Genomic DNA, 57,671 nt, shown 5'->3' with positions numbered 1-57,671 from the left:
CGTGGCGCACGACGCTCGTCGACAACGACGACGGCGTCGTGATGCAGCGGATTCATGCGCATCTGCCGGTGTCGATCGCCGATATCGACCTGCGAGACCAGCCGCCCGCTGCCCGCGACGCGCAAGCCACGCGCCTCGCCGAGCGCGACGCGGCCGAACCGTTCGACCTCGCGCGCGGCCCGCTGCTGCGCGCGACGCTCGTCGCGCTCGCCGACGATCGTCATCGCCTGCTGCTGACCGCGCATCACGCGATCACCGACGGCTGGAGCTCGCGCTGCGCGTTCGACGAACTGTCGGCCGCGTACGGTGCGTATGCCGAGGGCCGCGAACCGTCGCTGCCCGATCTGCCGATCCAGTATGCCGATTACGCCGACTGGCAGCGCGACATGCTGGCCGGCGGCGAGGGCGCACGCCAGCTCGACTACTGGCGCGGCACATTGCGCGACGTGCCGGGCCCGCTCGCGCTGCCGGTCGATCGCCAGCCGGGCGCCGTGCGCACGCTGCGGGGCGCACGCGTGTCGGTGCGTCTGCCCGACGCGGTGGCGGCCGATGTGCGGCAACTCGCACGCGACGCACAGGCCACCGTCTTCACGGTGCTGCTGGCCGCGCTCGACGCGTGGCTGTCGCGCCTGACCGGCGCAACGGATGTCGTCGTCGCGGTTCCGGTCGCGCATCGTCAGCATCCCGAAACGCGTGCGCTGCTGGGTCTGTTCCTGAATACGGTTGCGCTGCGCGTGCAAGTGGCGCCCACCTTGCCGTTCCGCGCGCTCGTCGACGCGGCGCGTACGGCGGCGCTCGACGCGGTCGCACACCAGGACGTGCCGTTCGAGCGCGTCGTCGATGCGGTGAAGCCGCCGGTCAAGCGCGGCGACGAATGGCTGCGCGTGAAGTTCGCGCAGCAGTTCGACGCGCGGCACGACAGCGTGCTGCCGGGCGCCACGGCGGTCGCGACGCCGGGGCCCGATCTCGCCGCGCGCTTCGACTTCGCACTGGATTTCACCGACGATGCGAACGGCATCGAACTGGTCGCTGCTTATGCAACCGACTGCATCGACGCCGACACCGCGCGTGCATGGCTCGACAGCTATGCGGCGCTCGTCGGCGCAGCCGCGCACGATCCGCAACACACGACGGCCACGCTGCCGTGCGACGCATCGGCCGCATCGCGCCAGCCGCGCGACGGACGCGCGCTGCGCATCGAACACGCCGACATCGTCGCGGCGTTCGCGCGGCAGGCAGCTTCCTACCCGCATCGCGTCGCGCTTTCCGACGCATCGACGTCGCTGACGTTCGCCGAACTCGACGACGCGACGAACCGCGTCGCACGCGCACTGACGCAGCGCGGCGTGGCTGCCGAAGCGGCCGTGATCGTCTGCATCGAACGGTCGGCACGTTTCGTCGTCGGCCTGCTTGGGGCGCTGAAGGCCGGCGCGCTCGCCGTGCTGCTCGATCCCGCGCAGCCGGCCGCACGTCTCGGTGCCGCGGCGGCCGACTGCGGTGCACGCTGGGCGCTCGTCGCGGACACGGCCGCGTGGCCGGCCGGTATCGACACGCAGCCGCTCGACGTCGACACGCTCGCGCAGGATGCGACGCTCGCCCACGCGGCCGGCGTGCGTGTCGCGCCGCACCCGGAACAGGGCGCGTACCTGATCTATACGTCGGGTTCGACCGGCACGCCGAAGGGCGTCGTCGTGTCGCACGGCGCACTGGCCGACTACGTGCAGGGGATGCTCGACGAACTCGCGTTCGCACCCGACGCATCGTTCGCGATGGTCTCGACCGTCGCGGCCGACCTCGGCCACACGACGCTGTTCGGCGCGCTGTGCGCGGGCCGCACGCTGCACCTGCTGCCGGCCGCCTGCGCGTTCGATCCGGACCTGTTCGCCGACGAGATGCGCCGCCGGGAAGTCGGCGTGCTGAAGATCGTGCCGAGTCACCTGCAAGCGCTGCTCGACGCGCGCGTGCCGGCCGACGTGCTGCCGCGCCATGCGCTCGTGACGGGCGGCGAAACGCTCACGTGGGCACTCGTCGCGCGCCTGGCCGCGCTCGCACCGGCCTGCCGCGTGATCAACCATTACGGGCCGACCGAAGCGACGGTCGGTGCGATCGCCTGCGACACGGCGTCGATTGCCGCCGATGCACGCGATCCCGCGAGCGGCGTGCCGCTCGGCCAGCCGCTGCCGAATGCGCGCGCGCTCGTGCTCGACGCATTCGGCGCGTGCGTGCCGGCCGGGTCGACGGGCGAGCTGTATCTGGGCGGGCCGGGCGTCGCGCGCGGTTATTTCGGCCGCCCGGCGCAAACCGCCGAGCGCTTCGTCCCCGATCCGTTCACGCGCGGTGCGCGGCTGTATCGCACGGGCGACCGCGTGCGGTTGCGCGCGGACGGACGTCTCGCATTCCTCGGCCGCATCGACGACCAGGTGAAGATCCGCGGCTACCGCGTCGAACCGGGGGAGGTAAGTGCGGCGGTGCGTGCAGCCGGCCCGGTCGCGCAGGCCGAAACGCTTGCCATCGAACACGACGGCCGCCTGCGGCTCGCGACGTTCGTCGTGATGCGCGACGGCGCGAACTTCGACGAGGCCGCCGTGCGGGCGGCGCTTGCCGAGAAGCTCCCCGACTACATGGTGCCGGCGCAGTTCGTCGCGCTGGCTCGCTTGCCGGTGACGGCAAACGGCAAGATCGATCGCGCGGCATTGCGCGAACTGGCTGCCGCACCGGTTGCGGCCGCGTCCGGCGACGCACCGCAGGGCGCGGTCGAAACCGTGCTTGCCGAAGTCTGGCAGGCCGTGCTGAAGGCGCCGCACGTCGGCCGTGACGACAACTTCTTCGAACTCGGTGGCGATTCGATCCTCGTGCTGCAGGTGATCGCCCGCGCGCGCAAGCGTGGCGTGCGCTTCACGCCGAAGCAGTTGTTCGACGGCCCGACAGTCGCCGAACTCGCGCGCATCGCGAAGACGGATGACACGGCCGCCGCCGTGCCGCCTGCGAGCGTGGCCGCAACGGCAGCCGCGACGCCGGCTGCCGCACCGATCCTGACGCCCGCGCAGCAACGCTTCTTCGCGCTCGATATCCCGCACCCCGGTCACTGGAACCAGTCGGTTGCATTCGACGCGCGCGGTTCGTTCGATGCCGACGCATTCGCGCGCGCCTTCGACGCGCTGCTGACGCATCACGACGCATTCCGCCAGCGCTTCGCGCGCGGCGCGGACGGCACGTGGCACGCGAGCGATGCCGCGAAGCCGTACGATGCGCTGCCGTTCGTCGAAGTCGCCGCACACGACGAAGCCGACGCACTCGCACGCTTCGACGCGCTGCAGCGCCGTCTCGACCTCGGCCGCGGGCCGCTCGCCTGCGCGTGTGCGGCACGGCTGCCGGACGGTTCGACGCAGCTTTATCTCGCGATTCACCACGCGGTCGTCGACGGCGTGTCGTGGCGCATCCTGCTCGACGACCTCGACACGGCCTACCGCGCCGCTTGCGACCGTTCGCCGATCCGCCTGTCGCAGCCGGGTCTGCGTGCCGACGCATGGGCCGCACGGCTCGCGCGTGCCGCGACGGAACCGGGATCGCCGTTCGCAACCGAAACCGCATACTGGGCCGGCATGGCGCAGGGCGACGACGTCGTACGTGATCATCCCGGCGCAGCGGCGACGAACGCCGATGCGGCCGTCGTCGTGCAGACGATCGACGCGGCATTGACCCGCACGGTGCTGACCGATGCGCATGCCGCCTACCGCACGCAGACGATCGAACTGCTGGGCGCGGCGCTCGCGCTGGCACTGGCCGGCGCTCGCAACGCCGCATCGTGCCGCGTCGAGCTGGAAGGGCATGGCCGCGAAGCGCTGTTCGACGACGCGGACGCGAGCCGTACGATCGGCTGGTTGACGAGCCATTACCCGGTGACGCTGCCGGTCGCGGCGACAGCGCGCGACACGTTGTGCGCCGTCAAGGACACGCTGCGCGCGGTGCCGCACAAAGGGCTCGGCTTCGGCGTGCTCGCACACTACGGCGATGCGGCGACGCGCGCGGCGCTGGCCGCCGTGCCGCGCCCGCACGTCACGTTCAACTATCTCGGCCAGTTCGACGCGCCGCGCGACGCCACGCTCGTGCCGCGCTTCGGCGGCACCGGCGTCGAACGCGATCCGCAAGGCCCGCTCGGCAATACGCTGGCGATCCACGCGTACCTCGATACGGACCGCGACGGCGCGCGCATGCTGAAGGTGCACTGGGTCTACGGCGCGCCGCAATTCGAGCGCGCGACGATCGACGCGTTTGCCGAACGCTTCGCGGCGGCGCTGCGCGAACTCGTTGAAGCGTGCGCGTCGCGCATTGCACACCGCGGCGCCGGTGCGACGCCGGGCGATTTCCCGCTGGCACAGGCCGCCGGTCTCACGCAGGCCGCGATCGAGCGCACGCCGCTCGACTGGCGAGCGATCGACGACGTGTATCCGCTGTCGCCGATGCAGCAGGGCATCCTGTTCCATGCGCTGTTCGCGCCGGGCCACGCGAGCTACGTGAACCAGCTCGTCGCAACCGCGACCGCGCTTGACGCCGGCCGGCTCGCGGCCGCGTTCGACGCGTCCGTTTCGCGTCACGACATCCTGCGCACGAGCGTGATGCCGGACGAAGCCGCGCCGCTGCAGTGCGTGCACCGTCACGCGCGGATGCCGGTCGAGCAGCTCGACTGGCGCGAGCGCGGCGACACGCTCGACGCCGATTTCGACGCCTGGCTTGCCGCCGACCGCGCGCGCGGCTTCGACTGGCGCGAGCCGCCGCTGATGCGGCTCACGTTGATCCGCGTGTCGGCCGACGCATGGCGCGTCGTGTGGACGCGCCATCACGTGCTGCTTGACGGCTGGAGCACCGCACGCCTGCTCGCCGACGTGCTGCGCGACTATCGCGACCCGGACGCCGTGTCGCCGTTCGCGAGCCGTCCGGCGTTGCGCTACCGCGATTTCATCGCATGGCTCGGCACGCGCGACCGCGACGCCGACGAACGTTTCTGGATCGAGCGTCTTGCCCGCCTGGATGCACCGACGCTGATCGCGGAACGAACGGCCGATCGGGCGGATACCGAGATGGTCACGTGGCGCGCGACGCTCGATGCGGACACGATGACGCGTGTCGCGCAGACGGCGCGTACGCTGAAGCTGACCGTCAACACGCTGGTGCAGGGCGCATGGGCGCTCGCGCTGCAGCGGATGACGCACCAGCCGGCCGTCGCGTTCGGCGCGACCGTCGCGGGTCGTCCCGACGCGCTCGCGGACGTCGACTCGGTGCTCGGCCTGTTCATCAACACGCTGCCGGTCATCACCGCACCGGCGCCGCAGCAACGCGCGGCCGACTGGCTGCAGACGCTGCAACGCGAGAACGCGGCCGCCGCCGAGCATGCCCACACGCCGCTTGCCGACATCCAGCGCTGGGCGCGCGGTGCGGGCGGCGCACTGTTCGATACGCTGGTCGTGTTCGAGAACTACCCGGTCGACGACACGGCGCGCGACGCCGATCCGCGTGCGCTGGCATTGAGCGGCGTACGCAGCATCGAGTCGACCGATTTCGCGCTGACGCTCGTGATCGAGAGCGGCGCCGAACTGGCGATCGACTACGGTTACGACACCGCACGCGTCGATGCGCGGCAGGTCGAGACCTGGCACCGTGCGTTTGCCAGTGTGCTCGATGCACTGGCCCGTACGCCGGACGCGCTGCTCGGCACGCTGTCGATTGCCGACGACGCCACCCGCGACGCGCTTGCGCTCGCCCAGGATACGGTGCACGCGTGGCCAGCGTCGCAACGTCAGCCGCTGCACCTGCAATTCGCCGACGCGGCACGGGATACGCCCGACGCGATCGCACTCGAATACGCGGACGTACACGGTGGCGTGCATCGCGCGACCTATCGCGAACTCGATGCAGCGACGTCGCGCATCGCGGCCGCGCTGCGCCGGCGTGGCGTGCAGCCCGACACTCCTGTCGCGCTGTGCGTCGAGCGTTCGTTCGACATGGTGATGGCGCTCGTCGGCGTGCTGAAGGCCGGTGCCGCGTACCTGCCGGTCGATCCCGACTATCCGGCCGAGCGCATCGCCTACCTGCTGCGCGACGCGCGGCCGGCCGTCGCGATCACGCAGGCCCATCTGCGCGAGCAGGTCGAGGCCGCGCTGGGCGAGGGCGCCGACACGCAGTTGCTGACGGTGGCGGACCTGCTTGCCGATGAAGTCGACGATCTGCCCGCAGGCGAAGCCGCGACGATCGACGACGCACGGCTCGCCTACCTGATCTATACGTCCGGCTCGACCGGCAAGCCGAAGGGCGCCGGCAACACGCACGGCGCACTCGCGAATCGGATCGCGTGGATGCAACACGCATACCGGCTGACGCGAGACGACGTCGTGCTGCACAAGACGCCGTTCGGCTTCGACGTGTCGGTCTGGGAGTTCGTGTGGCCGCTGGCGATCGGCGCGAAGCTCGCGATCGCCGCGCCCGGCGACCATCGCGACCCGGCGCGTCTCGCTGCCGCGATCCATGCGCACGGCGTGACGGTGCTGCATTTCGTGCCGTCGATGCTGGCCGCGTTCGCCGCGCATCTCGACGACTTCTCGGCCGCCGCGCAATGCGACACCGTGCGCCTGATCGTCGCGAGCGGCGAGGCGCTCGCCCCCGAACTCGTCGCGAAGATGGCGCGGCTGCTGCCGAATGCAACGCTCGTGAACCTGTACGGGCCGACCGAAGCCGCGATCGACGTGTCGCACTGGACCTGCGGCCCTGACGATGCGCACGCGGTCGCGGTGCCGATCGGTCACCCGATCGCGAACCTGCAACTGCACGTGCTCGATGCGGCCTGGCAGCCGGTGCCGGCCGGTGCGACCGGCGAACTGTATCTCGCGGGCGCGGGCCTGGCGCGCGGCTACCTCGGCCGTCCGGCGCTGACCGCCGATCGCTTCGTACCCGATCCGTTCGTGCCGGGCGCGCGCATGTACCGCACCGGCGACCTCGCGCGCCGGCGCCCCGACGGCGCGCTCGACTACCTCGGCCGCGTCGACACGCAGGTGAAGCTGCGCGGCCAGCGGATCGAACCGGGTGAAATCGAAGCGCTGCTGCGCGCGGCGCCCGGCGTGAACGATGCGGTCGTGATCGTGCGCGACGAGCAACTGATCGGCTACGTCGCCCGTGGCGACACCGGTCCGCTCGATCACGCGGCGCTGCTCGACGCACTGCGCGCGCAACTGCCGGCGTACATGGTGCCGTCGCAACTGATCGAGCTCGACGCGTTGCCCGTCACGCCGAACGGCAAGTGCGACCGCCATGCGCTGCCGGCGCCGGTGCGCGCAACGGCCGAAGCCGTCGAACTCGCGACCGATACCGAGCGCACGCTTGCGGAGATCTGGCAGCGCGTGCTGCACGTGGACGCGATCGGCCGCGACGGCGATTTCTTCCTGCTCGGCGGTCACTCGCTGCTCGCGACGCAGGCCCATGCGCAGGCCAACCTGCACTGGGGGCTCGCGCTGCCGCTACGCACGCTGTTCGACACGCGCACGCTGGCGCGCTGCGCGGAAGCAATCGACGCGGCTTGCGCGGCACGCGGCGAGACCGATGCGGCAAGCGCGATCGACGCGCTGCTCGGCGAACTGGAAACCCAATAAGGACGACGGATGACGAAGGTTCAACCCGACTGGCTCGCGCTCGCGACGCGTTTCGCGCAATTGCCCGACGCGCAGCGCGCGGTCTTCATCGACAAGCTCGGCGCGGCCGGCATCGACTTCCGCGTGCTGCCGATCCCGCCGCGCACGCCGCGCAGCGAACGCGTGCCGGCGTCGTTCGCGCAGACGCGGCTATGGCTGCACGCGCGGCTGATCGATGCGCCCGACGCGTATCACATCACCGAGCGTCTGGCGCTGACGGGCCCGCTCGACGCGCACGCGCTGCGGCTCGCATGCGATGCGCTGATCGCCCGTCATGAAGCCCTGCGCACGACCTTCGACGAAGCGCAGGACGGTGTCGCGCAAACGATCCACGCACCGCTGCGCTGCCCGTGGCGCGAAACCGATCTCGAAGCGCTGCCGGACGCACAGCGCGTGGCGCGCGCGGAAGCCGTCGCGACGGCCGACGAAGCCGAGCCGTTCGATCTCGGCGCGGCGCCGCTCGTGCGTGCGCACCTGGTGCGCTTCGACGCGACGCATCACTGGCTCGCGCTGACCGTGCATCACATCGTGTCGGATGGCTGGTCGTCGGGCGTGATGCTGGAAGAGCTCGCGGCGTTCTATCGTGCGTATGCGTCCGACCGGCCGGTGCCGCTCGCGCCGCTGCCGATCCAGTACGCCGACTACGCGCTGTGGCAGCGCCGCTGGCTCGATGCCGGCGAGCGCGATCGCCAGCTCGCGTTCTGGCGCGAACGGCTCGATCCACAGCGCGGCGTGCTGACGCTGCCGGGCGCGACCGCAAGGCCGGCGCGCCGCAGCGCGCGCGGTGCGCGCCATGTGTTTTCGCTCGACGCGCGCGTCGGCGCGCAACTGCGTGCCTTTGCCGCTGCATCGGGCGCGACGCCGTTCGCCGTGCTGCTCGCCGCGCTCGATGCGCTGCTGGCACGCGCGACCGGCGACGCACGGATCTGCGTCGGCGTGCCGGCCGCAAACCGCGAACGCGCGGAAGTAGCCGGCCTGATCGGCTTCTTCGTCAATACGCTGGCGATCGACGTCGACGTGCCCGCGCACGGCGATTTCTCGTCGCTGGTCGCGCGCACGCAGCGCGCACTCGTCGACGCGCAGATGCATCAGGATGTGCCGTTCGAACAGGTGGTCGATGCGCTCGGCGTGCCGCGCAGCGCGAGCCACCATCCGCTATTCCAGGTGATGGCCGCGTATGGCGAGCGCCGTGCGCTGCCGGCGCTCGGCGCGGCGGCGGCCGCGTTGCTGCCGTCCGGCACGCCGTCCGCGAAATTCGATTTGACGCTGTCCGTCGAGGCGACGCCAGACGGCACGTTCGATGCGGCATTCATCTATGCACTCGATTTGTTCGACGCCGACGCGATCGCGCGTCTGGCCGCGCGCTTCGTCACGCTGCTCGGCGATGCGCTTGCACGCCCCGACATGCCGGTCGGCGATCTCGACTGGCTGCCGGCCGACGAACGCGCGCAGCTCTTTGCGTGGAACGCACCGGCAGGGGTGGCCGACGCAGAACCCTTCGTCCCCGTGCATGCACGTATCGCTTCACATGCGCAAGCGCGGCCCGATGCACGCGGCGTCGCCGATATCGACCGCGCGCTGACGCGCGGTGAGGTCGACACGCGTGCGGCGCGCCTGGCGCGCCATCTGGTCGCGACCGGCGTACGGCCCGAGATGCGCGTCGGCGTCGCACTGCAACGCTCGGTCGACCTGCTCGTTGCGCTGATCGCGGTGCTGAAGTCGGGCGCCGCGTTCGTGCCGCTCGATCCCGCGCATCCGCGCGAACGGCTCGCGCAGATCGTCGGCGACGCGAACATCGCGCACGTGCTGACCGACGGCAAGAGCGCCGCGTCGCTGCCCGAAATGCCGGCGCTGCGCGTGTGGCGTGCCGATGAAGTCGATGCACTCGACGAAGCCGCGCACGTCGCGCTGCCGGACGTGCTGCCGGGCCACGCGGCCTACGCGATCTACACATCGGGCTCGACCGGCAAGCCGAAGGGCGTGATCGTCGACCATGCGTCGTTCGCGCTGCATTGCGCGGCGATCGCCGAACGTTACGGCGCGGGTGAGGGCGACGTGTTCCTGCTGTTCCAGTCGGTCAACTTCGACGGTGCGCACGAAGGCTGGTTTTCGCAGTACATGTCGGGCGCCGCCGTGTCGGTGACGGCCGACGTGCTGTGGCCGCCCGCGCAGACCTGCGCGATGATGGTCCGCGACGGCGTGACGATGACCTACGTGCCGCCCGGCTGCGCCGCACAACTCGCCGAATGGGCGCTCGCGCACGGCGCACCGCCGACGCTGCGTTCGCTGACCGTCGGCGGCGAGGCGACGTCGCGCGAAGCGTTCGCGATGCTGCGCCGCGCGCTGCCGAACGTGCGCGTGGTCAACGGCTACGGCCCGACCGAGACGGTCATCACGCCGACGCTGTGGATGTTCCGGCCCGGCGACGATCTCGCGACCCTCGGCGACGCCGCGTATCTGCCGATCGGCACGCTGGTCGGCGCGCGCACCGCGCACGTGCTCGACGAGCGGCTGCATCCGCTGCCGGTCGGCGTGATCGGCGAACTGTATCTGGGCGGCGAGGGCGTCGGCGTCGCGCGCGGCTATCTCGACCGTCCGGCGCTGACGGCCGAGCGCTTCGTGCCCGACCCGTACGGTGCGCCGGGCGCGCGGCTGTACCGCACCGGTGATCTCGTGCGCCGCCGCGCGGACGGCGTATTCGATTTCATCGGCCGCGTCGATCACCAGGTGAAGCTGCGCGGGCTGCGCATCGAGCTTGGCGAGATCGAAGCGCAGCTGGCCGCGCACGACGCCGTGCGCGAAGCGTGCGCGGTCGTGCACGGGCAGGGTGCGCTCGCGCAGCTCGTCGCGTATGTCGAACTGACCGCCGATGCACAGGCCACCGCGCAGCCGGTCGAAGCCGCGACGCTCGACGCACACCTGCGCCGCACGCTGCCCGATTACATGGTGCCGGCGCAACTGATCGTGCTCGACGCGCTGCCGCGCAACGCGAACAGCAAGGTCGACCGCGCGCGGCTGCCTGCGCCGGTGCGCGTCGAACGTGCGTACGAGGCGCCGCGCGACGGCGACGAAGCCGCGCTCGCGGCGATCTGGTGCTACGTGCTGAACCTCGAGCGCGTCGGCCGTGGCGATCACTTCTTCGATCTCGGCGGACATTCGCTTGCCGCCGTACGCGTCGCGACGCGCGTGGCCGAACGACTCGGCCGCGACGTGCCGGTGCGCGCGCTGTTCGAGGCCCCCGTGCTGGCGCAATACGCGCTGCAGGTGGCCGATGCGCCGCGCGCGGTGCATGCCGGCGCCGCGGCGCCGGGCGTCGCGGTGGCCAGGCCCGACGCACATGGCGTGTGGCCGCTGTCGCCCGCGCAGCTCGGGCTGTGGTTCCTTTGGCGCGCGCAGCCGGACAGCGCCGCGTACAACATTCCGGTCGAGCTGCGTGTGCGTGGCCCGCTCGACGTCGATGCACTGCGCGCGGCGTTCTCGGATGTCGCGGCCGTGCATCCGGCGCTGCGTGCGCGACTCGTTGCACGCGACGGCGCGCTGCCGGGCCAGCGGATCGATGCGGACGTTGCTGTCGAACTGCCGGTGATCGACCTGTCGGCTCAAGCCGATGCGCTTGCCCGAGCCGCCGCGCTGACCGACGAGGACGCACTGACGTCGTTCGACCTCGCGGCCGACACGCCGCTGTGGCGCGCCCGCGTGCTGCGGCTCGCGGCGGACGACCACGTGCTGTCGGTGACGATCCATCACATCGTGTCGGATGGCGAATCGATCGATCTGTGGTTCGACGCGGTGCGCGCACGCTACGTCGCCCGCGTGCAAGGCAACGCAGTGCCGGCGCTGGAAACCGCCCAACCGGCCCTGCCGCTGGTGCTGCCGGCGTCCGGCCATCCTGCCCGAGTCGCGTATTGGCAAGATGCGCTGGCCGATCTGCCGTCGCGCGTGCTGCCGCAGCGTGCGGGCGCGCCGGCCAACCCGCAATGGCGAGCCGCCCGCATCGCGTTCGAATTCGACACGCACCTGATCCGCGCCGCACGCGACGCAGCATCGGCCGCGCACGCCACGTTGCCGATGCTGCTGCACGCGGCGCTCAATACCGCGCTGTTCCGCACGACGGGCGCGGCCGACCAGCCGGTCGGCGTGCTTGCGTCGACGCGGGAGCTTGCCGGCGACGCGGCCCGCGAGGCGCTCGGTCTCTTCATCAACTCGGTCGTCGTGCGCACGCGGATCGACCCGGCCGATCGCCGCTCTGACGTGCTCGCGCAGGTGCGCGACACCGCGCTCGCCGCGTATGCACATGCCGACGTGCCGTTCGCCGACGTCGTCGCCGCGCTGCGCGTACCGCGTGCCGCACAGGCCAATCCGCTGTTCCAGGTGATGTTCAACTACCTGCGTCCGACCGGTGCGGCCGCGCGCGACTGGGCTGGCCTGTCGCTTGCAGAATTCGACGACGTGCGCCATCGCGTGGTGTTCACGCTCGAGCTGGATGTCGTCGAGCATCCGGACGGGCGCGTGAGCGCTGCGTTTTCGTATGCCGACGAACTGCTCGACCGCGGTTTCGTCGATGCGCTCGTCGATGTCTATCACGATGAAGTTGCCCGCTTCGCCGGCGCGTCGGAAGCGGCGCTCGGCGTGCCGGACGCACGTGCCGCCGCGCACGCCGCGTCCAGCGCACATGCAAGCACGGAGGCACGGGGCCACGCACCGTCGTCGCATGCGGCGGTCGCGCTCGCGGGCTTGTGGTCCGACACGTTCGCGACGGCCGCGCCCGAGCCCGATGCGGACCTGTTCGAAGCCGGCGCGACGTCGTTCGACATCGTGCGCTTCGTCGACGCAGCCGGTCGTGCCGGTCACGCGCTGACGGTCGCCGACGTATTCGCGTCGCCGACGCTCGCGGCGCTCGGCGCACGACTCGATGCACGAGCGGAAACAGGACAGGAGGCGCGCCATGCTGGCTGAAGTGCGTCCGGACGGCTTCACGATGCTCGATACCTACCGCCTCGCGTTCGCGGACGGTCTGTTCGCGGTGCGCGACGGCACGGAGATCCGTGTCGCGCAGGGCGACGGCATCGGCGCGCAATTGCTGCGCGCGCAACTCGGCGACGACGGCGCGCTGCGCCTCGTCGCTTACAACCATCGCGCGGCGCCGGCCGACCAGCGCCGTGCGCTGCTGGCGGCGCTGGCCGCGGCGTTTTCGGACAGCGCACGCCACGCGGCGATCCGGCTCGACCCGGCCGCGTGGCCGGCGGTCGCACTCGATGCGCTGCGCGCGAGCGGCGTGCTCGCCGACGGCGGCCGCTGCATGCGCGACGGCTGGGCGCAACAGGCCGACCTGTGGCTCGTCGGCGCGCATCTGCCGTGCGCGACGCTGCCGATGCTCACCGACGGCCGGCGTCACCCGCGCCGGCCGCCCGCACCGCGCGGCGAGGTCTACGCACGCGACCTGCCGGCGCTCGGCGTGCGCTTCACGTTGCGCGGATGGCAGCCGGCGGAGGACACCGAACGGCTCGCGCGCTGGTTCGACGAACCGCGCGTGCGCGACGGCTGGCCGGGCGCGCAGCCTGCGCAACGCGGCACGGAACGCGCGCCAGGTGCAGCCCCCGACGCCGATCCGCACGTGACGCCGCTCGTCGGCTGCTTCGACGGCGAACCGTTCGCGTACTTCGAGGCGGTGTGGCTGAAGGAAGACGCGCTCGCGCCGCACGTCGCGGCGCGCGACTACGACCGCGGGCTGCGGATGCTGGTCGGCGAGTCGCGCTGGCGCGGCTCGCATCGCGTGGCCGGATGGCTGCCGTCCGTCGTGCATTACCTGTTTCTCGACGACCCGCGTACCGAAGCGGTCGGCTGTGCCGTTCCGGCCGGCCACGCGCGGGTTGCCGACCATCTCGCGCGGCATGGCTTCGCGCGGCAGCGCCGTCTGGCGCTGGCCGACGCGCAGCCGCTGTGGATGCGCACGCTGCGCGAGACGTTCTTCTCCGGCCGTCACGTCTGACGGGCCGGATTTACCGACAAGGGAGCTGAGACATGCAGAGAGAAACCGTATTCGACCTGATCGGCGTCGGCTTCGGGCCGTCGAATCTGGCGCTGGCCGTGCGCCTCGCGGAGCGCAGCGGCGCGCGCACGTTCGCCCATTGCTTCGTCGAACGCCAGCCGGAGTTCGGCTGGCATCGCGGGATGCTGCTCGACGACTGCCGGATGCAGATCTCGTTTCTGAAGGATCTCGTCACGATGCGCGATCCGAAAAGCCGCTACACGTTCATCAACTACCTGTTCGAACGTGGCCGCCTGAACGAATTCGTCAACCTGAAGAATTTCTATCCGACCCGCGTCGAGTTCCATGACTACCTGAGCTGGGTCGCCGACGCGTTCGACGACCGCGTTCACTACAGCGAGACCGTGCTGGCGATCGAGCCGGTACGCGGCGATGGCGCGAGGATCGACGCGCTGCGCGTGCTGTCGCGCGACGCGGCCGGCCACGAGCGCCAGCGCGTCACGCGCGCACTGTCGGTCGGCGTTGGCGGCACGCCTGCGATTCCGGACGCGTTCGCCGCGCTCGGCCGCGACCGCGTGATCCATTCGTCGTCGTACCTGACCGATATCGACCGGCTCGTCGCTTCGCCCGACGGCGAGCGCCGCCGCGTTGCGGTGATCGGCGCGGGGCAGAGCGCGGCCGAGGTGTTCATCGACCTCGCGCGTCGCTTCCCGCACGTCGACGCGAGCCTCGTGATGCGTGCCGGCGCGCTGAAGCCGGCCGACGACAGCCCGTTCGTCAACGAGATCTTCAGCCCCGAGTTCACCGACGTCGTCTATGCCCAGCCGCACGACGCGCGCCGCGCGCTGCTCGACCGCTATCGCGACACGAACTATGCGGTGGTCGACCGGCCGCTGATCGAGCAGATCTACGAAATGCTGTACCTGCAGCGCATCGACGGCACGCCGCGCCACGCACTGCTCGCGAACAGCGCGATCGAGGCCGCGGTGCGTACCGCCGATGGCCGTATCGAGCTGACGCTGCGAGACCGGATGAGCGGCGCCACGCGCGTCGAGCGCTTCGATGCGCTCGTGCTCGCGACGGGCTACCGCCGCGACACGCATTCGGCCTTGCTCGAAGGGATCGCGCCGCACCTGGGCGATGCGCTCACGCGCGGCGACGTCACGCGCGACTACCTGCTCGCAACGCCCGAAACCTTCGCGCCGCGCATCTACCTGCAAGGCTGCTGCGAAGACAGCCATGGATTGTCCGACACGTTGTTGTCGGTACTGGCGCGCCGCGCGGACGAGATCTGCGCGTCGCTCGAAGACGGGATCGCGCCCGCCCATGACGAAGGCGCGGCCAAGGCAAGACAAGAAAACGGGGTGAGCGCGGGCCGGATGGCTTTCGCTCTTTGACAAAGGCGCGGTCGGAGACCGCATGAAAAAAGTGGAGCAGAGAAAGATGGAGTGGGCAACAGGCACGCGTTTGCGTGCGATCGCAGCCGCGGCAAGCGTGGCGTTCGGTACGGCGGCGGCAGGGCACGCATTCGCCCAGACGGCGCCGGCCGTGAACGCGGGCGCCGCGGCGTCGGCCAGCAATGCACAGAACGGCGCGACGGCCAGTACGTCGACCGGCGCGCAAAACGGCACGCTGCCGGCGATCACCGTCAACGCGGCCTCGGCCGGCGACGGCACGGTCGGGCTCGTCGCGAAGCGCAGCAGGAGCGGCACCAAGACCGACACGCCGCTCAACGAGATCCCGCAGACGATCAACGTCGTCACCGCGCAGCAGATCGAGATGACCGGCGCCACCGACGTGAACGCGGCGCTGCGCTACGTGCCGGGCTTCTCGTCGTACGGTTCGGACAACCGCTCGGACTGGTACGCGGCGTTGCGCGGCTTCACGCCGACCGCCTACGTGAACGGGCTGCAGGTGCCGAACACGATCAACCTCGCGAGCTGGCGCGTCGATCCGTACATGATCGACAGCATCAGCGTGCTGCGCGGGCCGACCTCGGTGCTGTACGGCGCGGGCGACCCGGGCGCGATCATCGACGTGCAGACCAAGCTCGCCGACGGCGAGCGCGTGCGCGAAGCCGGGGTGCAGATCGGCAACTACGCGCGCAAGCAGTTCATGATCGACGTGGGCGACAAGCTCGACCCGGACGGCAAGTACGCGTATCGGTTCGTGGGCGTCGCGCGCGACGGCAACGCGCTGACGGGCCCGAACAACGACCAGCGCGTCGCGCTCGCGCCGTCGTTCCGCTGGCGCCCGGACGCGGATACGTCGCTGACGCTGTCCGCGACGTACCTGCAGGACTGGGGCGACATCTCGTCGAACTTCCTGCCGGCGGTAGGCACCGTGCTGCCGAACCCGAACGGGCAGATCAACAAGGACGTCTACGAAGGCGACGGAAGCTTCAACTACTACCGCAAGAAGCAGTGGTCGGTCGGCTACCAGTTCGAGCGGAACCTGACGCCGGCATGGACGTTCCGCCAGAACACCCGCCTGATGCATCTGTCGCTCGACAACGGCTCGGTGTTCGGCAACGGCTTCGTCGACGGCAGCACGACCGACGTGTCGCGCTGGGCCGGCGTGTTCCAGATGAACTACAGCCGCTTCGACATCGACAACAACCTGGAAGGCCGTTTTGCAACGGGCCCGCTCCAGCACACGCTGCTGCTCGGCTTCCAGTACAACCGCCAGACCGCGACCGACAGCGAATGGCTCGCCGCCGCGCCGCCGCTGAACATCTACAACCCGGTCTATGCGCCGGTCACGCTGTCGGTGTTCTCGAATCCGGATACCACCTACCGGACGAACACCTACACGACGATGAACACGTTCGGCCTGTACGCGCAGGACCAGATCAAGTGGAACCGCTGGACGCTGACGCTCGGCGGCCGCGAGGACTGGGTCAACATGCGGATGGACGACCGCGCGGCCGGCACGTCGACGAAGGCGGACGTCACGGCGTTCACCGGCCGCGTCGGCCTCACGTACCAGGGCGATTACGGGCTGTCGCCGTATATCAGCTACGCGACGTCGTTCAACCCGCTGATCGGCGTGAACCTGCTCGGCGGCGGGCTGCCGCAGCCGACGCGCGGCAAGCAGATCGAGGCCGGCCTGCGCTGGCAGCCGCCCGGCAAGAACCTGATGCTGAATGCGGCGATCTACCAGATCAACCAGACCAACGTGCTCACGTCGGCGCTGCCGAGCCAGGACGATACCGGCACGAAGTCGGTCCAGACCGGCGAAGTGCGTTCGCGCGGGATCGAGCTGAGCGCGACCGGCAAGGTCACGTCGAATCTGTCGGTGATCGCGTCTTACGTCTACCAGGACGTGAAGAACGTGCAGGCCAACGACGCATCGCTGAACAACTGGCCGGTCGACATTCCGCGTCCGCGCCAGATGGCGTCGCTGTGGACCGACTGGACGTGGCACACGGGGCCGCTCGCGGGCTTCGGCCTCGGCGGCGGGATTCGCTACCAGAGCGCGTCGGCCGGGGCGGCCGACAACTCGCTGACGGTCTCGAGCGTCACGCTGTTCGACGCGGGCCTGCATTACGACATGCGTAACTGGCGCTTCGCCGTGAACGGGACGAACCTGTTCAACCGCCACTACATCAGCGGTTGCCAGTCGTACAACGTCTGCGTGTTCGGCACCGACCGCACCGTGATCGCGACCGCGAAATACAACTGGTGACGTCGCGCGTCGCGGCCTGCCGGCCGGCCTTCGTGGCCGGTATGGGCCGGCCGCGGCGCCTTCGTCCTTTATTCCACGACGTATCCATGCCGAAGAAAAATCTCGTCTACATCCAGTCGCTGCGCAACGGCGCGGCCGATCGCGCCGGCCAGCCGGTTGCTTACCAGGGCGGCACGCGCTACATGAAGGCGCCGCTCGAATTCCTCGTCGAGCGCCTGAACGACTCGCCGCTCGGCGAGCGCTACACGCTGCAGGGCGTGATCGTCGACGACGACGACGGTTCGCCGGCCGACCGCGCGAAGGTCGCCGACTACGGCTTCGCACGCACGCCGGGCCGGCCGTGGATTTTGCCGGAAGGCCTGACGGTGCAGGGTCGGCCGGTCGACGAACTGTTCTGCTCGATTCCGTCGACGTACCGGCGGCTGCCGCGCGACGCGCGCGAGCGCGCTGCGGCCAAGCAGGCGTTCGAGCGCCGTTTGCTCGAGCGCCTGCTCGAACTCGACGCCGACATCGTCGTGCTCGACGGACTGCTCGTGATCCTCGACGAGCTCGTGCGGCCCGGCGCGCGCTTTCACCGGCGCATCGCGAACATCCACCCGGGCATCACGGCCGACGGTTCGCCTTACCAGCGGCGCGGCGCGTGGGCGACGCTCGACGCGCTGCACGGCGCGCGCGGCGAACGGGTCGACTGGGCGAGCGGCACGACGTCGTCCGTCGAGCCCCTGACGATGACGGGCGCATCGTTTCACTACGTCGACAACGGCATCGATTCCGGCGAGGTGATCAGCGACGTGCTCGACACGCCGATCGCGCCGGACGACACGATTCTCGAACTGCGCTGGAACAACTTCCAGCGCAGCCTGTTTCCGGCGCTCGAGCGAGGGCTGCATGTCCTCGCCGACCGCCACGACGCGGGAGCACTGTGATGGAAGACACGCTGACGAAACCGGCCGGCACAGCCGACGCCGTCGAAGGGGAGGTGGCTGCGGCGCTCGACGGCGCCGCGCAGGGGCAGGCCGTGGCGGTCGTCACGCTCGACGCATGGCGGCACGACGATGCGCCGGACGCGCTGCTCGCGGCGTTCGTCGCGTTGTTCAACACCGACACGCGGTATGACGTCGCGACGATCTCGGTGCCGCTCGCCGGCGCGGACGCGGCAGCCGTCGAATCTTACGTCGCGCGCGCGGTGCGCGAGGGCGTGATCGACGGCGCGCAGGTCGCGGGCGACACGCTGCGGCTCACCGTGTCGCGCACCACCTTCTGGCAGAACCCGCGACCGTGGCTGAAGGCGCCTGCATCGGGCGGGATGCCGCTGCGCTATGCGATCACGAACGGCCACCGGCATCCGGTGCGGCCGCCGTCGCCGGCCGGCGAGATCTATGCGCGCTACATGCCGCAGGTGGGGATGACGTTCAGCCTGCGCACCGTCGACCTCGACGCGCATGCGGACCTGTTCAGCGGCTGGATGAACCTCGATCGCGTCGCGCACTTCTGGGACCAACGCGGCACGCGCGATGAGCATGCGGCGTACCTTGCCGAGCGGCTCGCCGATCCGCACATGCATCCGATGATCGGTTATTTCGACGACACGCCGTTCGGCTATTTCGAGTTCTACTGGGCGAAGGAGGACCGCCTCGCGCCGTTCTACGACGCGCATGACTACGATCGCGGGCTGCACCTGCTGATCGGCGACTCGCGCTTCCAGAGCGCCGGCAAGCTGCATGCGTGGTGGAGCGGGGTGCTGCACTACATGTTCGTCGACGAACCGCGCACGCAGCGGCTCGTCGGCGAGCCGCGCGTCGATCACGTGCGGCACATCGCGTACATGCACCGGCTCGGGTTCTACACGCTGAAGGAGTTCGATTTCCCGCACAAGCGCGCGGCGCTCACCGTGATCGAGCGCGATACGTTCTTTGACACTTTCCGGTTGCCGTGACGGGGCGGGGGCGCAGCGTCGGTGCGACGTTGCGCGCGGTCCGGTGCAGTACCGGCATCGGCCGTTCGGGATATGGACCGCGCGGCCTGCGTCGTGAAGAATGGATCGCTCTCTTCATCGACGACAGGCGGGCAACATGACAAAAACACCCTTGGCAGCGTGGGGCGCGACGTCCGATTTGCGCCCCTTCAAATTGACATATGCCAGCATATGTCTAGAATGGGCGCATCGTACTCCCATGGGGTGGCTCATGCGCACTGTTTCCATTTTCAAGAATGCCCGTAACCAGGCAATCCGCATCCCGAAGGACATGGAGTTCGAGGGGGTGACGGAACTCGAGATCCGCCGCGAGGGCGACACGCTGCTGCTGCGGCCGGTGCGGCCCACGTGGCTCTCGTTCGCGAGCGAACCGCTGGCCGACGCCGACTTCCTCGCCGAACGCCCGGCCGTGATCGAGTCCGGCCGTTTCGACCTTTCCGGTGGGGATGCCGCGCCGACGGAGTCCGGCCAGTGACCACGCTCTACATGCTCGATACGAACATCTGTTCGTTCATCATGCGCGAACGGCCGCCGGTGGTGCTGTCGCGGCTGCAGTCGTGCGTCAATGCACAGCACCGGATCGTCGTGTCGGCCATCACCTATGCGGAAATGCGGTTCGGCGCAGTCGGCAGGAAGGCGTCGCCGAAGCATGCGGAACTCGTGACGGCTTTCGTTTCGCGGCTCGATGGCGTGCTGTCGTGGGACACGGCGGCCGTCGACGCCACGGCCGCGATTCGTGCTGATCTCGCCGCGCGCGGCACGCCGATCGGCGCGAACGATGCGTCGATCGCCGGGCATGCGATCGCGGCCGGTGCGGTGCTCGTCACGCACAACGGCCGGGAGTTCGGCCGGGTGGCCGGGTTGTCGCTCGAAGACTGGGCGGCCTGAGCGCGGCAGCGCGAAAGCGCGATGATGCTGCGGCTCACCGCGTCGCGTCATGCGTGGGGCGCGGGCGGATCGACGAGAAAGACGTCGCGAAATGCGTCGAGATATCGGTTGGCGTCATCGCTGAATTCACCCGGCAACAGCGCGAACGCGCGTGCCATCAGATCCTGGCCGAGCGCAGCATAGGTCGCTGCGTCGGACAACAGCACGCGGATGGCGTCGCGTGTTTGCGCCGAAGCGATCCGTTTCGCGTCTCGCGCGAGCAGCGCGGCGGCGGCAAGGCCGGGCTGGAACGCGTGCAGTTCGAGCAGGTCGGGGGCAGCATCCCAGATGCGTTCGCGATTGCCTGCATCGTGATAATTCCGCAGCAGGAACAGCAGGTCGTACGCGTCGCTGTTCTGGCGTGCGCGCCGGTCCTTCCAGGCGAGCAGCTTCAGTAGCACGAGCGCCGGTAGGCTGGCCACCGGCACGACGGTGCGCGCGTCGATCGACACCGGCTGTGCGGAGTCCACCGCTTCCTGGAAGCCGAGCACGTTCAGCACGAATTCGCCGCCTGGCGGCCACGCGATCTCGCCCGGCGGCGTTTCGAGCGGCCCGAACGGCACGAGATCGAGCTCGGTGCGAAAACCGTGCGTGCCGCTGTCGAACAGCAGTGTCTGCTGCTGTTTCGACGCGCGCGTGAATTGCCCGGTCGCGACGAGTGCATCGACGAGCTGCGCGTGAAACGGCCAGCTCACCACGCACACCGCAACGTCGACATCCCGGGTCGCGCGCACCGGCCGGATGCCGTGGACGTGCCACATCAGGATGTCGCGTGCGGTTGCGCCGGCGACGACGAAGGCCGTGTCGACCCGCGCACAGGCACGGCTGACCGCTTGCACCAGCGCGACCGCCGCCGGGTCGAGCGGCCGGCGCGCGTCGACTTCAAGCGGGCGGGTGGGCGAGGTATCGGTCATGGATCCGTTCGGCGGCGGCAAGGTTGCGGCTGTCCCCGGACGCGACGAGATCCGCATAGATCAGGAGCGGCGGTACGAGCGGCACGCGCTGCTCGTGCCAATCGAGCGCGGGCGAGTGCGGCCAGAATGCTTCGACGATTTCGACGTCGCCGTGGTCGTCCGGGCGCAGGCGAGCCTGGAGCAGCAGGCGGTTCGATACCGCGCCGTGCGTATAGACGGTGATCGCGGCCGGTTTCAGTTCGTGCGTCAGCAGGTCGGCTGCCGGTTCGCCGCCGAGTCGCGCATCGAACGACGCGAAATCGAAATCGCGCCACCAGTCGGGTGCGAGGCTGGCATAACGACGGCGCGGCAGTTTCGCACGCAGGCGGCTCGGGTACAGCGCAACCCATTCCTGCACGAAGCGCGGCCAGTCGGGTATCAGGCGCTCGCCATTGCGGCGCTGCGCGACGAGGCCGCGCGCGATCAGGTCGTCCATCGCGAGGTTGACCGTGCCGAGCGCGACGCCCGAAGCGGCCGCAATCGCCCGATACGGCTGCGCGACGAGTCCCGGCTGTGTCGCGACCGCGAACATCACGGCCAGCCCCTTTGGCGTCGTCGCGCGCGATGCCAGCCGGCGTGGTATGCGGGCGGGTTTCGGCCGGCCGGCAATCATCACGGTCGCCTCCGGCTGAATCAGGCACGCGTTGCCCGCGGTATCGAGAAACGGGATGCCCTGATCGATCAGTCCGGCGGCCAGTTCGGCCGAAAGATAGGGCGCGATCAGCATCAGCGGCCGCTCGCCGTGCGTCGCGGTCACGACGCCGCGGCGGTGCAGCGTCGCGAGTGCGCCCGACAGCGATTCGACGCGCAGGCTCACGGCGGCCGGCATCTCGAATACGTGCCCTGCAACATCGAAGCGGATCATCGCGTCGGCTGGCCCGGTGTAGGCGGCCGGTACGCGCACGGGCCGCGCTCTGAAGCGCCGGGTCGCGCGTTCGAACGCGGCGCAGGCCTCGTCGAGCACGTGCTGTTCCGACATGGGAAGGGGGGCATGCTTGGGCATTGGAGGCGACTGTATGTTCACTTCTTCATTAGCGTACACAATAAATGTACAAGCGTCAAAAAATGAACAAACGCCAGCAACACGTTGATGTATTGGAATTATTCCGGATGCTTGAACGGTCATCGTCGAATCCCGGTGCTCAAGTCGATGTGGAGCCCACAGTTTCACGGGGCCCGGGCCGCGTGCGGCAGTCATCCGGATGGCCGGTTTGCTCATATCGTACGCGGCGCCAGATGTGGCAACCATCAGTTGCTACCGTGACGACTTTCCGTCTGCCCGGTTGCCGGTGAACCGACTATCCTTGCCTGCACATTCCCCGCAGAAACAGGAGACGACACCGTGACGCACAGCGTGATTCCCGCAGGCCTCGCCGACGAAATGATCGAGATCCGGCACCGCCTCCATGCCCATCCCGAGCTCGGCTTCGAGGAATTCGCGACGAGCGACCTCGTCGCCGAGCAACTGCAGTCGTGGGGCTACACGGTGCACCGCGGGCTCGGCGGCACGGGCGTCGTCGCGCAGTTGAAAGTCGGCACCGGCACGCAGCGCCTCGGCCTGCGCGCCGACATGGACGCGCTGCCGATCCACGAGGCCACGGGCCTGCCGTACGAGAGCAAGATCGCCGGCAAGATGCACGCGTGCGGTCACGACGGCCACACGGCGATGCTGCTCGCGGCCGCGAAGCATCTCGCACGCGAGCGCTGCTTCTCGGGCACGCTCAACCTGATTTTCCAGCCGGCGGAAGAAGGGCTCGGCGGCGCAAAGAAGATGCTCGACGAAGGGCTGTTCGAGCTGTTCCCGTGCGATGCGATTTTCGCGATGCACAACATGCCGGGTTTCCCGACCGGCAAATTCGGCTTCCTGCCGGGGTCGTTCATGGCGTCGTCCGATACCGTCGTCATCGACGTGCAGGGCCGCGGCGGCCACGGCGCGGTGCCGCACAAGGCGATCGATCCGGTCGTCGTGTGCGCGCAGATCGTGCTGGCGCTGCAGACGATCGTGTCGCGTAACGTGTCGCCGCTCGACATGGCGATCGTCACGGTCGGCGCGATCCACGCGGGCGAGGCGCCGAACGTGATTCCCGATCGCGCGCAGATGCGCCTGTCGGTGCGCGCGCTGAAACCCGACGTGCGCGACCTGCTGGAGACGCGCATCAAGGAAGTCGTGCATGCGCAGGCGGCCGTGTACGGCGCGACCGCGACGATCGACTACCAGCGCCGCTACCCGGTGCTCGTCAACGACGTGGAAATGACCGAGTTTGCGCGCGGCATCGCACGCGAGTGGGTGGGCGAAGCGAACCTGATCGACGGGATGGTGCCGCTCACCGGCAGCGAGGATTTCGCGTTCCTGCTCGAGAAGCGGCCGGGCTGCTACCTGATCATCGGCAACGGCGACGGGGAGGGTGGCTGCATGGTGCACAACCCGGGCTACGACTTCAACGATGCAGCGCTGCCCACCGGCGCGTCGTACTGGGTCAAGCTGACCGAGGCGTTCCTGGTCTGAAGCGAAGTCGCGGCGGCGTGGCCGCCGCCGTTCGACATCCGCGTGTGCGTCCGCGATACCGGACGCGACAGCACGCGCGTGAATTTGACGCTCCTTGACATCGACGCAACAGGTCGCGTGCTACGCTGCGCGCGACGCCGGATCGGCTCGATGAATACAGGTGTGGATGAAATGCGAAAACAGCTTTTGACCGTGCTGACGGCTTGTGCGGTCGGCGTTCTGGCGGCCGGGTGCGACGACCAGAAGGTCGCCGACGCGGTGAATGCGATCAAGCCCGATCCGATGGCGTTCGGCAATCTGCAGCCGGGCGTGTCGACGACCGAGGACGTGCTCCGCCAGGCAGGCAAGCCCGAGATGGTCAGGCAGGGCGACGACGGCTCGCAGCGGTTCGAGTATCCGCGCGGCCCGTACGGCACGAGCACCTACATGCTCGATTTCGGGCCCGACGGCCGGCTCGTGTCGATCACGCAGGCGCTGACGGCGGCGAACATCGCGAAGGTCGTGCCCGGGATGTCGAAGGACGACGTGCGGCAACTGCTCGGCAAGCCGACCGAGATCGCGCAATACGCGCTGAGCCACGAAGAGGTGTGGAGCTGGCACTGGGCCGAGGGCGGCGTCTCGGGCGACGCGATGTTCAACGCGCATTTCTCGCCCGACGGCACCGTGATCCGCACTTCGCGCTCGGAAGCGCCGGGCCGCGAAAAGCCCTGACATCGCGGCGCCTCGCCGGTGTCCCGGTCAGAACGCCGTGCCGCCGAACAGCGCCACGACCACCTCCGGATTCGACGGCCAGTACATGTGCATGTACGTCGCGACGATCGCGCCATGGCGATAGACGGCTTCGCCGCTGCCCGGCGTGCCGTCGGGGCGCACCGCGTTCGCGACCGGTTCCAGCGGCGTCGCGAGCGTCGAATAATGAAACGTATGACCGCGCATCGGCCCGGTGTGCGTATCGAACTGCTGCATGCCGAGCGCCGCGAACCGGCGCTGCATCGTCGCATGACCCGGCAGCAGACCGAGCATCGGCGTTGTCGCGCCATCCACGTCGGTCAGCGATTCACCGAGATACACCATCCCCCCGCATTCCGCGACGATCGGCCGGCCGGCCGCCGCGTGCGCGCGAATCGTCCTTGCGGTCGCGGCATTGGCCGCGAGCGTCGCCGCATGCAGTTCGGGATAGCCGCCCGGCAAAAATAGCGCGTCGCAATCGTCCGGCACGGGTTCATCGGCGAGCGGCGAGAAGAACCGCAACTGCGCACCGAGCGCGTCGAGCAGCGCCAGATTCGCCGGATAGATGAACGAGAACGCCGCATCGCGCGCCACCGCGATCCGCTTGCCGGCGAGCGCACGCGGCAACGGCGCCGCGGCGTCCGGTTCCGCGAACGCGACAGCGGGCGGCAATTCGGCGAGCGCCGTCTGCGCGAGCACGTCGGCCGCGCGATCGAGGCGTGCGTCGAGATCGCCGATGTCGGCCGGCTGGTGCAGGCCGAGGTGCCGCTCCGGCAGCGCGATGCCCGCATCGGCCGGTACGTGCCCGAGCCAGCGGAGGTCGCCGGGCAGCGCCTGTTGCAATAATTCCGCATGCCGCGCCGAGCCGACGCGATTCGCCAGCACGCCGTGAAACGGCAACCCCGGCCGGAACCGCGCGAGCCCGAACGCGATCGCCGCGAACGTCTGCGCCATCGCCTTCGCCGAGATCACCGCGACGACCGGCACGCCGAACGCGGCCGCGAGATCCGCGCTGCTCGGCGTGCCGTCGAACAGCCCCATCGCGCCTTCGATCAGGATCAGGTCGGCATCGCGCGCGGCATCGGCGAGCAACGCGCGGCACCCGGCTTCGCCGACCATCCCGAGGTCGAGCGCATGCACGGGCGCGCCGCTCGCGCGTTCGAGCAGCATCGGATCGAGAAAATCGGGCCCGGTCTTGAACACGCGCACACGGCGGCCGAGCCGGCGGTGCAGCCGCGCGAGGCCGGCCGTCACCGACGTCTTGCCCTGGCCCGACGCGGGCGCGCTGACGAACAGCGCGGGGCAGGCGAGCATGCTCAGAACTCCACGCCGCGCTGCGCCTTCACGCCTTGCTCCTTGTACGGATGCTTGACGAGCCGCATTTCGGTGACGAGGTCGGCCGCATCGATCAGCGCATCGGGCGCGTGTCGCCCGGTCACGACGACGTGCACCGAGTCGGGGCGCGCGACGAGCGTCGCAAGCACTTCGTCGAGCGGCAGGTATTCGTACTTCAGCACCGTGTTCAGCTCGTCGAGGATCACCATCCGGTAGTCGCCGCTCTCGATCATCCGGCGCGCCTCGTCCCAGCCCTTGCGCGCGGTCGCGATGTCGGCGTCGCGGTTCTGCGTGTTCCACGTATAGCCGTCGCCCATCGTCACGAAATCGCATTCCGCAACCGCGCCGAGGAAGTCGCGCTCGGACGTGTGCAGCGCGCCCTTGATGAACTGCACGACGCCAAGCCGCATGCCGTGCCCGAGCACGCGCACGGCCATGCCGAACGCAGCCGTGCTCTTGCCCTTGCCGTTGCCGGTATTGACGATCAGCAGGCCTTTTTCATGAGTGGCCGCAGCCTGTTTCTTCTCGTGGCCGGCGCGGCGGCGTTCGGTCATCCGCTGATGGGATTCGGCGTCGGTTTTCATCGGATTCGTCCTGTCGAAAGAAAGCGAACAAAGGGTTCAGAGCGGGCCGGCGAACGCGACCGTCACGCCGTCCCGGATGGATTTGGGGCCCAGCAACCGGCCGTTCGGCGCCGCGAGCTGCGCGCACGGTTCGGCCACACCGGCCACACCGAAGCGTGCAAGCGCGGCGTCCGACGGACCGCTCGCGGCCAGTTCGGGACGGCTCGCCAGCTGCGCCGCGTCGAACGCGACGAGCGGCCAGCCGCGTCGCGCGCACAGCGTGCGTAGCGCACGGGCACGCGCCTTGTCGGCGAGCGTCGCGACGAGCGCCGGTTCAATGGCCGGATAACACGCCAGCGCCGCGCGGATCGCGGCATCGAGTTGTGCGGCCGTGACGTCCGCGCGAAAGCCGATGCCGAGCGCGACGCGCATCATGCGCGGCCACCGAGCGCCGCGCGCACCGCCGGATCGTCGGCGAGCGCCGCGACGCGGCCGATCACGACGATCGCAGGCGAACCGAGTCCGGTCGCGCCGATGCGTTCGACGAGGCTGTCGAGCGTCGCGAGTACGTGCCGCTGTTCCGGGCGGGTCGCATTCTCGATCGCCGCGCACGGCGTATCGCCCGGCAGGCCACCGTCGCGCAGCGCTGCGGTAATCGCGTCGAGCCGACGAATGCCCATGTAGATCACGATCGTCATGCGCGTGGCCGCGAGCGCGCGCCAGTCGGGCTCGTCGGTGCCTGCGCCATGGCCGGTGACGAAGATCACGCCTTGCGCGTCACCGCGCTGCGTGACGGGAATGCCGAGCGCGGCCGGCGCGGCGATACCCGCGGTGATGCCGTTCACGACCTCGACCGGAAAACCCGCCGCACCGAGCGCGGCCAGTTCCTCGCCGCCGCGGCCGAACACGAACGGATCGCCGCCCTTGAGCCGCGCGACGCTCCGGCCCGCGCGCAGGTGCGCGAGCATCGCGGCGACGATCGCTTCTTGCGGCGTCGACGCATGGCCGCCGCGCTTGCCGACATGCTCGATTTGCGCGTCGGCGCGCGCATGGCGCAGCACGTCGGGGTTCACGAGATCGTCGACGAGCAGCACGTCGGCCATGCCGATCGCGCGCACGGCCCTGAGCGTCAGCAGGTCGGCGTCACCGGGGCCGGCGCCGATGAGCCAGGCGCGGCTCATCGGCGCCGGCACGGCACGCACCGTGTCGAAACAGTGGAAAGGAAAAGGCGGGCGGCACATCGGCGGCCGGCGGACAGGCAATGCATGACGGATCGGGCGAAGCCCGCGCGAACGCGGGCGGAATGCGCACCCCATCCGTCCCCCGCGGATCGGGCGTTCGGCGAGCATCGGGCTCGCCCCTTGCGTCGGCCGGTATCCGGGCTGGCCGCTTGCCAGGCCGCAGCCTTCCCGCCCGGTGAAGGGCAGTGGCATCGCGGGCGGCCTGGGCGCGTGCGCGGGGAGCGCGTCGCGCGGGCGGCGTACCGTTGCGGGGACAGCACAGGCCGGGCGGATGTCCGCCTCCTGTTTCCCGTTTAACTGCATGCGCGGAATGCGCATGCGAGCACCGAACGCGGCGCTACGATAGCACACGGTTCGCCCGCGCGAACCGGCCACCGACGGCCTTCGGCGCGGCGCACGGGCGATGCGCAACGCAGTCCGGCCGCCCATGGCGCCTTGACGCTCCCCGCACCGCCGCCTACACTCGCACGCGTTTTGGTGCTCGCGCGTGCCGCTCCGGCGCGCGCAGTTAAACGGGAAACAGGGAGCCTGCCTGCATCGCAGTCGAGCCAACCTGTGCTGCCCCCGCAACGGTAAGCGAACGTGTCGCGCGCAACGCGATGCAGCGCCGCTTCGCCGCCTGTCTCGTGCAGGCGGACGACCGCCACTGGATGCCGCGTGCATCCGGGAAGGCGAAGCGGCGTGTTCGCCAGCCCGGATACCGGCCTAAACGTTGGGGTTCAGCGCCGCGGGGAGGCGGCGCATCGTCCACGGCCGCAGCAGGCCCGACGCCCGGTGTTTCCCGCTGTCTGCGCCGATCGGCCCCCGCGCGAATGCGCCCGGGCCGGCGCGGCGAGCAGCAGGCGGCGCGGGCAGGGCCGGTGGCAGCCGTGTTGGCATTCACGATGTCGACCGTTCGCAAGGAAGCACCATGTCCGAATCGTTGTTCCGCCCGTCGTGCGGCTGTCCGCGCGGATCCCGCGGCGATCTTCCTGCGCTTCGCCCGCTGAATTGCCTTGCCGCCACCGACGCGACGATCCCGTCCTGATTCCCTCTTCGACACCGGACCTACCATGACCCTACGCAAGCTTCCCGTCACGATCGTCACGGGCTTTCTCGGCAGCGGCAAGACGACGCTGATGCGCCACATCCTGCAGCACGCCGAAGGCCGCCGCATCGCGGTGATCGTCAACGAATTCGGCGAACTCGGCATCGACGGCGAGATCCTCAAGGGCTGCGGCATCGGCTGCGAGGATGCCGAGGGCGCGCAGGGCGAAGCGTCGGGCCAGCTCTACGAACTCGCGAACGGCTGCCTGTGCTGCACCGTGCAGGAAGAGTTCTATCCGGTGATGGAGGCGCTCGTCGAGCGCCGTGCGGACATCGACCACGTGCTGATCGAGACGTCGGGCCTCGCGCTGCCGAAGCCGCTCGTGCAGGCGTTCAACTGGCCGACGATCCGCAACAGCTTCACGGTCGACGCGGTCGTGACCGTCGTCGACGGCCCGGCCGCCGCGAGCGGCCAGTTCGCGGAAAACCCGCAGGCCGTCGACGCGCAGCGCCGCGCCGATCCGAACCTCGACCATGAATCGCCGCTGCACGAACTGTTCGCCGATCAGCTGTCGTCCGCCGATCTCGTGATCGTCAACAAGGCCGATCTCGTCGGCAATGCGGAATTCGCGCAGATCGAAACCGCGATCCGCGACGAGATCCCGCCGCAGGTGAAGATCGTGCGCGCGACGCGCGGCGAGCTCGACCTCGCGATGCTGCTCGGTCTCGAATCGGCATCTGAAGAAACGATTCACCTGCGTCACGACCATCACGGCTCGGCCGACGACGGCGATCACGATCACCATCACGACGATTTCGACTCGGTGGTCGTGTCGGGCGATGCCGGCACGCGTGAGGCGACGATCGCCGCGCTGCAGCGGGTCGTCGAAGCGCACACGATCTACCGCGCGAAGGGTTTCGCCGCGCTGCCCGGCGCGCCGATGCGGCTCGTGATCCAGGGTGTCGGCCGCCGCTTCGACAGCTATTTCGACCGTCGCTGGCAGGACGGCGAAACGCGCGCGAGCCGCTTCGTGCTGATCGGTGAGGATCTCGACGCGGCCGCGCTGCAACGCGCGTTCGACGCTGCGTGCGCGGCCGAGCCGCAACAGGCGTAACACACGATGCATCTGCTGCGCACCACGCCGGGCGGCTTTGTCGACGATACGCAGGGTGTCGTCCGGATCGACCAGCAGCCGGCCGACATCGTGATCCTGAGTTCGGCCGACACGACGCTGTCGCTGCTCGCGAGCATCGTGCCGCAGTTGCCGGCCGGGTTCCCGAGCGTGCGGCTCGCAAACGTCACGTTCCTGCGCCAGCCGGCGTCGGTCGATTTCTACGTCGACGACGTGCTGCGCCACGCGAAGACGGTCGTGATCGATCATCTCGGCGGCGAGGCGTACTGGCCGTACGGGATCGAGCAGGCCGTGTCGCTCGCGTCGAAGCGCGGGCAGCAGCTCGCGATGTTCTCGGGCGACCTGCAAGAAGATCCGAACCTCGTCGCGAAGAGCACCGTCACGCCGGATCTGTGCCGGCTGTGGTGGCGCTACCTGCGTGAAGGCGGCGTGCACAACGCCGACGCGCTGCTGCGCAGCATCGCCTTCCATACGCTCGGGTTCGGCGACGAACCCGAGTTGCCGCGCCCGCTGCCGGCCGCCGCGCTGTATCACCCGGCGCGCGACCGCGCGAGCGTCGACGACTGGCGGCCGCGCTGGACGCCCGGTGCGCCCGTCGTCGCGATCCTGTTCTATCGCGCGCACTGGCAGGCCGCGAACACGACCGTGTTCGATGCGCTGGCCGATGCGCTCGTCGACGAAGGGCTGAATCCGCTGCCGATCGCGGTGACGTCGCTGAAGGATGCGGTGAGCCGCGAGGTCATCACGCAGCTCTGCGACACGCACGACGTCGCGCTCGTGCTGAACACGACCGCGTTCGCGGCCGGCGCAATCGACAGCCCCGAACACGACGTGCTCGCCGGCGACGCGCCGGTGCTGCAGGTGATCCTGTCCGGCGGCAATCGCGACGCGTGGGTGGCCGACAACCAGGGGCTGCATGCGCGCGACATCGCGATGCACATCGCATTGCCCGAGGTCGACGGCCGGATCGTCACGCGCGCAGTGAGCTTCAAGGGGCTCGCGTATCGCTGCCCGCACACCGAAGTCGATGTCGTGCGCTACCAGCCGGACGCCGAGCGGATCGCGTTCGTCGCTGCGCTTGCGCGCGGCTGGTGCCGGCTGCGCACGCTCGATAACGCCGACAAGCGCGTCGCGCTGATTCTCGCGAACTATCCGCAAAGCGAAGGGCGGATCGGCAACGGCGTCGGGCTCGACACACCGGCGTCCGCGCTGCGCGTGCTCGCGGCGCTGCGCGACGCGGGCTACGCGCTGGCCGACCTGCCGCCCGACGGCGACGCGCTGATCGCCCGGCTCACCGAAGGCGTGACCAACGACGCGGCCGTGCATGCGTTGCGGCCCGCGTTCCAGAGCTTTCCGCTGGCCGACTACGTTGCGCGTTTCGCGCGGCTGCCGGCGGCGGTGCGCGACGCGCTGAACGAACGCTGGGGGCCGCCCGAAGCCGACCCGACATTGCGGCAAGGGCGTTTCACGATCGCCGGCTGGCGCGCGGGCAACGTGTTCGTCGGCATCCAGCCGTCGCGCTCGCGCGGCGAGAACGACTATGCGAGCTACCACGACGCGGATCTCGTGCCGCCGCACGCGTATCTCGCGTTCTATTTCTGGCTGCGCGATGCGTATCGCATCGACGCCGTCATCCATCTCGGCAAGCACGGCAATCTCGAATGGCTGCCGGGCAAGAGCGTCGCGCTGTCCGACGCGTGCTGGCCCGACCTGACGCTCGGGCCGCTGCCGCACCTGTATCCGTTCATCGTCAACGATCCGGGCGAGGGCAGCCAGGCGAAGCGCCGCGCGCAGGCCGTGATCATCGATCACCTGATGCCGCCGCTCACGCGCGCGGAAAATTACGGCCCGCTGCAGGATCTCGAGCGGCAGGTCGACGAATACTACGAAGCGTTGATGGTCGATGCACGGCGCGCGAAGCTGCTGCGCAAGACGATCCTCGCAACGATCGCCGAACATCGTCTGCATGACGAACTGAGCGTGTCGCCGCCGCGCGATACGGGCGACGAGGATGCGCTGCTGACGCGCGTCGACGCATGGCTGTGCGAACTGAAGGAAGCGCAGATTCGCGACGGGCTGCACGTATTCGGCATGTCGCCGGCCGATCGCCAGCGTCGCGACACACTGCTCGCGCTCGCGCGCTTTCCGGTCGGCGACGGCAAGGGCGCTCGCGCGGGGCTGATCGGCGCGCTGGCGCGCGATCTCGCGCTCGGCGACGACTTCGATCCGCTCGCGGCCGACTGGGCCGCGCCGTGGGCCGGCCCGCGCCCGGCGGTCCTGCAGGCGCTCGACGCATCGCCGTGGCGCCATGCGGGCGATACGCGCGAGCGGCTCGAACGGCTTGCTCAGCAATGGCTGGACGGGCTGTGTGCGGCCGATGGCGGCAACCCTGGCGCCGACGCGATAGCGTCCGGCGAATGGCCGCACACGCTCGCGGTGATCGAGCGCGTCCGTGCGACGCTGCTGCCCGCGCTCGACGCGTGCGGCGGCGAGGAAATGCGCCAGCTTTTGCGCGGACTCGACGGCCGCTTCGTGCCGCCGGGGCCGAGCGGCTCGCCGTCGCGCGGCCGCCCCGACGTGCTGCCGACCGGCCGCAATTTCTACTCGGTAGACACGCGTGCGGTGCCGACGCAGGCCGCCTGGTCGCTCGGCCTGAAATCCGCGCAGCAACTGATCGAGCGGCATCTGCAGGATCACGGCGACTATCCACGCGCGATCGGCCTGTCCGTCTGGGGCACGGCGACGATGCGCACGGGCGGCGACGACATCGCGCAGGCATTCGCGCTGCTCGGTGTGCGACCGAAATGGGCGCACGGCAGTCATCGCGTGACCGACTTCGAGATCCTGCCGATCGAGATCTTCGACCGGCCGCGCATCGACGTGACGCTGCGCGTGTCGGGCTTCTTCCGCGATGCGTTCCCGAACCTGATGCATCTGTTCGACGCGGCCGTGCAGGCAGTCGCCGCGCTCGACGAGCCCGAGGAGCTGAACCCGATCCGCGCACGCATCGAGCGCGAACGCGCGAAATGGATCGCGCAGGGCGTGGCGCCGGACGAAGCGCGGCGCCGTGCCGGCTGGCGCGTGTTCGGTGCGCGTCCGGGCAGCTACGGCGCGGGGCTGCAGGACCTGATCGACCAGCGCCGCTGGCAGTCCGACGCCGATCTTGCCGATGCGTACCGCCAGTGGGGCGGCCATGCGTATGCGCAGAACAGCGCGGGCGACGCGGCGGCCGACGTGTTCGGCGAGCGGCTCGCGACGATCGACGTCGTCGTGCAGAACCAGGACAGCCGCGAGCACGACATCCTCGATTCGAACGACTACTACCAGTTCCAGGGCGGGATGACGGCGGCCGTGCGGCACCTGTCCGGGCAGCAGCCGAGCATCTACCACGGCGACCATGCGAACCCGGTCGCGCCGAAGATGCGCACGCTGCGCGAGGAAATCGCGCGCGTGATCCGCTCGCGCGTCGTCAACCCCAAATGGCTCGACGGCGTGAAGCGTCACGGTTACAAGGGCGCGGCCGAGATGGCCGCGACCGTCGACTACCTGTACGGCTACGACGCGACCGCGCGCGTGTTGTCCGACCACCAGTACGCGCTCGTCGCCGACGCGTACCTGTTTGACGACGCCACCCGTGCATTCCTCGAACGGCACAACCCGAAAGCGCTGCACGGCATCTGTGAACGCTTCGTCGAGGCGATGCAGCGAGGCCTGTGGCAGCAGCCGGGCGACTATCGCGAGCGGATCGAAGCGGTCTGGCTCGCGAGCGAACAACTCCAGGAAGGAGGACGGCGATGACCGATCCGACGACGCACCGCGCCCGCGCGGTCTTTCCGTTTGCGGCGCTGGTCGCACAGGATGCGCTGCAGCAGGCGCTGCTGCTCGCCGCGATCGACCCGTCGCTTGGAGGCGTGCTCGTAAGTGGCCCGCGCGGCACCGCGAAATCGACCGCGGCGCGTGGCCTCGCGGAGCTGTTGCCCGAGGGGCAATTCGTGACGCTGCCGCTGTCGGCGAGCGACGAACAGGTGACCGGCACGCTCGACCTCGCGCATGCACTGGCCGAAAACGGCGTGCGCTTCCGGCCGGGCCTGCTCGCCCGTGCGCACCTCGGCGTGTTGTACGTCGACGAAGTGAACCTGCTCGCCGACGGGCTCGTCGATACGCTGCTGGACGTCGCCGCGAGCGGCGTGAATATCGTCGAGCGCGATGGCGTGTCGCACGCGCACGACGCGCGCTTCGTGCTGGTCGGCACGATGAATCCCGAGGAAGGCGAGCTGCGCCCGCAACTGCTCGATCGCTTCGGGTTGATGGTCGAACTGGAGAATTGCTTCGACGCCGCGCACCGCGAGCGGATCGTGAAGGCGCGGCTGGCATTCGATCTCGATCCGGATACGTTCCGCGCACGTCACGCATCCGCGCAGCGCGCACTCGGCGACCGGATTCACGCGGCGCGCGCACGGCTGGCGACGCTCGATTTCGACGATGCGGTCCATGCGCGCGTCAGCGCGCTGTGCATCGATGCGGCCGTCGACGGGCTGCGTGCCGATCTCGTGATGCTGCGCGCCGCGCGCGCACTGGCGGCGCTGGAACAGGCCGACGCGGTGACGGTGTCGCATGTGGAGCGCGTGGCGCAGGCCGTGCTGCGGCACCGGCGCCATGCGGGTACGCCACCGTCGCACGGATCGTCGCAACCAACCGGTGAACGCGACGATCGTTTGCCGCCGGATGCGCGCCAGCGGCCCGACAACCGACAGGACGAGACACAAGGCGATGCATCTGCGTCACAGGGCGACTGGGGCTACTTGCCGCCCGAGCCGGCTGGCCTGCGCGAAGTCAAAGGCGTCGTGCCGCTGCCGCTAAAAAAACGCTGAGCCATCGAGCCGGCGCCGCCGCGAACGCCGTTCGCGGTCCTCGATGGCAGTCAGGCGCAGCCGCGCGCGTACCGGGCACGGCACGCGCGGGCACTGCCGTTGCGTGGCCGGCGACGCTCGCCGCGAAGCGCGGTGGGCCGCTGTGTCATGAGCATGTGCGCTTCCGGAAACGCGCGGGCACGCCGCATGCGCTGCATTGCTTCGTGCTCGACTGTTCGGCGTCGATGCTGTCGCACGACCGGCTCGCGCTCGCGAAGGGGCTGATCGTCGCGTATTTCGATCAGGCTGCACGCGAGCGTGTCGAAACCGCGCTGATCTGCTTCGGCGGACAAGGCGCCGCACGGCGGTTCGGCCCGGCCGTGCCGCGCTGGTGGAATGCGCGCTGGCTAGAACCAGTCGACGGCGGCGGCGGCACGCCGCTCGCGGACGGCATCGCGGCCGCCGCGCAGTTGCTCGCGCGCGATGCGCGGCGCGAGCCCGGCAAGCAGCGCTGGCTGTGGGTGCTGTCCGACGGGCGCACGCGCGAGACGCCGGCAAAGCCCGCGGCGGCCGATCACGTCGTGTTCGTCGACTTCGACGATGCGGCCGTGCGGATCGGGCAGGGCGCGCGGCTCGCCGCCGCATGGGGCGCGCAATGGATGACGGCCGACGCGCTTCGCACGGATCTCGCGGGCTGATGGCCGGCCAGCGGTGCGATATGATCGCCGCTTCTGCTTCTGCCCACTGGAAAAACCCGCCATGCAAGTACTGGTCGATGCCGACGCGTGTCCCGCCGTCATCAAGGACATGCTGTTTCGCGCCGCGCGTCGTGCCGAAATCTGCGTGACGCTGGTCGCGAACCAGTTCCTGCGCACGCCGCCGTCGCCGTTCATCAAGGCCGTGCAGGTGCCGGCCGGCTTCGACGTGGCCGATGCGCGCATCGTCGAACTGGTCGAGGCCGGCGATCTCGTGATCACGGCCGACATCCCGCTGGCTGCCGCCGTTCTCGACAAGGGCGCGCATGCGCTCGACCCGCGCGGCAACTGGTTCAGCCGCGAGAACATCGAGGAACGCCTGTCGACGCGCGCGATGATGGACCAGTTGCGCAGCGCGGGCATCGACACCGGTGGCCCGGCGCCGTTCAGCGCGCGTGACGGCAAGACGTTTGCCTCGCAGCTCGACCGGTTTCTGGCGCGGCACGGCAAGCCTTGAGGTCGGGGCGCGACGGCCGCGTGTCGTGACGCGTCCAGCGTGGGGGGAGACCCGCACGCGCTACAACGCCGGATCGCCGGATCGCCGGCTCCGCATCGAATCGCGCTCGTCGCCTGGGCCGCGGTGCGTGTTTGCGTCGACGCTGCTATCGTGGCGAAAACGACAATCCAACCCAGGAGCGCACGCGTGACACCGACTCAACTTCTCATCCCAACCTTCACCCACATGCTGAGCGCACAGACCGCGTGGCTCGACAAGGCTGTCGCGCACCGGCAGGCCGCGGGCGTTGCGCCCGACGCGGCGATGACGTTGAAGCTGGCGCCCGACATGTATCCGCTCGCGGCACAGGTACGCTTCTCATGCTTCCAGGCGATGGAGCCCGTCCACCGGCTGCGTGGCGAGTCGTTGCCGGCTGCGCTGCTGGCCTTGCGCGAGGCGGGATGGAATGCGGATGCGCAGCCCGGCACGCTCGCCGACGCGCAGGCGATCATCGCCGGCACGCTGGCCTTTCTCGGCGAACTCGCGCCGGATGCGCTCGATGGCGGCACGGCGCTGCCGATCGCCCTCGAACTGCCGAACGGGATCGCGTTCGACATGACGGGCGAACAATATGCGCGCGACTGGGCGCTGCCGCAGTTCAACTTCCACGCGATCGCCGCTTACGCGATCCTGCGCCACCACGGTGTCGAACTCGGCAAGGCCGACTACGTGCCGCACATGCTCGCGTACGTACGACCCGGCACGATTCCGCAAGGGTGAACATCGAAGCGACATGACACGGGCACTGTTCATCTGCAGCCGCAATCGGCTGCGCAGCCCGACGGCCGAAGCGGTATTTGCGGCTTGGCCCGGCATCGAGACGGACTCCGCGGGCCTCGCGCCCGATGCGGACGCGCGGCTATCCGCCGAGCAGCTCGACTGGGCCGATATCGTGTTCGTGATGGAGCGCGCGCACAAGGCAAGGCTGTCGACGCGCTTCGGTACGCATCTGGCGGGCAAGAAGATCGTCTGCCTCGACATTCCCGACCGCTACGCGTTCATGCAGCCCGAACTCGTCGCGCTGCTCGAGCGCAAGGCCGGCCCGTTCCTGCGCGCGTGACCGGCGCGGGCAGCGCCGCCGTCAACGAAGCGGGCCGTTGACGATCGCCGAAAAACAGTCGAGACGCAGCATCTCGATGATCTTGCGCGTCGGCACGCTCGCATGGAGCGTGTCGAGCCGGTCGACGGTGAACCACTTGCAGCGGGCGATCTCGTTGCTCGCGCGCGGCGTCAGGTGTGCCGGCACCTCGGCCACGAACACGTGATGAAGCTTCGACAGCCCGCCGAACTGCACCGCATAGTCGAGCGCGAGCCCCTCCAGCCGCGTTTCCTCGGCCAGTTCCCGCTGCGCGGCCTCGAGCGGCGTCTCGCCGCGCCGGATCGTGCCGCCCGGCAGCGACCAGCGCGACGCCGTGCGGGCGACGAGCAGCACGCTGCTGCGCTGGCGGCACACGATCGTGGCGCGCTCCTTGGTGACGGCGAGGGTATCCGGCCCGGTGCTCATGTTCGGCAAAACAGGTGCTGAATCGTGGAGAAAGTGCGCGTCGGCGGCGAATTGTCCGGCAGCGGGCCGCGACGGCGTGCAGGCAGCCGCACCGATCTTACCGGCCGTTCGTGACAGTTCCGTGCACGGCGCAGCGCGCCGGACACGGCGTCACGCGTGCGTGTAGATCCCGCTGCGCACGGGCTTCGCTCGGCGCGAACGGCGCTTGTGAACGGCGCGCCGATGATGCGGCGATGGCGCCGTCGCGTGACGGCGCGCAGGCGCGGGCCGGGCAGCCGGCGCACCGGCGTGCGGCGCCGCGGCGGGCATTTGTGTCTGTCCTTCGCCGAAATGGAAAGTCTGGGTTTGCGCGTGTGCGACGCCCAGCGTCGACGCCAGTACGAAGGTCGCCAGCCACAACCGTTTCATGAATATTCCGCCTTGCTTTTGTCAGGATGAAGGGAGTCCGCCAGCTTAGCGAAGGGCGGGGCGCCACCGCAACCCGTCCGCGTTCGGTGTCGTCCCCACTTGCGCTCGGCGACGTTATCCGCGCGGCAGGCGGGTGCATCCGGGCTTGACAACATAATTCCCGAGTGTGAATATAAATTCACACACAAGAATTATTCGTCGAGTCCGGGAGGCGTGGCGCAGGCGCCAGGCCACCGGAGCCGGCAGTCCGATCAACCGGAACCAGGAGCGGGACGCATGGCGGAACACGAGCAGCAGGGCGCGCTGGCGGGATTGCGCATCATCGATCTGTCGCGGGTGCTGGGCGGCCCGTACGCGACGCAGATCCTCGCCGACCACGGCGCGGAGGTGATCAAGGTCGAACCGCCGTCCGGCGACGAAACGCGTACCTGGGGGCCGCCGTTCGACGGCGACACCGCGTCGTATTTCCTCGGCGTGAACCGCAACAAGCTCGGCGTCGCGCTCGACCTGACGCAACCGGCCGACCGCGAGCGGTTGCTCGGCCTGCTCGAGCACGCGGACGCCGTCGTCGAAAACTTCAAGATCGGCACGATGGAGCGCTGGGGGCTCGGCTTCGACGCGCTGCACGCGCGGTTTCCGCGCCTCGTCTATTGCCGCGTGTCGGGTTTCGGCGCGGATGGCCCGCTCGGCGGGCTGCCCGGCTACGACGCGGCCGTGCAGGCGCTCGCGGGGCTGATGAGCGTCAACGGCGAAGCGGGCGGCGCACCGCTGCGCGTCGGCGTGCCGATCGTCGATCTCGTCACCGGGCTGAACGCGGCGCTCGGCGTACTGATGGCGCTGCGCGAGCGCGATGCGAGCGGCCTCGGCCAGTTCGTCGAGTCGACGCTGTTCGACTGCGCGCTGTCGATCCTGCATCCGCATACGCCGAACTACTTCCATTCGGGCAACGCGCCCGTGCGCACCGGCAACGCGCATCCGAACATCACGCCGTACGACAGCTTTCCGACGGCGGGCGTCGACATCTTCCTGGCGGTCGGCAACAACGGGCAGTTCGCGGCGCTGTGCGACGTGCTCGGCACGCGCGGCTGGCTCGACGATCCGCGTTTCGCCGACAACCGTGCACGCAGCGCGCACCGTGCCGCACTGCGTGCGCTGCTCGAAACCGCACTGGCCGCGCATGACGGTGCGGCGCTCGCCGAGCAGCTGATGCGCCGCGGCGTGCCGTGCGCGCCGGTGCTCGGGCTCGATGCGGCGCTCGATCATCCGCACGTTGCGCATCGGGAGATGAAGGTCGAGCTGGGCCGGCATCGCGGCATCGCGTCGCCGATCAAGCTCGGCCGCACGCCAGCGACGTATCGTCGGCCGCCGCCGGCACTGAACGAACACGCGGCGCAGGTGTTTGCGCACGACGATCATCACCACGACGATCGCCGGGACTGACCGGCATCGCGGCCGCCGGCCGCGCCGCGCTGCGGCGCTCGGACGTGCGGTCCGACACATCATCATTCGGACATCACGCCGGCTTGCGCACGGAAGTCGCATGCCGGCTGAAGAGGAGACGCATCATGCTCGCATGGATCGGCGCGATCGCCATCGTCGCGCTGTTCGGCCTGATCATCACGAAACGGCTGTCGCCGCTCGTCGCGCTGATCGTCGTGCCGGTGGCCGCGTCGCTCGCGGCCGGCTTCGGGCTGCAGACCGGCAAGTTCATCGTGCACGGCGTGCAGAACATCGGCCCGATCGCCGGCATGTTTGTTTTTGCGATTCTATTTTTCGGAATCCTCACCGATGCGGGGATGCTCGACCCGATCATCGCGGGCGTATTGCGCGTAATCGGCTGCCATCCGCCGCGCATCGTGATGGGCTCGGCACTGCTCGCGCTGCTGATTCACCTCGACGGCTCGGGCGCGGTCACGTTTCTCGTCACGCTGCCGGCGATGATGCCGCTCTACACGCGGCTCGGGATGGACCGGCGGATTCTCGCGTGCGTCGCGTCGATGGCGGCCGGCGTCAACTTCCTGCCGTGGGTCGGGCCGATGCTGCGCGCATCGGCGGCGCTGCACATTCCCGGCTCGGCGATCTTCACGCCAATGATTCCGGTACAGATCGTCGGGCTCGTGTTCGTGTTCGGCACGGCGTACGTGCTCGGCGTGCGCGAGGCGAAGCGGCTCGGGCTCGACCGTGCCGGCGCGGCGTCGCTGGCGATCGCGCCGCGCGAGCTGACCGACGCCGAACGCGCGTTGCGCCGGCCGGGCCGCTTCGGGATCAACGTCGCGCTGACCCTCGTCGTGCTCGTCACGCTGGTGTCGGGCATCGTCGACCCCATGGTGATGTTCATGCTCGGCACGGTCGCGGCGCTCGTGATCAACTACCCGGACGTGCAGGCGCAGCGCGAGCGGATCGACGCACATGCGAAGGCCGCGCTGATGATGGCGAGCGTGCTGCTCGCGGCCGGCGCGTTCACCGGCATCATGTCCGGCACCGGGATGCTGAAGGCGATGGCGGAAGTCGTCGTCGCGCACGTGCCGGTCGAGCATGCGCGCCACATGCCGTTCGTACTCGGGCTGCTGTCGATGCCGCTCAGCCTGCTGTTCGATCCCGATTCGTTCTACTTCGGCGTGCTGCCGGTGCTCGCGGAGAGCGGCAAGCTGCTCGGCGTGCCGCCGATCCAGATGGCGCAAGCCGCGCTGCTCGGCCAGATGACGACGGGCTTTCCGGTGAGCCCGCTGACGCCCGCGACGTTCCTGATCGTCGGCCTGACCGGCGTCGAGCTCGCCGAGCACCAGAAATTCACGATTCCGTTCCTGTTCGCCGCCACCGTGCTGATGGTGTTCGCCGCGGTGATCGTTGGCGTGTTTCCGTTGTGAGCGCGCCAGACGTGCCGCTTCGTGGCCGTGCCCCGAGGGGCCAATCCTGCGAGGGGACGTTCCGCGGCGCGGCAACCCTGGCGCCGCCTGGCGCTTTCTTCAGAGCGGCGCGGCCGCTCGGCTTTTTCCGGGAGTGCACTCCATGCAGTTCGACCTGACCGACGACCAGCGCGCGATCGAAAGCGCGATCGAGAAAATCTGCGAGCGCTTCGGCGACGACTACTGGCTCGAACGCGATCGCGCGGGCGGGTTTCCGGCCGACTTCCACGCGGCGCTCGCCGAAGCCGGCTGGCTCGGCATCGCGATGGATCCGGCCCATGGCGGCGCCGGTCTCGGGATGACCGAGGCCGCGCTGATGATGCGCACGATCAGCGCATCGGGCGCCGGCCTGTCCGGCGCGTCGGCCGTGCACATGAACATCTTCGGGCTGAATCCCGTGCAGGTGTTCGGCAACGACGCGCAGAAGGCGCGCTTCCTGCCGCCGCTGATCGCCGGTCGCGACAAGGCGTGCTTCGCGGTGACGGAACCCGACGCGGGCCTCGACACCACGCACCTGACCACGCAGGCGCGTCGCGACGGCGATCACTATGTGCTGAGCGGGCGCAAGATCTGGATCTCGACCGCGCAGGTCGCGAACAAGATGCTGATCATCGCGCGCACGACGCCGCTCGACCAGGTCGCGAAGCCGACCGACGGACTGAGCCTGTTCTACACCGACCTCGACCGCTCGCACGTCGAGGTGCGCGAAATCGAGAAGATGGGCCGCAAGGCCGTCGATTCGAACATGCTGTTCATCGACAACCTGCGCGTGTCGCGCGACGATCTGATCGGCAACGAAGGCGACGGCTTCCGCTATCTGCTGCATGGCCTGAACCCCGAGCGGATCCTGATCGCGGCGGAGGCGATCGGCCTCGGGCAGGCCGCGCTGCGCCGCGCGACGCAGTATGCATGCGAGCGCGTCGTGTTCGGCCGGCCGATCGGGCAGAACCAGTCGATCCAGCATCCGCTCGCCCAGGCGTGGATGCAGCTCGAGGCCGCGTGGCTGATGGTGATGAAGGCCGCGACGCGCTACGACGCGGGGCAGTCGTGCGGCGCGGAGGCGAACGCGGCCAAATACCTCGGCGCGGAAGCCGCGTTCCAGGCGTGCCAGACGGCCGTCGCGACGCTCGGCGGGATGGGTTACGCGAAGGAATACCATGTCGAGCGCTACCTGCGCGAGTGTATGATTCCGAGGCTCGCGCCCGTGAGTCCGCAACTGATCCTGTGCTACATCGCGGAGAAGGTGCTCGGGCTGCCGAAGTCGTACTGACCGTAGCGACCCGGCGGCCGGCTCCGCGCGCGGTTTCCCGTTTCGATTCAAGCGCTCGTCATGGACGTCAAACTCGTTGCCCGCACGCTCGACCTGTTCGAGCTGTTCGCCGCCGAACGGCGGCCGCTGCCACTCACGGAACTCGCGCGCCTGCTCGATGTGCCGCCGTCGAGCTGCCTCGCCATGGCACGCACGCTCGTGAGCCGCGGCTATCTGTACGAAGTGCGCAAACGTGGCGGCTACTACCCGACGCGGCGCCTGCAGACGATCGCCGCCGCGATCGACGCGACCGATCCCGTCGTCGATATCGTGCATCCGCACCTCGTCGCGCTACGCGACGCGAGCCGCGAGACGGCCGTGCTCGGCAAGATCCAGGGCGTGTCGGTCACGTACCTCGACGTCGTCGAGTCGGAGCAGGCGATCCGCTATACGCGCCAGCCCGGCGAGCTGCGTCCGCTGCATGCGAACTCGATCGGCAAGGCGATCTTCGCGGAACTCGCCGGCGATGCGCAGCAAACGCTCGGCGCACAGCTGGCGTTCGAACGCTTCACCGAGGCGACGGTGGCCGACCTGCCGGCGCTCGTCGCGCAAACCGCACGGTTTCGTGATCTCGGCTGGGCCGAGAATTTCGGCGAGAGCGCGCCCGAGCTATCGGCGATCGCGGTCGCGCTGACGCTCGACGGCGACTGGTACGGGCTGTCGGTCGTCGGGCCGACCGAGCGGATCCGCCAGCATCGCGACACGCATGCGGCGCTGCTCGTCGACGCGAAGGCCAAGCTGCTGGCCGAGCACGCGCGCGGCTGACGGCGGGCAGGGCGCGCCTGCAAGCGGCCCTGCAAACGCGCCGGCCAGCAGGCCGTCCGCCGGCGATCGGGCAGCGATCGCCGCGAACGGCCCCGGATCCGCGAGCCTAACGACGGCCGATACGCGGCATCACGACTTCACCCAGACACCGCCCGCGCTCGGGTTGTCGCCTTGCGTCCACCATTTCGCGCAATACTTCGCGCCCTGGTACATCACGCACGTGCCGCCTGAATACGCGGTCGTCGCCGACCACGTGGCCGTGCCGCCGCCGACCGGCTTCCATACGGCCGCCTGGCCGGGCACGTCGCCCTGCGTCCACCATTGCGCCTGGTACGTCGTCCCCTGGTAGGTGACCGTCGCGCCGGCCGTGTAAACCTGGCCGGCGGCCCACGGTGCGCCCGGCTGCGGCGTGCCGCCGTTCGAGCCGCCGCCGTAGTTCGGGTCCTGCGTCACGCCCGCGCCCCATTTGCCGTCGAGCTGCTTGAAGATCGTCGCGAACGCATACGGCTGCTGAGCGACGCCCGAGCAGGTCGGCGACGCATATGTGCCGCCGGACGGGCACGCCTGATCGCGGCCGACCGACCAGTTGCCGAAGAAACCGTAGCCGTTGGCGATCGCCGCATTCAGCACGCTTTGCGCGTTTGCGAGCGTGAAGGTTTCGCCCTGCACGTCGTTCACGCCAATCATCGGCGTGACGCCGACCATCTGCCAGAGCTGCGCATTGGTCTTCGGCTGGCCGGCCGACTTGAACGCCGTGTCGAGCTGTGAGTACAGCGCCTGCGCGGCGCTGATCGCGGCGGCGCCCATGTCGATGTTCGCGGGGCCGTAATCCATCGCCATCACGTTCACCGCATCGAACGCGGCCTGGTTCGCGATTGCCGCGTTGACGACGTTCAGGCCGTCCTGCGTGAGCCCGGTCGGCATCGTCGGCAACGTCAGCGTGACGTGCAGCGGCTTGCCCTTCGCCGCATAGTCGGACTGCAGTTGCGCGACGGCCTGGAAGTTGCGCGCGACCGCGGCCGTGTCTTGCTGCGATGCGCCTTCGATGTCGAAATCGATGTGCGTGAGGCCGTACGTGTCGATCACGGTCTGGTACGCGCTCTTCAACGCAGGGACCGTCGAGCATGCCTGCATCAGCGGCGTGCCGTTCGCCCCGCCGAACGACACCGCGACTTCGCCGCCTTTCGCGCGGTAGCTCGCGATCGACGTCGACAGCGCGGTCAGGAGGCCGCCGCTCGCGCCGTTGCCGATCGGTTGCACGCCGCCCCACGACGGCACGCAGCCGTTGCCCGCGACCACGAACGCGAGCGTGAATTGCTGGATACCTTGCCGGACGCCGATCTGGTCGACGAGCGGCGTCGGATAAAGCGTCACGTCGACGAAGGGCGCATAGACGCCGGCGCCCTGGGACACGCTCGCCACTGCAAGCAGACAACCCGCTGCAACTGCACGCGGGATGAAACGCGGCAACGCATTGTTGTTCATCGTGTTCTCCAAGTGGAAGAGGGATACGCTGGCCTGCGTATCGCCGCCGGTCGTGCGACCGGGCATGCCCGGCCGGCGGCGTGCCCATCTTGGAGGATTCGCGCCGAATAGTGAATGGTTAGGTATTCTTTTTGTTATTTGATTCCCGATACGTAACGATCTTGCCGATTCGACACCGTTGCGCAACGCGCCGGGCGGGTGATTTTCCCGATCGGCGCCCGCAACGCGAGACGTGCCGCTTACGTCGATGCAGGCTGCGCGAGCGAGCGCGCCAGCGCAACGAAACGCTCGACGCATGCCGACGAAAACGGCTCGTTCCACGACACGATCTGCTCGACTGCGCGCGTGCCGGCGAGTGGCACGTAGACGACGCCCGGGCGCTGCAGCGTCGCCGTGAAGCCCGGCACGATCGCGATGCCGCGTTCGGCGGCCACCAGCGATACGAGCGTCGTGATCTGCGCAGCGGTTGCGCCGATCCGCGGTGCGAATCCGGCCTGCGCGCACAGGTCGTCCAGCGCGGCGGTCAACGCCGAACCGTAACCGGGCGGAAAGGTGACGAAGGTTTCGCTGGCCAGTTCGGCGACGTCGAGGCTCGCACGGTTCGCGAGCGGATTACCGGCCGGCACGGCCGCGACGAGCGGTTCGCGCGACACGACGAGCGACGCGACCGGTACGCCGGGCGCGCCGTCCCATGCCCAGCCGAAGCCGACGTCCATCGCACCGTCGGCGATCTGCTGGCGCTGGCTGGCGGTCGCCGCTTCGCGAAACGCGAGTTCGACGTCGGGCATCGTGCGGCTCGCGGCGCGGATCACGTCGGGGAACGTGTCGGACATCGGAATCGAGCTCGCATAGCCGATCAAGAGGCGCCCCGCGATGCCCTGCGCGATCTTGCGCGCGCTCGCCTCGGCTTCGGCGGCCGCGCTGACGACGTGGCGCGCATGTTCAAGGAACAGCTCGCCTTCCGGCGTGAGCCGCACCGCGCGCGTCGAGCGCTCGAACAGGCGCACGCCGAGTTCGCTTTCCAGCGCGGCGATATGGCGTGTCAGCGGCGGCTGCGCGATGCGCAGGCGCAATGCCGCGCGGCCGAAGTGCAGTTCGTCGGCGACGACCACGAAATAACGGAGGCGGCGCAGGTCGAGCATTGTTGTCGTTCCGGTATCAATTGCGCTGAAATCGGTATTGGCGTGCGCGCGGCGCGCTCGTCAGACTGTCGGCATCGACGACCAGGCATTTCCGATGAACGACAGGACCACGCGCATCGCGTTCTTTCTTTGCGGCTTCGCCGCGTTTCTCAATCTGTATTCGACACAGGGCATCCTGCACGAACTCGCCGAAGCCTTCGGCGTCAGCGCGGAGCGCGCGGGGCAGGGCGTGAGCGCGACCACGATGGCCGTCGCCATTATCGCGCCGTTCGTCGGCGTACTGGCCGCGCGCATCGAACGGCGCGTCGCGATCTCGCTGGCGGCGATGGCCGTCGCGTTGCCGGTCGTCTGGTCCGCGCACGCGGCGGGCTTCGCGTCGTTCCTCGGCGCGCGCTTTGCGGCCGGGCTGGTCATGCCGTTCATCTTTGCGCTGTCGATCGCCTATATCGGCGAACGCTTCGATCACGGCACGTCGGCCGAGATCAGCGCGCTGTTCGTTGCCGGCACGACGCTCGGCGGTTTCGCCGGCCGCTTCGTGACGAACCTGCTGACGTCGATGTGGGGCTGGCGGCATGCGCTCGATGTCGTCGCGGCGCTGTGTGTCGTCACGGGCGTCGCGATTTACGCGAGCCTGCCGGCGTCCGGTGCGGTCGCGCGGCGGGTGTCGGGCCGCGATACGGATGCGGGGCCGTCGTGGCGCATCGTCACGCGCGGCCCGCTGCTTGCGTCGTTCGCGATCGGCGCATGCGTGCTCGCGTCGCAGGTCGCGACGTTCACGTTCGTCGGCCTGCGGCTCGCGCGGGCACCGTTCGGCTTCGGCACGGTCGAGATCGGCGCAATCTATGCGGTGTTCCTCGTTGCAGTGATCGTGACGCCGCTGGCCGGGCGCCTCGCGCGGTTTCGCGGCCCACGCGCGCCAGGGCTCGCGGCAGCCGCGCTCGCGATCGGCGGGGCGTTGCTGACGTCGTCGGACAGCGTGCCGGTGATCCTGGCCGGCCTCGCGCTCAGCTCAACCGCCGTGTTCGTCGAACAGGCGTCGGCCAACACGTTCATCTCGCAGGCGGCGTCGAGTGCGCGCTCGACGGCGATCGGTATTTACCTGTCCTGCTACTACTTCGGCGGCAGTCTCGGCTCGATCCTGCCGGTGCCCGGCTGGCACCGGTGGGGATGGGCCGGCTGCGTCGCCTTCGTGGTCGCCGCGCAAGCCATCGTCGGCGTGCTCGTGTACCGGTTCTGGCGCACCGGCGGCACGGCCGGCATCGTGCATGCCGGCGCGCGCGACGGTGCGCTCACGCGGTAGCCGTACTCAGCGATACCAGCGCGGCGTATAGACCCATTCGCGCGCATTGCCGATCGCGAAGCGCCGCGTCGTCGACGAGCCGACGATCACCATCGTGCGCATGTCGACCTGATCGCTGCGCAGTGCAGCGAGCGTCGTCGTCGCAAGTGTCGCGCCCGGCCGGCCGATGTCGCGGCCGAGCACGACCACCGTATCGGCCGCACGGTGCGCGCGCACGATGTCGAGCGCACGGTCGAGCTGCCACGGCCGTGCACGCGAGATCGGGTTGTAGAACGCCATCACCAGATCGGCCTGCGCCGCATGCCTCAGGCGCGTCTCGATCACGTCCCACGGCTTCAGGTTGTCCGACAGAGAAATCGCGCAGAAGTCGTGGCCGAGCGGCGCGCCTGCCTGCGCAGCCGTCGCGAGCGACGCCGAGATGCCGGGTTCGACGCGCAGGTCGACCGCGGCCCACTGCGGGTTGCGTGCTTCGTCGAGCGCCTCGAGCACGGCCGCGGCCATCGCGAACACGCCGGGGTCACCTGATGACACGACCGCGACGCGCCGGCCTTCGGCCGCCAGTTCGAACGCATGGCGTGCGCGCTGCATTTCCTCGCGATTGTCGGTGCCGTGCACGCGCTGGTCGCCGCGGAACGGGCCGGCCATGTTCACGTAGGTCGTGTAGCCGAGGATGTCGGTCGCTTCCGCGAGCGCGGCACGTGCGGCCGGCGTGAGCCACGCGGCGGCGCCCGGGCCGAGACCGAGCACGGTCAGGCGGCCGCGCGCACGGCCGAGCGTGGCGGGATCGACCGGATACGACGCCACCGCGCACGCGAGGCCGTTCGATGCGGAGCGCAGCGTGTGCGCGACACGCAACGTGCGGCCAAGCAGCGTGGCCGCATTGGCTGGCGCGTCACTGTCGGCATCGACGAAACGCAGCGGCACGCCGAGCGCTTGCGCGGCTTCCTCCAGCGTGGAGTCGCCGATCGCCGATGCCGGCCCGACGATGGCGGCGAGTGCCAGCCGCGCGAGACCTTGCGCGTCGAGCATGGCTTCGATGCGCGCGACAAGTGCGTCTTCCGCGTGTACTGCATCTTCGGCAACACCGACCACCACGCTGCGTGGATGGATCACGAGTTCATCGTGTGTATCGCGCCATGCATCGGGCGTCACGCGGATCGCATGCGCGGCCGCATCGTCGCGCGGCAGCGCGACATCGTCGAGCCACGCCGCCGCGCCGTCGACGCGCGTCGAGGCACCCGCGAGCAGGTCGGACACGAAACGCTTGCCCTGCGCGAGATCGGCCAGCGCATAACCTTCGGGCGGATTGAGCACGCATGCGCCGAAGCGCAATTCGCCACTCGTCGTGATCGCCGGCGCGACGCCGATGCATTCGGCGATTTCGCGCGCGATCACGTTGACGCCCGTCAGCCCGCCGAGCAGCGGCACGACGGCCGAGCCGTCTTCCGCGACCGCGAGCACGGGCGGCTCGACGCCCTTGTCGGCAAGCACGGGCGCGAGGCAGCGGATCACGATGCCGGCCGCGCACAGCGCGACGATCGGCAGGCCGCGCGCATAGAGTTCGCGCAGGTGTGCGCCGAGGTCGTCGAACGGCGCATCGGCGGCTACGCGCGATGCGAGGCCATGCACGAGGGCGCCCGGGTAGCGCGCCTGGATGCGTCGCGCGGTGTCGAGCGCGCCCGCGCCGAGAATCACGATCGCGGGTGGGGTCGTCATCCTTGCCATTTTTCCCCCGGCACGACGAGCAGCGAGAAATACGGCGACGCCATCGGGTCGACCGCGTCGAGCGGCACGATGCGCTGGTTCGCCATCGTCGCGCGCTCGACGTACAGCGCGCGTTTCGCGAGCCCGAGTTCATCGAGCACGCGCCGCACCTTGTCGAAATTGCGGCCGAGTTTCATCACGACGGCCGCGTCGGCCCGCGCGAGCCGCTCGCGCAGTTCGTGCTCGGGCAGCACGCCGGACAGCACCGACAGGCTCTGGTTGCGATAGACGAGCGGCTGGCCGAGCACGGCCGTACCGCCGAGCATCGCGCATACGCCCGGGATCACCTCGGTGTCGTAGCGCGGCGCGAGGCGGTCGTGCAGGTACATGTACGAGCCGTAGAAGAACGGGTCGCCTTCGCAGATCACCGCGACGTCGCGCCCCGCGTCGAGGTGTGCGGCGACGATCTCGGCTGCCGTGTCGTAGAAGTCGGCGATCACCGTCTCGTAGCAGAGCGGCGGCGGCAGTGCTTCGGTCGTCACCGGATAGACGAGCGGCAGTTGCGTCTGCCCGTCGAGCAGGTGCGCTTCGACGATGCCGTACGCATTGCCTTTCTTGCCCTTAGCGACGAAATACGCGACCACGGGCGCCGCCTGCAGCACGCGCAGCGCCTTGATCGTCATCAGTTCAGGATCGCCGGGGCCGACGCCGACCCCGAACAGGCGTCCGCGTGCGGTCGTCATTCGACCTCCGTCGCGAGCGCGTTGACCGCGGCGGCAGCCATCGCGCTGCCGCCGCGTCGGCCGAGCAGCGCGACGTACGGCACGCCACGGCTGTCGGCATCGAGCATCGCCTTCGATTCGGCCGCGCCGATGAAGCCGACCGGAAAACCGAGGATCAGCGCGGGGCGCGGCGCGCCGGCGTCGAGCATGTCGAGCAGGTGGAACAGCGCGGTCGGCGCATTGCCGATCACGACGACGCTGCCCGCGAGATGCGGACGCCACAATTCGAGTGCGGCGGCCGAGCGCGTGTTGCCGAGATGGCGCGCGAGATCGGGCACTTCCGGCTCGCCGAGTGTGCAGATCACGCGGTTGTCGGCCGGCAGCCGCGCGCGCGTGATGCCTTCGGCGACCATCCTCGCGTCGCACAGGATCGGCGCGCCGGCCGCGAGCGCCGTACGGCCCGCCGAGCCGGCGCCGGCCGAGAAGCGCAGGTCGTAGACGACGTCGACCATCCCGCATGCATGGATCACGCGCACCGCGAGTTTCTCGAGGTCGGGCGGAACCTGTGACAGGTCGGCCTCGGCGCGGATCGTCGCGAACGACTGGCGATAGATTTCCTGCCCGTCGCGAATGTAGTCAAGCATCGGTGGTGTCCTGGCTGTGCCGCGCGCCCGTCAAACGGGCCGCGGCCTGGTCAATCGTCAGATGGCGCGCAAGCGGGGCGCCGAGGCCCTCGGCCGCGTCGCGCCGGTAAAGGTCGTAATGCGCGGGCGCCACCGCGACGAGCGTATGCGTCGCGGGATGCGGCATCGCGCAATGGCGTTCGCAACCGGTCAGGTGCACGTCGACCGGATGGCCGATGCGCGCGGCGAGTGCGAGCGCGTCGTGTTTCGTGTCGGCGCGTGCTTTCGCACAGCCCGCGCTGCCGGTACAGGCGACGAGTGTCGCAAGCGGGTCCGACGGCCGGCACACGAGGCCGAGCGACGCGAGTGCGTCGAGCGTGGCCGGGGCGCGTTCGTTCGGCACACCGTGCAGAAACACGCCTTGCCACGGCGTCATCGACAGCGTGCCGTCGCCATCGGCTTCGGCCAGCGCGGCGAGCCGTTCCAGCTGCGTCGCGTCGAGCCGCCCGAGCACGCATTGCGCACCGACGCTGCCGCGCGCCGCATCGAGCGACGGGCGCATGCCGAAACGCAGCGCCCGATCGGTGCGCGTGCGCCGCCAGCCGGCGAGCGCGAGATCGGCCGTGAGCGGGAAGGGCAGGTAGTGCCGCGCGCGTTCGAGTAACGCGCGTTCGCCGCACGCTGCCAGCAATGCGCGCATCCGCGTGACATCGGCTGGCGCGAGATCGAGGAACGCGAGCAGCAGTGCGCGGACCAGCGCGACCGCCTGATCGGGCGACACATCGACCGACGCAGGCCGGTCGCCATCTACGACCGGCGGGCAGCCGGCCAGCCCGGCCGCGATGCGTACCGCGCCGTCGGCGCGGCGCCATGCGGCCAGCCAGATGTCGTGCGGATGGTCGAGCTCCACCACCGATTCGCCGCCGTCGAGCTGGATCGAGAATTTGGGCGACAGCTCGCCACGGCGCGGCTCGCTGGCCAGCATGTCGAGCAGCGGAATGGCGAGTGCGTGGCTATCGATGAGCGCGGCGGGATCGTGCCCGGCGAGCGGGCTGAGCATGATGTTGCGGACGTCGTCGCTCGCGGCGAGCGCGGCCGTATCGTTGGCCGAACCTGCCGCCGCCTCGGCGCGCGGGCCGAGCCCCGCATCGAGCAACGCACGCGTCAGCGCGTCGGCGGCACCGTCGCGAATGCCGCGCAGCTGGAGATTCGCGCGATTGGTCGCGTCGATCGCGCCGGAGCCGTACGCACGTGCGGCGGCGGCAATCGCGCGCGCCTGGCGTGCATCGAGCCGGCCGCCCGGCAGCTTGATCCGGCACAGGCCGCCATCGGCGGCCGCGACCACGCGCACGAGCCCCGGGCAAGCCGACGGGCGCACGACGGGCGATGCAGGAATCGAATCGGGGGCGGAACTCAACGGGATACCGGGACAGTGTCGCGCCGCGGCCAACGCATCGGTACACCCCGCCCGACGCCGACTGGCACGCACGCACTTTCTGGCCGGCAGGTCTCCTGGCTGACAGGTCGGCGCCGGCTCCCGGCCTTCCCGGTGAAACCAGTGGCATGAAGGGGAGATCGGCTCGCTGTCTACAGTTGCGGGGGCAGCCACAGCGGCGCGTGGCGCGCCCTGTGTTCCCTCTTCGGCCCCGAAGGGCACCGGCGAACGAACGGCCGTAGGATACCCGATTTTCACGACGCTCCGGCATCGGCGGGTTTGCCCTGCAGCCGCGTCGCAGCACGGCTGCGGCGGACTGCGCGAGCGCGCGCGGATGGTACGATTGGCGGCTCGACATCCGACCGGCGAGCCGCCGGGATCCGCAATGATGAAACTCGGCAGGACGGAGCTGTTCGGCATGGGGATTGCGCTGGCCTTGCTGGGCATCCCCGCATGGATGCTGCTCGCATTCACGCTGATTCCGTTTGCGCCGTCCGCGCAGTGGCCGAAGAATGTCGGGCTCGTCGGCCTCGTCGTGCCGATCGTGGCCGGCGGAACCTGGCTGTTCAGGCGAGGCGGTGTGCGGCCGTTCGTGTGGCTGCTGCTCGGCTGGCTGCTGGTCGCATCGATCGCCGGCATGTATCTGACCTTGCTGAACTACCTCGGCGGCGCGCCGCACGGCTGACATCGCTGCCGCATCGCGTGTCCGGGCAGGCGGTGGCGACGGGCGTCAACGAATCAACGCGCGGCAGCACGACGGCCGCGCATCGCAATAAATTGCAGGGAATCGAACGATGGGGAAGGGTGCATGACGGCGTGGCTGACGGTAGTGGGCATCGGCGACGACGGTTACGCGGGGCTTGGGCGCAGCGCACGTCGCGCGCTGCTCGACGCGACGCTCGTCGTCGGTGCGAAACGGCATCTCGACATGCTGCCCGCACGGCTGCGTGCCGAACGCGAAGCGTGGCCGTCGCCGTTCGATCTCGCGGGCGTGCTCGCGCGGCGCGGCTCGCCCGTTTGCGTGCTCGCGAGCGGCGACCCGATGCTGTTCGGCGTCGGCGCGACGCTCGCGCGCCAGCTTTCCTCCGATGACTGGCGTGTGCTGCCCGCACCGTCGTCGCTGTCGCTCGCGGCCGCGCGCCTCGGCTGGGCATTGCAGGACGTCGGCGCGGTCTCGCTGGTCGGCCGTCCGCTCGCGACGCTTGCGCGGCATCTGCTGCCGGGCCGGCGCCTGTTCGTGCTGAGCGCCGACGGCCGCACGCCGGCCGCCGTCGCGGCCGAACTCGCCGCGCGCGGCTTCGGGCCGACGCGCATCAGCGTGTTCGAACATCTGGGCGGTCCGCTCGAGCGGCGTCTCGACGGCCTCGCGCAGGACTGGAGCGTTGCGGAAACGGCCGCGCTCAATCTTGTCGCGCTCGACTGCCAGGCCGGCCCCGACGCGCCACGTCGCGCGCTCACGCCCGGCCTGCCCGACGATGCCTACCGCCACGACGGCCAGCTCACCAAGCGCGACCTGCGCGCGATGACGCTCGGGCGCCTCGCGCCCGCGCCCGGCGAACTGCTGTGGGACGTCGGCGCGGGCAGCGGTTCGATCGGCATCGAATGGATGCGTGCGCATCCGTCCTGCCAGGCGATCGCGATCGAAGCGCATGCGGAACGGCAGCGCTTCATCGAACACAACCGCGACGCGCTCGGCGTCCCGGGCCTGCAGCTCGTCGCGGGCCGCGCGCCCGACGCGCTTGCAGGGCTCGCGACGCCCGACGCGATCTTCATCGGCGGCGGTGCGACGGCGCCCGGCGTGCTCGACGCGTGCTGGGCATCGCTGAAACCCGGCGGCCGGCTGGTCGCGAACGCGGTCACGCTGCAAGGCGAGATGGCGCTCGCCGCGTGGCGCGACGCGCACGGCGGCACGCTCACGCGCGTGTCGCTCGCGCATGCGGAACCGCTCGGCCGCTTCGACACGTGGCGCCAGCCGCTGCCGGTCACGCTGTATGACGTGCGCAAGCCCGACACGGCCGAGGTGGCCGATGCGATCGACACGGCCGGTGCGTCGAACCCGTCGAACGCAACGGACGCGTGATGCGCGACGAAACCCCCGAACAACCCGCGCCGCTGCGTTTCGGCTATACGACCGGCAGCTGCGCGACCGCGACGTCGCTCGCGGCCGCACGGCTGCTGCTCGCGGGCCAGGCGCACGATGCGGTCGAGATCGTGCTGCCGAAAGGGCAGCGCGTGATGATGCGGCTCGCGTTCTGCCGGGTCACGGCCGACGGCGCCGAAGCCGGCACGATCAAGGATGCCGGCGACGATCCGGACGTCACGCACGGTGCGCTGATCTTCGCGCGCGTCGCGCTCGCGGCGGCGCCCGGCGTGCGTTTTCACGCGGGGCCCGGCGTCGGCACGGTCACGCGCGCGGGGCTGACGCTGCCGGTCGGCGAACCGGCGATCAACCCGGTGCCGCGCCAGATGATGACGACCCACCTTGAAGCGCTCGCAGCCGAGCAGGGCTACGCGGGCGGCTTCGACGTGACGATCGGCGTCGAAGGCGGCGAGGCGCTCGCGCTGAAGACGATGAACCCACGCCTGGGCATCGTCGGCGGGCTGTCGATCCTCGGCACGACCGGCATCGTGCGGCCGTTCTCGTGTTCGGCCTATATCGCGTCGATCCACCAGGGGATCGATGTCGCACGCGCGAACGGCATCGCGCATATCGCCGCGTGCACGGGCAACGCGAGCGAGGACGCGATGCGCGCGCATTACCACCTGCCCGACATGGCGCTGATCGAGATGGGCGATTTCGCGGGCGCGGTGCTCAAGCACCTGCGGCGCGCCCCGGTCGCGCGCCTGTCGATGTGCGGCGGGTTCGGCAAGCTCAGCAAGCTCGCGGCCGGTCACCTCGACCTGCACAGTCGTCATTCGAGCATCGACCTGCCGATGCTCGCGCAATGGGCGGCCGAAGCCGGCGCGAGCGAGGCGCTACAGGCCGCGATGCGCGCCGCGAACACGAGCCAGGAAGCGTTGAAGCTTGCGCAGGCCGACGGCGTGCCTCTCGGTGATCTCGTCTGCGCGCATGCGCTGCGCGTCGCACGCGATATCGTGCCGCCGTCGGTCGCCGTCGAGATGTTCGCGATCGACCGCCAGGGCCGCTTCGTCGGGCAAGCGCGATGAGCGTACGCATCCTGCTGCTCGGCGGCACCGGCGACGCGCTGAAGATCGCACGCGCGCTCGGCCCGCATCACGTCTATAGCCTGGCCGGCCTCGGCAAGGTGCCCGACGACCTGCGCTGCGACGTGCGCGTCGGCGGCTTCGGCGGGGCCGCCGGGCTGGCCGCATATCTGCGCGACGCCGGCATCGGCCTCGTGATCGACGCAACGCATCCGTATGCCGCACAAATCAGCGCGAACGCCGCTGCCGCGACGCGCGACACGGGGGTGCCGCTGTGGGCGCTGCGCCGCGCGCCCTGGACGCCGCAACCGGGCGACGACTGGCGAATGGTCGACGACTGGGCCGGCATCGAAGCCGCGCTCGCACCGTTCAGGCGGCCGCTGTTCACGCTCGGCCGCGAACCGCTCGCGCATCTCGACACGATCCCGCCACACCAGTTCTGGCTCGTGCGCTGTCTCGACGCGCATCCCGGCAACGCGCATGCGCAGATCGTCGCCACGCGCGGGCCGTTCACGCTCGACGGCGAACGTGCGCTGTTCGCGCTGACGGGCATCGACGTCGTCGTCAGCAAGAACAGCGGCGGTGCGGCCACCGAGGCCAAGCTCGATGTCGCGCGCGAGCGCAGGCTGCCGGTCGTGATGCTGCGCCGGCCGCCGCTGCCCGATGCCGATCGCGCGTTCGACTCGGTCGCGGCGCTACTCGACGCACTCGATCCGGCCGCGCGCGCATGACGCGGCACGGCGGATCATCCAATGAATTGACGGAGAATTTTCGATGACGGTGTATTTCATCGGTGCGGGCCCCGGCGACCCGGAGCTGATCACGGTGAAGGGCCAGCGCCTCGTGCGCACCTGCCCGGTGATCCTGTATGCGGGCTCGCTCGTGCCGGCGGCCGTGCTCGACGGTCATCGCGCGGAGCAAGTCGTCAATACGGCCGAACTCGACCTCGACGCGATCGTCGCGCTGCTCGCGGCCGCGCATGCGAAAGGGCAGGACGTCGCACGCGTGCATTCGGGCGACCCGTCGCTGTACGGTGCGATCGGCGAGCAAATCCGCCGGCTGAAGGCGCTCGGGATTCCGTACGAAATCGTGCCGGGCGTGACGGCCACGGCCGCCTGCGCGGCGACGCTCGGCGTCGAGCTGACGCTGCCCGGTGTCGCGCAGACGGTGATCCTCACGCGCTTCGCGGGCAAGACGACGATGCCGGAAGGCGAAGCGCTCGGCGCGCTCGCCGCGCACCGCGCGACGCTCGCGATCCATCTCGGCGTGCGCCATCTCGCGCGTATCGTCGACGAAGTGCTGCCGCATTACGGCGCCGCTTGCCCGGTCGCCGTGATCTATCGCGCGAGCTGGCCCGACGAGGAACGCGTGACCGGCACGCTGGCGGACATCGTCTCCAAAGTGCAGGGTACGCAGATCGAGCGCACCGCGCTGATCCTGATCGGGCGCGTGCTCGACGCCGAAGGGTTCGCGGATTCGACGCTGTACGCGAGCGCGGGCAGCTGACGCAAGGCCGATTGCCTAGGCACGTGCAACCTGCCGCGCCAGCCGCGGTGCAAACCCGGCCGCCAGCGCGAACAACACGACACACAGGCACGCCATCGCGATCCACGCGGGCGTCAAATCCGCGAGATGCTGGCGCACGATGCCGGCCGCGAACGGAAACAACGCGGCGATCAAATAACCGACACCCTGCACGAACCCCGTCAGCGACGCGGCATCGGCCGGCGTCGCCGCATGGTCGACCGTGACGATCAGCGACAGCGGAAACAGCGCGCCGATCCCCGCGCCCATCAGCAGCGCGGCCGGCAGCGCGAGCGGTTCGGGTGCGGCCAGCATCACCAGCAAGCCGACGAACAGCGACGCGATCGCCGCATGCAGCGCGGGCCGGCGATCGGGCAGGCGGTCGATCGCCGCCGAGATCGTCAGCCCCGCGACGACTTCCGCGAGCGTCACGCCACCGAGCAGGCTGCCGGCTGCCGTCGGCGACCAGCCGAGCCGCATGTAGTACGGCGGCAGCCACGCGAGCACGAGCGTGTACGCGCCGGTCGCGACCCCGAAGAACAGCGCGAGCCGCCACGCGCGCGGCGAACGCGACGGCTGCGCATGCGTTGCCGACGCCGGCCCGGCGGCGAGCGCATTGCCGCCGCGGCTCGCCAGCGGCCAGGCCAGTGCGGCGAGCGCCGCCGGCAACGCCCAGCCCGCGAGTGCGGCAAGCCAGCCCCAGCGCGCTGCCGCCAACGGCGCGACGACACTCGCCAGCACCGCGCCCCCCATGATCGACGTCGAATAGACGCCCATCGCGCCGCCGATGCGTGTCGCGAAATGCGCCTTCACGAAACCGGGCAGCTGCGCCTGCACCATCGCGATCCCGATGCCCGCACAGCAGGCGCTCGCGAGCAGCAGCCACGCGTGCTGCGCGCCGATGCGCGACACGCAGGCCAGCCCGATCAGCGCGACGCCGAGCCACACGCCGCCCGCGATGCCGGTCACGCGCTGCAGGCGCCGCGCGCTCAGTGCGCCGAGCCCCATCAGCAGGATCGGGATCGTCGTCAGCAGGCTGGCCGCGCCGTCGCCGAGGCCGGTCGCGCGCTGGATCATGTCGAGCAGCGGGCCGACCGCGGCCAGCGCCGGCCGCAGGTTCAGCCCGACGAGCACGATGGCGGCTAGCCGCCATCCGGGGGAAGTAAAGCGATTCATCGCAAGGCCCTCGATATCGGTGCGCGGCTGCCCGCGAGGCGCCGCGCGTTTTTCAGGTAAAGTATCTCGACATCAAGATAAATGCTGATTTATCTCGACGTCAAGATAACTGGTGAGCCGAGGAGGGTTAATGGATCGAGCCGCGCATGCGCTCGCGCAATGGCGCGCCGAGCGTCCGGATCTGGACGCGTCGTCGATGGTCGTGATGGGGCGGCTGCAGGAAGCCGCGCTCGTGATCGCGCGCGACCGCCTCAATCCGCTGTTTGCGCGCTACGGGATGCAGCCGGGCGAATTCGACGTGCTCGCGACGCTGCGGCGCGGCGGGGCGCCGTTCGCGCTGACGCCGACCGCGCTGTACGACGCGTTGATGATGTCGTCTGGCGGAATGACCGCGCGCATCGACCGGCTGCAGAAAGCCGGCTGGGTCGAGCGCCGGCCGAACCCGGCCGACGGGCGCGGCACGCTCGTTGCGCTGACGGACACCGGTCGCGCGCTGATCGATGATGCGGTCGTCGCGCATATCGACAACCAGCGCGCGCTGCTGGCCGCGCTGTCGGAGGCGGAACAGGCGCAGTTGTCGCAATTGCTCGGCAAGCTGCTGGCCGGGCTGGAAGGCGAGGCGCAGGACGCTTGAGGCGTGCGCCCCGCGCGGGCAAAAAAAT

The 57,671-nt window shown here is 69.9% G+C and carries 44 protein-coding genes and 3 riboswitches (1 of these 47 running past the window's edge); of the genes, 29 read left to right on the top strand and 15 right to left on the bottom strand.

The window, feature by feature from the left end:
• From U5809_RS18785 to U5809_RS18745, 9 genes are all read left to right on the top strand, one after another.
• Window positions 1-7,637 carry the 3' portion of a non-ribosomal peptide synthetase gene (locus U5809_RS18785; RefSeq protein WP_322087663.1) on the top strand. Its footprint begins 2,029 nt before the window's first position, so 7,637 of the gene's 9,666 nt are visible here — the last part of the coding sequence; its start codon lies beyond the left edge, outside the window; the stop codon is at window positions 7,635-7,637.
• Between the two features lie 9 nt (window positions 7,638-7,646).
• Entirely contained in the window at window positions 7,647-12,632 is a 4,986-nt protein-coding gene (locus tag U5809_RS18780; RefSeq protein WP_322087662.1) for a non-ribosomal peptide synthetase, read from the top strand.
• A complete protein-coding gene (locus U5809_RS18775; protein WP_322087661.1) occupies window positions 12,622-13,665 on the top strand; it encodes a GNAT family N-acetyltransferase in 1,044 nt (347 codons plus the stop codon). The genes U5809_RS18780 and U5809_RS18775 overlap by 11 nt, the downstream gene beginning before the upstream one ends.
• Window positions 13,666-13,697: 32 nt before the next feature.
• Entirely contained in the window at window positions 13,698-15,062 is a 1,365-nt protein-coding gene (locus tag U5809_RS18770) for a lysine N(6)-hydroxylase/L-ornithine N(5)-oxygenase family protein (protein ID WP_322087660.1), read from the top strand.
• Window positions 15,063-15,084: 22 nt separating this feature from the next.
• Window positions 15,085-17,352: a TonB-dependent siderophore receptor gene (locus U5809_RS18765; RefSeq protein ID WP_322087659.1), complete on the top strand. Its 2,268-nt coding sequence runs from the start codon at window positions 15,085-15,087 to the stop codon at window positions 17,350-17,352.
• Window positions 17,353-17,438: 86 nt separating this feature from the next.
• Window positions 17,439-18,278: a formyltransferase family protein gene (locus U5809_RS18760; RefSeq protein ID WP_322087658.1), complete on the top strand. Its 840-nt coding sequence runs from the start codon at window positions 17,439-17,441 to the stop codon at window positions 18,276-18,278.
• Window positions 18,278-19,288 carry a GNAT family N-acetyltransferase gene (locus tag U5809_RS18755; protein WP_322087657.1) on the top strand — a complete coding sequence of 337 codons (1,011 nt, stop codon included), beginning with the start codon at window positions 18,278-18,280 and terminating at the stop codon, window positions 19,286-19,288. The genes U5809_RS18760 and U5809_RS18755 overlap by 1 nt, the downstream gene beginning before the upstream one ends.
• A gap of 250 nt (window positions 19,289-19,538) precedes the next feature.
• Window positions 19,539-19,802 carry a type II toxin-antitoxin system VapB family antitoxin gene (gene vapB, locus U5809_RS18750; protein ID WP_322087656.1) on the top strand — a complete coding sequence of 88 codons (264 nt, stop codon included), beginning with the start codon at window positions 19,539-19,541 and terminating at the stop codon, window positions 19,800-19,802.
• Window positions 19,799-20,215, top strand: a complete 417-nt coding sequence (locus tag U5809_RS18745; protein ID WP_322087655.1) for a PIN domain-containing protein — start codon at window positions 19,799-19,801, stop codon at window positions 20,213-20,215. The genes vapB and U5809_RS18745 overlap by 4 nt, the downstream gene beginning before the upstream one ends.
• A gap of 47 nt (window positions 20,216-20,262) precedes the next feature.
• Here U5809_RS18745 and U5809_RS18740 read toward each other — a convergent pair whose 3' ends face one another.
• Together U5809_RS18740 and U5809_RS18735 are read right to left on the bottom strand one after the other, a co-directional pair.
• Window positions 20,263-21,168, bottom strand: coding sequence for a nucleotidyl transferase AbiEii/AbiGii toxin family protein (locus tag U5809_RS18740; protein ID WP_322087654.1), 906 nt, complete (start codon window positions 21,166-21,168; stop codon window positions 20,263-20,265).
• Complete coding sequence (locus U5809_RS18735; RefSeq protein ID WP_322087779.1) at window positions 21,137-22,210, bottom strand: type IV toxin-antitoxin system AbiEi family antitoxin; 1,074 nt, start codon at window positions 22,208-22,210, stop codon at window positions 21,137-21,139. Before U5809_RS18735 ends, U5809_RS18740 begins: the two co-directional genes overlap by 32 nt.
• A 339-nt stretch (window positions 22,211-22,549) precedes the next feature.
• Here U5809_RS18735 and U5809_RS18730 point away from each other — a divergent pair, with 339 nt between their 5' ends.
• A complete protein-coding gene (locus U5809_RS18730; RefSeq protein WP_322087653.1) occupies window positions 22,550-23,713 on the top strand; it encodes a M20 aminoacylase family protein in 1,164 nt (387 codons plus the stop codon).
• 171 nt (window positions 23,714-23,884) lie between these two features.
• On the top strand, window positions 23,885-24,424 hold the full coding sequence (bamE, locus tag U5809_RS18725; RefSeq protein WP_048244354.1) for an outer membrane protein assembly factor BamE domain-containing protein: 540 nt from the start codon (window positions 23,885-23,887) through the stop codon (window positions 24,422-24,424).
• 27 nt (window positions 24,425-24,451) lie between these two features.
• Here bamE and U5809_RS18720 read toward each other — a convergent pair whose 3' ends face one another.
• From U5809_RS18720 to cobA, 4 genes are read right to left on the bottom strand one after another with little or no spacing between them, the layout of a single operon-like run.
• Window positions 24,452-25,756, bottom strand: a complete 1,305-nt coding sequence (locus U5809_RS18720) for a cobyrinate a,c-diamide synthase (protein WP_322087652.1) — start codon at window positions 25,754-25,756, stop codon at window positions 24,452-24,454.
• Between the two features lie 2 nt (window positions 25,757-25,758).
• Window positions 25,759-26,361 carry a cob(I)yrinic acid a,c-diamide adenosyltransferase gene (gene cobO, locus U5809_RS18715; RefSeq protein WP_175844021.1) on the bottom strand — a complete coding sequence of 201 codons (603 nt, stop codon included), beginning with the start codon at window positions 26,359-26,361 and terminating at the stop codon, window positions 25,759-25,761.
• A 36-nt stretch (window positions 26,362-26,397) separates the two neighbouring features.
• On the bottom strand, window positions 26,398-26,775 hold the full coding sequence (locus tag U5809_RS18710) for a cobalamin biosynthesis protein (RefSeq protein ID WP_322087651.1): 378 nt from the start codon (window positions 26,773-26,775) through the stop codon (window positions 26,398-26,400).
• A complete protein-coding gene (cobA, locus tag U5809_RS18705) occupies window positions 26,772-27,581 on the bottom strand; it encodes a uroporphyrinogen-III C-methyltransferase (RefSeq protein WP_322087650.1) in 810 nt (269 codons plus the stop codon). Before cobA ends, U5809_RS18710 begins: the two co-directional genes overlap by 4 nt.
• Before the next feature lie 109 nt (window positions 27,582-27,690).
• Window positions 27,691-27,926, bottom strand: a riboswitch (cobalamin riboswitch).
• 113 nt (window positions 27,927-28,039) lie between these two features.
• Window positions 28,040-28,305: riboswitch (cobalamin riboswitch) on the top strand.
• Between the two features lie 328 nt (window positions 28,306-28,633).
• On the opposite strand from cobA, the gene cobW reads away from it, so the two are divergent.
• From cobW to U5809_RS18670, 7 genes are all read left to right on the top strand, one after another.
• Window positions 28,634-29,722: a cobalamin biosynthesis protein CobW gene (gene cobW, locus U5809_RS18700; RefSeq protein ID WP_322087649.1), complete on the top strand. Its 1,089-nt coding sequence runs from the start codon at window positions 28,634-28,636 to the stop codon at window positions 29,720-29,722.
• Between the two features lie 6 nt (window positions 29,723-29,728).
• The gene (gene cobN / locus U5809_RS18695) at window positions 29,729-33,538 is read left to right on the top strand and encodes a cobaltochelatase subunit CobN (RefSeq protein ID WP_322087648.1); all 3,810 of its coding nucleotides are present in this window, start codon (window positions 29,729-29,731) and stop codon (window positions 33,536-33,538) included.
• Window positions 33,535-34,611: an ATP-binding protein gene (locus U5809_RS18690; protein WP_322087647.1), complete on the top strand. Its 1,077-nt coding sequence runs from the start codon at window positions 33,535-33,537 to the stop codon at window positions 34,609-34,611. The genes cobN and U5809_RS18690 overlap by 4 nt, the downstream gene beginning before the upstream one ends.
• A gap of 140 nt (window positions 34,612-34,751) precedes the next feature.
• Window positions 34,752-35,288, top strand: coding sequence for a vWA domain-containing protein (locus tag U5809_RS18685; protein WP_322087778.1), 537 nt, complete (start codon window positions 34,752-34,754; stop codon window positions 35,286-35,288).
• 61 nt (window positions 35,289-35,349) lie between these two features.
• A complete protein-coding gene (locus U5809_RS18680; protein WP_122945342.1) occupies window positions 35,350-35,802 on the top strand; it encodes a YaiI/YqxD family protein in 453 nt (150 codons plus the stop codon).
• 186 nt (window positions 35,803-35,988) lie between these two features.
• Window positions 35,989-36,561, top strand: coding sequence for a DUF1993 domain-containing protein (locus tag U5809_RS18675; protein ID WP_322087646.1), 573 nt, complete (start codon window positions 35,989-35,991; stop codon window positions 36,559-36,561).
• A 13-nt stretch (window positions 36,562-36,574) separates the two neighbouring features.
• Entirely contained in the window at window positions 36,575-36,901 is a 327-nt protein-coding gene (locus U5809_RS18670) for a low molecular weight protein tyrosine phosphatase family protein (protein WP_322087645.1), read from the top strand.
• Window positions 36,902-36,922: 21 nt separating this feature from the next.
• On the opposite strand, the gene U5809_RS18665 is transcribed toward U5809_RS18670, so the two are convergent.
• Together U5809_RS18665 and U5809_RS18660 are read right to left on the bottom strand one after the other, a co-directional pair.
• Window positions 36,923-37,345: an NUDIX hydrolase gene (locus tag U5809_RS18665; RefSeq protein ID WP_322087644.1), complete on the bottom strand. Its 423-nt coding sequence runs from the start codon at window positions 37,343-37,345 to the stop codon at window positions 36,923-36,925.
• A 150-nt stretch (window positions 37,346-37,495) separates the two neighbouring features.
• Entirely contained in the window at window positions 37,496-37,753 is a 258-nt protein-coding gene (locus U5809_RS18660; RefSeq protein WP_322087643.1) for a hypothetical protein, read from the bottom strand.
• Between the two features lie 276 nt (window positions 37,754-38,029).
• Here U5809_RS18660 and U5809_RS18655 point away from each other — a divergent pair, with 276 nt between their 5' ends.
• From U5809_RS18655 to U5809_RS18640, 4 genes are all read left to right on the top strand, one after another.
• The gene (locus U5809_RS18655; RefSeq protein WP_322087642.1) at window positions 38,030-39,193 is read left to right on the top strand and encodes a CoA transferase; all 1,164 of its coding nucleotides are present in this window, start codon (window positions 38,030-38,032) and stop codon (window positions 39,191-39,193) included.
• Window positions 39,194-39,318: 125 nt separating this feature from the next.
• Window positions 39,319-40,620, top strand: coding sequence for a citrate:proton symporter (locus tag U5809_RS18650; protein WP_322087641.1), 1,302 nt, complete (start codon window positions 39,319-39,321; stop codon window positions 40,618-40,620).
• A 142-nt stretch (window positions 40,621-40,762) separates the two neighbouring features.
• Complete coding sequence (locus U5809_RS18645) at window positions 40,763-41,929, top strand: acyl-CoA dehydrogenase family protein (protein WP_322087640.1); 1,167 nt, start codon at window positions 40,763-40,765, stop codon at window positions 41,927-41,929.
• Between the two features lie 60 nt (window positions 41,930-41,989).
• Window positions 41,990-42,733, top strand: coding sequence for an IclR family transcriptional regulator (locus U5809_RS18640; protein WP_282504956.1), 744 nt, complete (start codon window positions 41,990-41,992; stop codon window positions 42,731-42,733).
• 129 nt (window positions 42,734-42,862) lie between these two features.
• Here U5809_RS18640 and U5809_RS18635 read toward each other — a convergent pair whose 3' ends face one another.
• Together U5809_RS18635 and U5809_RS18630 are read right to left on the bottom strand one after the other, a co-directional pair.
• Window positions 42,863-44,218, bottom strand: coding sequence for a chitinase (locus U5809_RS18635; RefSeq protein WP_322087639.1), 1,356 nt, complete (start codon window positions 44,216-44,218; stop codon window positions 42,863-42,865).
• Window positions 44,219-44,457: 239 nt separating this feature from the next.
• Window positions 44,458-45,360, bottom strand: a complete 903-nt coding sequence (locus tag U5809_RS18630) for a LysR substrate-binding domain-containing protein (RefSeq protein WP_322087638.1) — start codon at window positions 45,358-45,360, stop codon at window positions 44,458-44,460.
• A gap of 94 nt (window positions 45,361-45,454) precedes the next feature.
• Between U5809_RS18630 and U5809_RS18625 the strand changes: the two genes are divergently transcribed.
• Window positions 45,455-46,660: an MFS transporter gene (locus tag U5809_RS18625; RefSeq protein WP_322087637.1), complete on the top strand. Its 1,206-nt coding sequence runs from the start codon at window positions 45,455-45,457 to the stop codon at window positions 46,658-46,660.
• A gap of 6 nt (window positions 46,661-46,666) precedes the next feature.
• Here the strand turns inward: U5809_RS18625 and cobJ are convergent, their stop codons facing one another.
• Genes cobJ through cobG form a run of 4 tightly spaced genes read right to left on the bottom strand, consistent with a single transcriptional unit; the run spans window position 46,667 to window position 51,087 of the window.
• Complete coding sequence (cobJ, locus tag U5809_RS18620) at window positions 46,667-48,376, bottom strand: precorrin-3B C(17)-methyltransferase (RefSeq protein ID WP_322087636.1); 1,710 nt, start codon at window positions 48,374-48,376, stop codon at window positions 46,667-46,669.
• On the bottom strand, window positions 48,373-49,107 hold the full coding sequence (locus U5809_RS18615; protein ID WP_282504962.1) for a precorrin-2 C(20)-methyltransferase: 735 nt from the start codon (window positions 49,105-49,107) through the stop codon (window positions 48,373-48,375). The genes cobJ and U5809_RS18615 overlap by 4 nt, the downstream gene beginning before the upstream one ends.
• Entirely contained in the window at window positions 49,104-49,730 is a 627-nt protein-coding gene (locus U5809_RS18610; RefSeq protein ID WP_282504963.1) for a precorrin-8X methylmutase, read from the bottom strand. Before U5809_RS18610 ends, U5809_RS18615 begins: the two co-directional genes overlap by 4 nt.
• Window positions 49,723-51,087 carry a precorrin-3B synthase gene (gene cobG / locus U5809_RS18605; protein ID WP_322087777.1) on the bottom strand — a complete coding sequence of 455 codons (1,365 nt, stop codon included), beginning with the start codon at window positions 51,085-51,087 and terminating at the stop codon, window positions 49,723-49,725. Before cobG ends, U5809_RS18610 begins: the two co-directional genes overlap by 8 nt.
• 106 nt (window positions 51,088-51,193) lie before the next feature.
• A riboswitch (cobalamin riboswitch) is annotated at window positions 51,194-51,385 on the bottom strand.
• Between the two features lie 147 nt (window positions 51,386-51,532).
• Between cobG and U5809_RS18600 the strand changes: the two genes are divergently transcribed.
• The 5 genes from U5809_RS18600 to cobM all read left to right on the top strand — a co-directional run bounded on the left by U5809_RS18600 (window position 51,533) and on the right by cobM (window position 55,815).
• Window positions 51,533-51,829 carry a hypothetical protein gene (locus U5809_RS18600; RefSeq protein WP_322087635.1) on the top strand — a complete coding sequence of 99 codons (297 nt, stop codon included), beginning with the start codon at window positions 51,533-51,535 and terminating at the stop codon, window positions 51,827-51,829.
• A gap of 123 nt (window positions 51,830-51,952) precedes the next feature.
• Window positions 51,953-53,224 carry a precorrin-6y C5,15-methyltransferase (decarboxylating) subunit CbiE gene (gene cbiE, locus U5809_RS18595; protein WP_322087634.1) on the top strand — a complete coding sequence of 424 codons (1,272 nt, stop codon included), beginning with the start codon at window positions 51,953-51,955 and terminating at the stop codon, window positions 53,222-53,224.
• The gene (locus tag U5809_RS18590; RefSeq protein WP_322087633.1) at window positions 53,224-54,312 is read left to right on the top strand and encodes a cobalt-precorrin-5B (C(1))-methyltransferase; all 1,089 of its coding nucleotides are present in this window, start codon (window positions 53,224-53,226) and stop codon (window positions 54,310-54,312) included. Before cbiE ends, U5809_RS18590 begins: the two co-directional genes overlap by 1 nt.
• On the top strand, window positions 54,309-55,040 hold the full coding sequence (locus tag U5809_RS18585) for a cobalt-precorrin-6A reductase (protein ID WP_322087632.1): 732 nt from the start codon (window positions 54,309-54,311) through the stop codon (window positions 55,038-55,040). Before U5809_RS18590 ends, U5809_RS18585 begins: the two co-directional genes overlap by 4 nt.
• Window positions 55,041-55,083: 43 nt before the next feature.
• Entirely contained in the window at window positions 55,084-55,815 is a 732-nt protein-coding gene (cobM, locus tag U5809_RS18580; protein WP_282504969.1) for a precorrin-4 C(11)-methyltransferase, read from the top strand.
• 15 nt (window positions 55,816-55,830) lie between these two features.
• On the opposite strand, the gene U5809_RS18575 is transcribed toward cobM, so the two are convergent.
• Window positions 55,831-57,009, bottom strand: a complete 1,179-nt coding sequence (locus U5809_RS18575) for an MFS transporter (protein ID WP_322087631.1) — start codon at window positions 57,007-57,009, stop codon at window positions 55,831-55,833.
• Between the two features lie 130 nt (window positions 57,010-57,139).
• Between U5809_RS18575 and U5809_RS18570 the strand changes: the two genes are divergently transcribed.
• Window positions 57,140-57,643, top strand: a complete 504-nt coding sequence (locus U5809_RS18570; RefSeq protein WP_282504971.1) for a MarR family winged helix-turn-helix transcriptional regulator — start codon at window positions 57,140-57,142, stop codon at window positions 57,641-57,643.
• The last annotated feature ends 28 nt before the right edge of the window (window positions 57,644-57,671 follow it).

Origin of the sequence: Burkholderia sp. BCC1999, assembly GCF_905339975.1 — a bacterium.
GTDB lineage: Bacteria > Pseudomonadota > Gammaproteobacteria > Burkholderiales > Burkholderiaceae > Burkholderia.
Note: the sequence above shows the minus strand (reverse complement) of the source record. Positions and strands in the feature narration are given on the sequence as shown.

Bases quoted from the DNA above. Each gene is read 5' to 3' on its own strand.
- U5809_RS18780 (WP_322087662.1), top strand. From the start codon at position 7,647: ATGACGAAGGTTCAACCCGACTGGCTCGCGCTCGCGACGCGTTTCGCG.
- U5809_RS18775 (WP_322087661.1), top strand. From the start codon at position 12,622: ATGCTGGCTGAAGTGCGTCCGGACGGCTTCACGATGCTCGATACCTAC.
- U5809_RS18770 (WP_322087660.1), top strand. From the start codon at position 13,698: ATGCAGAGAGAAACCGTATTCGACCTGATCGGCGTCGGCTTCGGGCCG.
- U5809_RS18765 (WP_322087659.1), top strand. From the start codon at position 15,085: ATGAAAAAAGTGGAGCAGAGAAAGATGGAGTGGGCAACAGGCACGCGT.
- U5809_RS18760 (WP_322087658.1), top strand. From the start codon at position 17,439: ATGCCGAAGAAAAATCTCGTCTACATCCAGTCGCTGCGCAACGGCGCG.
- U5809_RS18755 (WP_322087657.1), top strand. From the start codon at position 18,278: ATGGAAGACACGCTGACGAAACCGGCCGGCACAGCCGACGCCGTCGAA.
- vapB (WP_322087656.1), top strand. From the start codon at position 19,539: ATGCGCACTGTTTCCATTTTCAAGAATGCCCGTAACCAGGCAATCCGC.
- U5809_RS18740 (WP_322087654.1), bottom strand. From the start codon at position 21,168: ATGACCGATACCTCGCCCACCCGCCCGCTTGAAGTCGACGCGCGCCGG.
- U5809_RS18735 (WP_322087779.1), bottom strand. From the start codon at position 22,210: ATGCCCAAGCATGCCCCCCTTCCCATGTCGGAACAGCACGTGCTCGAC.
- bamE (WP_048244354.1), top strand. From the start codon at position 23,885: ATGCGAAAACAGCTTTTGACCGTGCTGACGGCTTGTGCGGTCGGCGTT.
- U5809_RS18720 (WP_322087652.1), bottom strand. From the start codon at position 25,756: ATGCTCGCCTGCCCCGCGCTGTTCGTCAGCGCGCCCGCGTCGGGCCAG.
- cobO (WP_175844021.1), bottom strand. From the start codon at position 26,361: ATGAAAACCGACGCCGAATCCCATCAGCGGATGACCGAACGCCGCCGC.
- U5809_RS18710 (WP_322087651.1), bottom strand. From the start codon at position 26,775: ATGATGCGCGTCGCGCTCGGCATCGGCTTTCGCGCGGACGTCACGGCC.
- cobA (WP_322087650.1), bottom strand. From the start codon at position 27,581: ATGTGCCGCCCGCCTTTTCCTTTCCACTGTTTCGACACGGTGCGTGCC.
- cobW (WP_322087649.1), top strand. From the start codon at position 28,634: ATGACCCTACGCAAGCTTCCCGTCACGATCGTCACGGGCTTTCTCGGC.
- cobN (WP_322087648.1), top strand. From the start codon at position 29,729: ATGCATCTGCTGCGCACCACGCCGGGCGGCTTTGTCGACGATACGCAG.
- U5809_RS18690 (WP_322087647.1), top strand. From the start codon at position 33,535: ATGACCGATCCGACGACGCACCGCGCCCGCGCGGTCTTTCCGTTTGCG.
- U5809_RS18680 (WP_122945342.1), top strand. From the start codon at position 35,350: ATGCAAGTACTGGTCGATGCCGACGCGTGTCCCGCCGTCATCAAGGAC.
- U5809_RS18670 (WP_322087645.1), top strand. From the start codon at position 36,575: ATGACACGGGCACTGTTCATCTGCAGCCGCAATCGGCTGCGCAGCCCG.
- U5809_RS18665 (WP_322087644.1), bottom strand. From the start codon at position 37,345: ATGAGCACCGGGCCGGATACCCTCGCCGTCACCAAGGAGCGCGCCACG.
- U5809_RS18660 (WP_322087643.1), bottom strand. From the start codon at position 37,753: ATGAAACGGTTGTGGCTGGCGACCTTCGTACTGGCGTCGACGCTGGGC.
- U5809_RS18655 (WP_322087642.1), top strand. From the start codon at position 38,030: ATGGCGGAACACGAGCAGCAGGGCGCGCTGGCGGGATTGCGCATCATC.
- U5809_RS18650 (WP_322087641.1), top strand. From the start codon at position 39,319: ATGCTCGCATGGATCGGCGCGATCGCCATCGTCGCGCTGTTCGGCCTG.
- U5809_RS18645 (WP_322087640.1), top strand. From the start codon at position 40,763: ATGCAGTTCGACCTGACCGACGACCAGCGCGCGATCGAAAGCGCGATC.
- U5809_RS18640 (WP_282504956.1), top strand. From the start codon at position 41,990: ATGGACGTCAAACTCGTTGCCCGCACGCTCGACCTGTTCGAGCTGTTC.
- U5809_RS18635 (WP_322087639.1), bottom strand. From the start codon at position 44,218: ATGAACAACAATGCGTTGCCGCGTTTCATCCCGCGTGCAGTTGCAGCG.
- U5809_RS18630 (WP_322087638.1), bottom strand. From the start codon at position 45,360: ATGCTCGACCTGCGCCGCCTCCGTTATTTCGTGGTCGTCGCCGACGAA.
- U5809_RS18625 (WP_322087637.1), top strand. From the start codon at position 45,455: ATGAACGACAGGACCACGCGCATCGCGTTCTTTCTTTGCGGCTTCGCC.
- cobJ (WP_322087636.1), bottom strand. From the start codon at position 48,376: ATGACGACCCCACCCGCGATCGTGATTCTCGGCGCGGGCGCGCTCGAC.
- U5809_RS18615 (WP_282504962.1), bottom strand. From the start codon at position 49,107: ATGACGACCGCACGCGGACGCCTGTTCGGGGTCGGCGTCGGCCCCGGC.
- U5809_RS18610 (WP_282504963.1), bottom strand. From the start codon at position 49,730: ATGCTTGACTACATTCGCGACGGGCAGGAAATCTATCGCCAGTCGTTC.
- U5809_RS18600 (WP_322087635.1), top strand. From the start codon at position 51,533: ATGAAACTCGGCAGGACGGAGCTGTTCGGCATGGGGATTGCGCTGGCC.
- cbiE (WP_322087634.1), top strand. From the start codon at position 51,953: ATGACGGCGTGGCTGACGGTAGTGGGCATCGGCGACGACGGTTACGCG.
- U5809_RS18590 (WP_322087633.1), top strand. From the start codon at position 53,224: ATGCGCGACGAAACCCCCGAACAACCCGCGCCGCTGCGTTTCGGCTAT.
- U5809_RS18585 (WP_322087632.1), top strand. From the start codon at position 54,309: ATGAGCGTACGCATCCTGCTGCTCGGCGGCACCGGCGACGCGCTGAAG.
- cobM (WP_282504969.1), top strand. From the start codon at position 55,084: ATGACGGTGTATTTCATCGGTGCGGGCCCCGGCGACCCGGAGCTGATC.
- U5809_RS18575 (WP_322087631.1), bottom strand. From the start codon at position 57,009: ATGAATCGCTTTACTTCCCCCGGATGGCGGCTAGCCGCCATCGTGCTC.
- U5809_RS18570 (WP_282504971.1), top strand. From the start codon at position 57,140: ATGGATCGAGCCGCGCATGCGCTCGCGCAATGGCGCGCCGAGCGTCCG.